This window comes from Candidatus Methylacidiphilales bacterium (genome assembly GCA_028713655.1).
Lineage (GTDB): Bacteria > Verrucomicrobiota > Verrucomicrobiia > Methylacidiphilales > JAAUTS01 > JAQTNW01.
This window is the reverse complement of sequence record JAQTNW010000007.1, coordinates 1-56223: the sequence shown is the minus strand read 5'-3', so window position 1 is coordinate 56223 and position 56223 is coordinate 1. Positions and strand designations below refer to the sequence as shown.

Genomic DNA, 56223 nt, shown 5'->3' with positions numbered 1-56223 from the left:
GCCCAATGGCACAGTGGCTGCCAACAAAGTCATTACCTATAATATCGACGGGAGTTTCACGTACACGCAGATGTTTTACCGAAATGATGGCACACCAATATGGGGCATCGAAATCAAGGTTGATAAGGAACATAAGGTCACAAAGGTGTCCCACGCCAAGCGGGACGCAAAATCGGGGGAATTCGGGCCTTGGATAGCCGATCCCTTCAGTGGGTTGATTGGGAATGAGTATGACATCGAAGGGCTTTTGCCGAAGCTGCCTGATAAAACATCTTCATCAAAGACATCCTCATCGGAGACCTACGCCATGGCTGTCCGAAAAGGCGAGATCACCACGAAGCTCGTTTCCACGGGCGAAACCATCGGGGTAGTGGCAAATGTGGATATTCACAATAACACGCCCAACGAGATTTCAGTCACCATCCCGGCAACGGTACTCGTGGCGCAGGATGGGAAATCGCAATCCTATGCCATACCCCAGGACGAAACCGCTTCCGTTCCGCCGAAAGGAGACAAGATCGTTCCGCTCAACGGTGTCTGCACCGAGGCGCATCGTCCGCCTGTCGAAAAGGGGAACAGCACGGGGCTGGCCATTGCGGATCCGACGACGCCTGAATTCAAGAAATACGAACCCCAACTGCAATGCACGGAGGATGTGATCCGGGTGGCGAAGGAAGAGCAGAAGGACGGCAAATTCCACACGCCCTTCTCGGGTAATCCCCAAAAGGAACTCGATACGATCGTGCAACAAACAGTTTGGGCGGCCAACCCGGCCAAGGACGGCGCCGCGACGACAAAAGAGGATCTGGCCAAAACCGTTTACAAACAGACCCACGCAACGACGGAAGAACAAAAGAAGGCGCTGCAACCCGGCATCGATCAAATCTGGCAGGCGGTGGAGTTGACCGGCGTCAAAGCCAAGGTGCTGACACCGCAGCCGCAGACTTGAATCGTCTCCAGCCCCTGAAAACTCGAAGCAGCAATATACAGTGTTGCATTCGCTTGTGCTAACTATTTAAGTTTTCCACCTGAGACAAACATCCTCGAATTCGTCACCGTCCACTGAATGTGTCATGCGGTCATTGCTCATTTCCTTTTTTCGATTTTCTCAATAGAATGCCCAGAATCACCATCGGCATATTACAGATTGGAAACTCCAAATAACATGAATGGCAGCTCTGAAAATATTCTTAGCAAGGTTCCCGAGGTTACTTTTCTCTTTTGGATAATCAAAATCGCCGCGACGACACTGGGTGAAACAGCGGGTGACGCGGTATCCATGTCGATGAATTTGGGTTATCTCATTGGAACCGGGATCTTTGCCATGGCCTTTATCCTGGCGGTCATCGTACAAGTCCTGGCCAAAAAATTTCACCCGGTCATCTATTGGACCACCATTGTGGCAACAACAACAGTGGGAACAACACTGGCCGACTTCGCTGACCGTTCTTTGGGCATTGGTTATGCGGGTGGAACGAGCATCCTACTTGCCCTTCTGTTGGCCTCTTTGTTCGTTTGGTATCGTTGTCAAGGTTCGGTGGCGGTTGATACCGTGAGTTCCCCAAGGACTGAAATGTTTTATTGGACCACGATCATGTTTTCGCAAACTCTTGGCACCGCTCTTGGCGATTGGACCGCAGACACTGCCGGTCTTGGATATGTCGGAGCCGCCGTGGTCTTCAGCGCACTGCTTTCATTCGTCGCACTCGCCTATTATAAAACACAAATATCCCGCCCCGCACTATTCTGGATGGCATTTATACTGACGCGACCCCTTGGCGCCGTTGTTGGTGATTTCCTGGACAAACCGCTCAAGGCCGGCGGCCTTGAGCTCAGCCGCTACTCGGCATCGGCGGCTATTTTTTTATTCATCCTGATTTGTATTTTTGGCTTCTCGCATAGACCCGCTCAGCGAAGTCACTGATGGATCTGTGTGGAAAGTTACTTCGCTGTAAATGTCCGAGCATAGGCTTTTTTGTCCTTCGCAAAGACAATCCACACCGCATGCGTTTGAGGATCGACGGCAATGCTATGGATTAAGGGTTATTTTTCGGTTTCTTTGAGCATTTGTTTGATGCGATTGCGCGAGAGCAATACTGTAACCAGCATGATCTTGTCGTTAATCCTCGCGCACAAGCTGGAATCTGCGATGAAAGAGAAGAAAGTGACGGTTTCCGCATTGGCGCGGAAAATGGGCACCAGCCGAGCCGCCATAAACCGGATTCTGGACTCCCAAAATCCCTCCGCCATCTTGACTACTTTGGGAAAGGCTGCTTTTGCCCTTGGGAAGCGGTGGCGGTTTGAATTAGTGGACGCCTAACTTCAATGCCTTCAACTAATTGGGGAATAAGTTCCTTTGTGCCAATTGGTTGCAACCCTCAATCCGAGCACGGCGATATCGCCGCAAAAGAGCGCAAAGAACTCAAAACTGCCGAAACTTCCCTGTACTTTGCGTTTTTTGTGTTCTTTTGTGGCCAAACGGTTGCTTGAATTGGTTGAAGGTATTGAGGTTAAAGACTCCCGCTATCGCGGGGGCCGGGACAAAGTCCCGGGCAAGGGGGGGATTGTCCATCCCGCTGCTGCGTGACGTAGCGGGAGAATGCGTTGATTTGATTGAATTCGCTGACGCGAAGACGCCGAACTTTGTTCGAATCGATTAAAGACTCCCGCTGTCGCGGGGGCCGGGACAAAGTCCCGGGCAGGGGGGGATTCGAACCCCCGGTACCGTGAGGTACACACGCTTTCCAAGCGTGCGCAATCGACCGCTCTGCCACCTGCCCTGAAAGGGGAAATCGTAGGAATCCGGACGGTTCAAGGCGAGATTATTTTATTTGAAGTTCTTCGCGGACTGCCTTTGCCGCATCGAAACCAATTAGAAATTGGCCTTGAGCTGCACGGCCGCATAGGGCGCGGGTTCCGTTTCCAGTGTCAAATCCCGTCCGCTGTAGCGGAATTCGCGTTCAAGGACAATGCCGCCATTCGCTTCCACCGTAAATGCAGGATTAAATTTATAACGTAGCCCCAAACCGGCGCGTATTTCGCGGTAGCTCAAATCCTCGTTGTTCAAATCGGAGCGGCCCACATGGTCGCCAAAATGGCTGCCCATGCGGTAGTTGCCTCCCAGGATTTCACCACCGGCAAATGCTTCCAACTGTTCGTTGACTTTGTACTCAAGCTCGGGTTTTGGCAGCACCGCCATGAGGGTCCAATCATCGGCAAACTGCCAGCGCACGCCGATTCCCGGAAAAACCGGACTGCTCCAAATATCCTTGATGGCCACTCCAAAGCGGGGGTCGATTCCCAAGCCGAAAAACCATTGCAATTTGCTGTCCACCAAATAGGTGAAACCAATGATTGCCGGAATGTTGACATTATCCATCGTGATTTGCTGGAAATCGCCATAGATTCCCGGATGAATTTCCGCCCGCATGAGCCACTTTTCCGAAAGATTGGCGTCAACGCCAAGTACAACATCCGCAGACTCCAGCCGGTTTGGCAGCCAGGAAGATGAGGGGAGTCCAAAATCATAACGCTCGTATTCCGCCCCGACGCGGAAATGCCAGTCCTCCACAATTGGAATGCTGGCGATGTAGGAAGCTGCGGCCCGGCTGCTGTTGCTTATGTTGCCCATGTTCTGGCTTGCATATTTCAATTTTGAGTCGCCGACATAAGAATAGGTGGCGTTGAATTCATGGGAGATACCCGAATCCACTTTCCGGGGTTCAACATCAACCTTCAGCCAGTCGGGCGTTACGGTTGTGTTTGTAACCGGGTCGGACGCCATCAGGTGCGACGCCCCAAATACAAAAACCGCCAGCAGTGCGGCCATTCCTGGATTCCCTTTACTCATTGGCCAATGAAATTGCCAGTATTCCGGGCATTTTCCATCTTAAAATTTAAAAAAATCTATTGCCAAGGCCGTACCGTCCTGAGTACAAACACTCTGCATCCTATGGAATACCCGCGCTGCCTGCTTGCTTTAAGTGGACTGGCCTGCTGGACCTTGGTTCAAGGAACGGCTTTGGCGGCGCAGCCGGTATCCCATTCACTCAACGACGTGATCCAGGCCAAAGCAGCCTTGCTGGTGGATGCTCAAAGCGGCCAGATATTGTATCAGCGCAATATCAATGCGCCGTACCCCCCGGCCAGCACGGTCAAATTGATGACGGCGCTCCTGGTCTGGGAGCGTACGGGCCTGAACGGCGCGGTGCATGTGCAGGTGGAGGACACGCTCGTTGAGCCCAGCCATATTCCCTTGCGTCCGGGCGAGGTGGTGGCTGTCAAGGATTTGACCTACGCCCTCCTGATTGGCTCTGACAACGACAGCGCCATGGCGTTGTCGCGTCATGTCGGAGGCTCTCCTGAAAAATTTGCGGCGCTGATGAACGCGCGGGCTCGCTCCCTGGGATGCACCCATACGCTTTTCAAAAATCCGCACGGACTCCCGATTGCGGGCCAATACACGAGCGCTTCCGACCTCCTGAAAATTTTCGAGGCGGTCCTGGCGGTTCCCCAACTGCGGCAGATTTGTACGTTGCGACAGTTGGTTCTTACGACCCAGGTCGGCACCCAGCGGATTCGGAATCACAACAGGCTCCTGGGCGCTTATGCCGGGATGGGGCCCGCCAAAACAGGCTGGACTGTGGCGTCGCGCCATACCTATGCGGCGTCGGCCACCCGGAATGGAAGGGAGCTGCATTTGGTGATTCTGAACAGCGTGGACAAGTGGACGGATGCGCGCGCGTTGTTTGACTACGGGTTTTCCACACCCTCGCCGCATCCGGCTGAGCCGAAGACCCGGACGATTCTGGCCAATGCCGACAGCCATGCCGGGCCGTAGGCTGCCGTGCACGCGTTTCACAATTGATTCCGCGCAAAGCGGAGTTTGTCGGGAGCGGCGGCGACTGCTGGATTATGTTAGGGAAAGCGGGCGCGTCTCTCTATCAAAATACTCTTGGACAATCCGGGTTAGTTCATGTGCAGAAGCGTCTTGTAAGCCAGGCCGATTAGTCCACCACCGATGACCACGGGGATGATGTCCCATTTCCATTTCACCATTCCGGCCAGCGCGACCGATCCCAGCGCCACGGCAAACCCATTAATCATGCCCGGTTGGGGATGAATCACATGCAGGGCAAACCAGACGGCGAGGTTCAGGATCACGCCGACCACCGCCGCGGTGATCGCGGAAAGCGCGGCGCTGATGGTTTTATTTCCGCGCAGTTGCTCGATGTGCGGTCCTCCGAGGAAAATCCACAGGAAGCACGGCGTGAAGGTCGCCCATGTGGTGAGCAGCGCGCACAGCGTGGCCGCAAGCAGCGGAGGCAGATTGCCCGGATGACTCCATCCTCCCATGAAACCGACAAACTGCAGCACCATGATCAACGGTCCCGGCGTGGTTTCCGCAAGACCGAGGCCGTCCAGCATCTGGCCGGGCTGGAGCCAGCCGGAGTATTCCACCGCGTGTTGCGCGACATAGGGCAGCACCGCATACGCGCCGCCGAAGGTCACCACCGCCGCCTTGCTGAAAAATATTCCCTCGTGAAAGAGTGTGCTGTTAGTTCCCTGCCACCAGCCTGCAAGTAGAATGGGCGTCCACCAAAGCAGGAGGCACACACTGCAGATTTTAATGGCGCGGCGCAACGAAGGCCGGGTGTGCTCCGGGCTTTCACTCTCATCGTCCAACACCGGGTTTCCCCCGCAGTCTGCAGGCGGCGCGTGCCCGGAAATCACATCGAATTTTTGACTCCACAATTTTCCGCCGGCAAAACCGATCGCGCCCGCGCAAAGGATGATTGCGGGAAATGGAACTTTGAAAAAGAAGATGGCGGCAAAGGCCAGCGCGGCGATGCCCCACATCACTTCGTTTTTGAGGGCTTTACTCCCGATGCGGATGACGGCGGCGGCAACGATGGCCATCACGACAGGCTTCAGGCCGTAGAAAACGGCTGCGACCTCAGGCACGTTTCCAAACGCCGCGTACATATAACTCAAGATCCAGAGGACGAACATGGACGGAATTACGAACAAGCTCCCCGCAACGATGCCGCCCGGCGTTTTGTGTAACAGCCAGCCGACGTAAATGGCGAGTTGTTGCGCCTCCGGGCCGGGCAGCAGCATGCAGAAGTTGAGCGCATGCAGAAAGCGGGACTGGCCGATCCATTTTTTCTTCTCAACCAATTCGGTCTGCATGATGGCGATCTGTCCCGCCGGTCCGCCAAAACTGATAAAACCGAGCTTGAGCCAGAAACGGAAGGCCTCCCAAAACCCGGGCTGGGCAATATCGGCGTGGTTTTGTATTGGGGGTGCTGATTCTGTTTTCATGCGCATTTCAGATAAGTAGCGAGGGCTATCAAAGCGTCCGGCTACAAGATGTAGATTACTTTGTGGGCAGGGTCAAAACCTGAAGCCCGTGATTTCGAAGCAGTTCTGAGGTGCTCAATTAGTTTTAAAGGATCCAATCAATTAGAATTAATACTTTATTAATATAACATACATTAGATTGACTAATCTTACAGGCACCATAAGTTTGGCCGCTTGAAAACATCAGTTCTATCGATTTCACTCTGGATTTCTTTGGGGTTAACCGCTCTTTGCCGCGCTGGCACAACTCTCCCGGATGCCGGTGGCGTTGACAAGGTCGGAGCTCCAACACGTTCGTCGAGCGCGCCCCCCGCTGTCGCCCTCCAGGAAAGCCTGAAAAAACCGGCCTGGCTGAGCGAGGCCTCGATTACCGTCAAGGGCTTTTACGACAGCAATGTTTTCCTGAGCAGCGCCCAGGGTACAACATCCAAACCCATCGCAAACCGCGGTTCCTTCGGCACTTCGATCACCCCCAAAGTGGATTTCAACTTCGTTCCTTTGCTTGGCCTGTCCAAGGACGACAAATGCATTCAAACCTTCTCGCTGTCCTATGCGCCGGAGATTGTGAATTACGAGGCCGAGCCCGGCGAAGATTACACGGCGCACCGCTTTTCCGGTCAGATCGCCGGATCGTTGGCGCCATTTTCATACAATCTGGCCAACAACCTGAATTACATCGACGGAAACCGCGACACGGTACAATACACAACGCTCAGCGCCCTGGCCACCGTGGCGACACGCGAGCGCCGCGAGCAAATCAATGACAAGGGCAGGTTTTCGCTGCGTTATGACCTGGGAGACTGGTTTTTGCGCCCGGTCGCATCGTGGTGTTATTACGACATGCTCACACGTCAGCAATATGGTGCTGGCTGCCAGGGTTGGCAGAATTATGAAGACCGTTATGATGTGAACGGCGGCTTGGACGTTGGCTATCAACTCACTCCCGCCTTTGCTGTGACGACAAGTTATCGTTATGGCCATAATTACCAGGCCATTTTTCCGTGGAGCGGCGTCAACAGCAGCAACGATTACCAGCGCGTACTGGGCGGAATCGAGGGGCAGCCGTGGAAATGGTTGAAGCTCGACGTGCAATGCGGGCCGGATTTCAGGCAATTTGGCCCATCGGTGCAACCGGGCCACGACCGGAGTGATACAAAGCTGTTTGTCGATGGCAGCGCCACGATCAGCCTCACTTCGGTCGATACGCTGTCGCTCAAGGTCAAGCAATGGGAGTTTGTTTCCAGCACGGGAACAGCATCCTACTACGATGTTCTCTACGACCTGTCCTACCGGCGTAAGCTACTCTCGAACCTGACAGGTACTGTGGGCTTCCAGGCATTGGACTGGCACTATGACATTCCGACGTCGCGTGATGATTGGGAATTCGTGTATTCAGCCGGACTGCAATATGACTTGAATGATCACTTCAGCCTCCTGGCGGACTATTCGTTTAGCCGTGGGGCCAATGGCATTGAATCTTCGAATTGTATCGGGCGCGAGTTTGACCGGCATGTGGTTTCGTTCGGCGTCAAAAGCAAGTTTTGATTATTCTAAAGGAAACCGTTTTACAGGAAGATCGCGAAGAACGTTCAAGGAATGTGGAATTCGGAAGTCAGAATTCAGAAGCAGGGCACTGTCTGAACATAGGTAACACTCTTGGTTCAATACATAGGTAACACTTGTCGTATCTGTGTAAATCCGTGTTCATCCGCGGTTAAATTGTTTTTCTTCCCGGCCAGGAGCCCTATCCCCCATATTGTGCGTTGAAAATCAGCCGGGTTCATGGAAACTGGACTCCGCATGTTCGACGACCCTTATTTCATGGATGAAGCCTTGCGCCAGGCGAAGAAAGCGCAGGCCAAAGGCGAGGTGCCGATAGGCGCCATTATAGTACGCGGCCATGAAATTCTCGGGCGCGCGTACAATCAGGTCGAGCTGTTGCACGATGCGACGGCCCATGCCGAAATGCTGGCCTTGACCCAGGCCCAAGCTGCCTTGGGGGATTGGCGCCTCAACGAATGCACGCTCTATGTCACGAAAGAACCCTGCCCGATGTGCGCCGGCGCCATGGTGCTGTGCCGCGTGGGCCGGGTGGTCATCGGTGTGACGGACCCAAAATATGGCGCGGCCGGCGGGGCGGTCAATTTACTGCAGTTCGAAGGTTGGAATCATCGCTGCGAGATCCAGACGGGTGTCGGCGCGGAGGAAAGCAAACGCTTGTTGCAGGATTTTTTCAAAGTACAACGGGCCACCGCCAGGGAAAAGCCCGAACCGGGCCTTGGCAACGGTAACGGTCATCGCGAAACGAACGGATAAATTATGGCCTACGACTCCATGCGTGAATTTGTTGCGGCGCTTGAATCCGCCGGGGAACTGCTCCGGATTTCGGAACCGCTGGATACAAATCTGGAGATTGCCGCCCTGGCCGATTTGGAAATGAAAAAGCCTGGCGGTGGAAAGGCGCTTCTGATTGAGAAACCCACTGTCAACGGCGTGGTCTCGTCATTCCCGCTGCTTATCAATGCCTTCGGCTCCTGGAAGCGCATGGCTCTTTCGCTGGGAACGGTGTCTGTCGATGCCGTTGCCGCGGAACTCGGTTCGTTGATGCAGGCCAGGCCGCCCACGTCCTTCGGCGAAACGATCAAGCTTCTCGGCCAGGCCCTTGAGCTCCGACACGCCAGGCCCAAAACCGTCAAAAGCGGCCCGTGCAAGGAAGTGATCCGCAAGTTTGATGTTTCAAGTGTTCCGTTTTCAGGAAACTGGCCGCCCGCTCCTTCACTTGATACTTCAGCCCTAAAACCTGATGCTTTGCCGTTTGCGACATTGTTAGACCTGCCCATCCTGAAATGCTGGCCGCTCGACGCCGGGCGTTTTGTTACACTGCCCTGTGTCGTGACTCAGGATCCCGACACCGGCGCGCGCAACGTCGGCATGTATCGCATCCAGATTTACGACGACCACACGACCGGCATGCACTGGCAGCTCCAGAAAGTCGCCGCCCGGCATGGCCGCCGCTATTATGAAACGGGGACGCGCATGCCGGTTGCGATTTTTATCGGCGGCGATCCGGCTTTTACCTTTGCCGCCACCGCGCCGCTGCCCGACGGTCTGGATGAATTTCTATTGGCGGGTTATTTGCGAAAAAAATCAGTCGAACTCGTGAAGTGCGAGACAAATGATCTGGAAGTACCCGCCAATGCGGATTTTGTGATTGAAGGCTACGTGGATACCAAGGAGCCGTTGCGCGAGGAAGGGCCGTTTGGCGATCACACGGGATATTACACCTTGCCCGAGCCCTATCCGGTTTTTCATATCACTGCCATCACGCATCGGAAGGACGCCGTGTATCCGGCCACCATCGTTGGAATTCCGCCAATGGAGGATTTTTACATCGGCGGCGCGTCGGCGAAGATTTTTCTCCCGATTTTCAAAATGAATTTTCCGGAGATTGTGGATATTGCGCTGCCTGCGGAGGGTGTCTTTCACAACCTTGTGATTGTGAGCATCAAAAAGACCTATCCGATGCAGGCCTACAAAGTCATGCATGGCCTCTGGGGCATGGGACAGATGATGTTCAGCAAATACATCGTGGTGGTGGACCACGACGTGGACGTGCACAACACCAGCGAAGTGCTGTTCCGTCTCTGCGCGAACACCGATCCGCAACGGGACAGCATGATCACCAAAGGCCCGGCCGATGTGCTGGACCATGCCACCACCGAAATGGCGATTGGCTCCAAGCTCGGGATCGACGCGACTCATAAGCTGCCTGGCGAAGGCCACAAGCGCGGGTGGCCGCCTATTATAAAAATGGATGAAGCGGTGAAGGCAAAGATGGAAAAATTACTGGATCTGCGATAATCTTGCCTTGTTGTGAAGGCTAATGAAAATAGCACTAATTCGACACTGACCCGCGAAAACATCCTTCGCGGATTGCAAGCTTTGTCCGATGAACTTGGCAAGCAAGGTGTCAAGGGCGAGATTTGTCTGTTCGGTGGTATAGTGATGGTGCTGGCATTTACAGCTCGGCTAGCCACGAAAGACGTGGACGCACTTTTCCAACCAACTCAGACCATACGCGAAATTGCCCGTCGCATTGCCAGCGACCTGAGATTGCCTGTTGATTGGCTCAACGACCGTGTCAAAGGTTTTATCTCCGTCCGACATGAGACGACCATGGGTAATCTTCCTCAGTTCTCAAATCTGCGTCTGACCATGCCTGTGCCTGAATACTTGCTTGCCATGAAATGCATGGCCGCACGCATCGGGGGAACAACGGATGAACCATCCGATGTGGCCGATATTGTTTTCCTCGCCCGTCATCTGAAACTGAAGTCCGCGAAGGAGGTTTTGGAATTGGTTGGGCAATACTATCCCTCCAATCAGATTCCGATAAAGACACAGTATCTGGTTGAAGGATTGTTTGAGGAGGGAAACCTGTGAGGCCTAAAACCCTTGCGGAGGTTGCCCGGCTCGCGGCCAATGGCGATTCGTTTGACCGTTGCCTGGCAAATTTCCTGGACGGATTTTATGCCGCACCGGGTGTGGCGGCTTTTTCCCCTGAGCCGGAACTATTGGAGCCGAAGTTGGGCGAGCTTGGCCGCGTGCAAGATGCCTATCTCGCCGCTGTTGCTGAGCAACTGGCATGCGCCAATAATTTTACCATCCCCACATGGGTTGCTGCTGATAACCGCAAGCTGCATCACCCTTGGTTTGCCTCGCCGTTGGCGGCGTTACGCGCAGTACTGTTGCTCGAAAGCCCGGCGGCTTTTCGTGCCCGCAATCTTTTTGTCAGTGAAAACGCATTGGCCCGCGCATGATATTGGAAGCAATATCCTTTGTGGCATTAAATTGAATCATCTGTGCGAATGCGTTCAACAGCGTTTCTTCCGCCAACAATCGCTGAGATGGTCGTCCACCAGCCCGACGGCCTGCATGAAGGCATAACAAATCGTGCTGCCGCGGAATTTGAATCCGCGCGCGCCCATGTCCTTGCTCATGGCGTCGGAGATTGGAGAGGTGGGGCGCAGGTCCTTGAGGGTTTTGGGTTTGTTCACCACGGTATTGCCGCCCACGAAACTCCAGACATAGCGGTCGAAGGAACCAAATTCCTTTTGGATTTCCAGGAAGCGCTTTGCGTTGTTGATGGCCGCCTCGATTTTTAAGCGGTTCCGAATGATGCCCGCATCCTGCATCAAGGCCTCCGCTTTTTTTGAGTCGAACTTTGCGACCTTGTTTGCGTCGAAACCCGCGAAGGCTTTGCGGAAGTTTTCCCGCTTTTTGAGCACGATGAACCAGCTCAGGCCCGCCTGGAAACTTTCCAGCACGAGAAATTCAAAAAGCAGTTTGTCGTCATGTACCGGCCGGCCCCATTCCTCGTCGTGATACCGGATGTAAAGGGGATCGCTCAAACACCACGAACAGCGTTTCTTTTCGTTTTTGTCCTTTTGGGTTTTGACTGGCATGAACGAATTTAGCCTGCTGCGGGCTTCGGGCAATGTATTATCGATTCTGCCGCAAGGGCATGGAACGAACTCACGCTCCGGGTTATCCACACAATAAAAATGTTAATAAAATTGTCCTGAACGCATTTGTTCATTCGTCGTACCCTTGAATTCAACAAATAGTTGATTACGTTAAACCTCAACTGAAAGGATCATTATGACGACACAGACAAACACATCCGAATACATGCTGCTATTCCGTGGCACAACTTGCAACAAGGGCCTCTCTCCCGAGGAAACCCAGAAGGTCTTGAACCGGTTCATGGGCTGGTTTGAAACCCTGAAGACTCAGGGAAAATTAAAGGCCGGACAGCCGCTGATGCCCGAAGGCAAAATCGTATCCGGCGCGAACGGCCGCACGGTTGTTGACGGTCCCTTCGCGGAATCCAAGGAAGCCATTGGCGGTTATTTTCTGCTGAGCGTTGCGGATTTTGACGAGGCGGTGGCCATCGCCAGGCAATGCCCAACCCTTGAATTTGGATTGAGCGTGGAGGTCCGGGCCATTGCGGAGGAGTGTCCCACCATGCGGGCCAATCGCGAGGCTCTGGCCGAACTCGCCCAGGCCTGAGCCTGAAATGGATCCTGATATGCCGCCACCCGGAGACAGGTTCCGGGTGGTGGCAATATCCAGACAAAAAGAAAATAATATGACAACGCACACCATCCGCCTCCACCGCGTCCTTCGAACGACACCTGAGAGGGTCTATCGGGCATTCCTTGATGCGGACGCAAAGGCCAAATGGCTTCCTCCGAACGGCTTTACCGGCAAGGTGCACCATCTGGATGCGAGGATCGGCGGCACCTACAAGATGTCGTTCACGAATTTCACCACCGGGAAGTGCCATTCCTTTGGTGGAGAATATCTCGAACTGACCCCGCACGAACGCATTCGCTACACCGACAAATTTGACGACCCTAACTTGCCAGGGGAGATTCAGGTGACGATTACCTTGAAGAAGGTATCTGTCGGTACGGAGTTGAACATTGTCCAGGAGGGGGTGCCCAGTGTCATCCCGGCAGAGGCATGCTATCTTGGCTGGCAGGAATCACTTGCCCTTCTGGCGAAGCTGGTCGAGGCGGAAATCCCGGATTAACAGCAAAGCCAGGGTTGCGTGTTGTTCCTCAGACGATAAATCAAAATCAACCGTTAAATGGAAAAATACAAATATGAACGCAAAAAATAAACATCATCCTGAAAAAATTGAGACCTACCTGTTCTTCAACGGCAAATGTGAGGAGGCCCTCGAGTTCTATGGCAAGGCGCTCGGCGCGAAAGTGAACTTCGTCATGCATTACAAGGAAAGCCCGGAACCGTGCCCGTCCGGCAGGCTGCCGTCGGGCTGGGAGAACAAAGTGATGCACGCCTCGTTCGAGATAGGAGCGACCACACTCATGGCCTCCGACGGCTGCGGGGATGGTCCCAAGTTCGCCGGCTTTTCACTCTCCGTCAGCGCAGCCACGGAAGCCGAGGCCGACCGGTATTTCGCCGCACTGAGCGACGGGGGAGAGGTGCAGATGCCGCTGGGCAAGACCTTTTATTCGCCGCGCTTCGGCATGGTCACCGACCGTTTCGGCGTGTTGTGGATGGTCATCGTGCCTGCGGCTTCAACGTGCGCATAAAACCTGGCCGACAAAAACTTAAAAAAGATATTTGACAGGAAGATCGCAAAGGAACGCGAAGAAGAAGATGTCTTTTAACAACGAGATGACGGAGATTCAGGAGATGGTTTTTTGAAAAATCCAATGCCGCCGCCGCTTTGTAATAGAGCATATTGTATTTATTCTGCCGCACGTTCATGCGTCATTGCGAGGAGGTGGGCAAAGTCCCGCCGACGCGGCAATCCAGAGTAAATAACCATGTGCACGGAGAATGTTGGTAAGAATTTATCTAACATTTGCGTTCTTCCTCTAAAACCACAAATAAACCTATGAAACTCGCATCCAACACCCCCGCCACCAAAACCGCCCGCTGCCGCGAAGTCCTCAGCGAGGACCTGCATCACGGCCAGGACTACGATGGTGTGACAGTTATCAACCCCTTCATTGGACTATGAACAGTATTCATGTCCTTGCTGGCATCATTTTGTTAGCAACCCAAATGTAGGGGGAACCCATTGATGCCGACTGCAGATTCCAGCGCAGCGTTGCCGCCGTCCCGGGAAACTCCCCGGGTGATCGAGCATTTGTTCCGGCATGAATGGGGAAAGATGGTTGCGACTCTGACGCACATTTTTGGCGTGGAGCATCTGGGGTTGGCGGAGGACGTGGTCCAGGAAGCGCTCGCCCGTGCATTGCAGACCTGGCCCTATTACGGTGTCCCGGAAAATCCTTCCGCGTGGATCATGCGGGCTTCCCGAAACCTGGCGCTGGATGTGCTGCGGCGCAAAAAAGTTTTTCGCGACAAGGAGGCCGAAATCACCCTTTTGATGGAACAAACCGGTTCAGACGAAATGGTTTTCAGCGAGGATGAAATCAGGGACGACCGTTTGCGGATGATGTTCGTGTGCTGCCATCCGCTCATTCCGGGAGAGGCGCAGGCCGCGCTGGCATTGAAAACCCTTTGCGGTTTCAGCCCGGGCGAAATCGCGCAAGCTTTCCTGACAACCGAGGCGGCGATTGCAAAGCGCTTGACGCGGGCGAAACAAAATATTCACGAAGCCCGGATACCCTTCGAGATTCCTGCGGGCGCAGAGTTGGCGCAGCGGTTGGACGGAGTTTTGCAATCGCTCTACCTGCTCTTCAACGAAGGTTATAAGGCTTCCAGCGGTGAAAAATTGGTTCGTGAGGAAATATGCCACGAAGCCATCCGGCTGACGGGCTTGCTGGCGGAACATCCGGCTGGGAACCAGCCCAGGACGCACGCATTGCTGGCGCTGATGTTATTTAGCGCCGCGCGCATTCCAACGCGGGTGGATGGGGAGGGGAACCTGCTCCGGCTCCAGGAGCAGGACCGCACGCAATGGGATTGGCCGATGATCGCGCGCGGCATGGTTCATTTTTCACAATCGGCTGTGGGTGGCGAGATCGCCGAGTATCATCTCCAGGCAGGCATAGCCGCCTGCCACTGCTCGGCGAAGGATTACGAATCCACGGATTGGCCGAAAATTTTGTCACTGTATGATCATCTGCTTGAATTCGATAATTCGCCGGTCGTTGCCCTCAATCGTGCCATTGTGGTGGCAAATATCGAGGGGCCGGAAGCAGGTCTTGCTGCGATTGACGCCATCCAAGATAGGAAGAAGTTGAATTCATATTATTTGCTTCATGCAGTATTGGGCGAATTTGAGGCGCGGCTGAATCATTCGGAAACCGCTGCGGGTCATTTCCAAAAATCGCTGCAACTGGCCGGAATCAAGTCGGAGCGAATATTTCTGTACAAAAAACTCCAGGCGTGTGAAGAGCAAACCGACGCAATGAAGCTCAGGGCCATGTAAGCAATATTATCAGTTGCCAGACGCTCGTTCTGTTTCCATGCTTTGCTAAGTTTCAACCCATGAGCCCCAAAATTTCCGCCAATACCGCTTCGATCCAGCAGACGATCCAATCCCTTTTGCAACAACTGATCGCCGATGGCACGGAACGCGGCATGCAGGTTGCCGCGTATTGCGAGGGTCGGCTTGTCGTGGATGCATGGGCCGGTATCGCCAATCATCAAACCGGCATGACCGTGGACGGCGACACGCTATTCCCGGTTTTTTCCGTCAGCAAAGGGCTGGCGGCAACGGTTGTTCACCGCCTTGTGGAGCGCGGCGAGCTGTCCTACGACAGTCCAATTGCCGAGATATGGCCCGAATTCACGGCACATGGGAAAGAACGCATTACGCTGCGCCAGGGGCTGAGCCATACCGCCGGGCTGCCCTATATGCCCAAGGGAATCGGGTATGCCGAACTGGCGGATTGGAAGCGCATGTGTGCGGCCATCGCGGGCCTAACACCAGCGTGGACTCCGGGAAGCCGTGCCCAATATCATGCAATCACCTATGGCTGGATCGTGGGCGAACCCGCGTGTCGTGCCACCGGGCATTCGTTTCCGGATTTGTTGCAGGAGGAAATTGTCAAGCCTCTCGGCATGGAGGCGATGTATCTGGGCATTCCGGATCAAGTCGAATCACGCGTGGCGCTGCTGGAGGACTATAATAAGGAGTTTGTCCCGCCTGATGACACACAGCCGCAATCGATCCCCGGTTGGACGCAGCCATTGCACACGATGATGAATCGGCCTGACATGTGGCATGCCTGCCTTCCCGCAACCACCGGCATCATGAGCGCCCGTGCGCTGGCGCGCCACTATGCCGCCTTATTGCCGGGTGGAGTGGATGGCGTGGAATTGCTCCCGCCTGAGAGGGTATTTGAGGCAACGGCCTGGCAGAAACTGGATGCGCCGGCCAAAGGGTATTCCGACAAGTTGCTAGGCTATCAACCGGTTGGGGAATTTGAGCCGGGCCGTAAGGTCGCGAGGTTTGGGCATGGAGGCCACGGCGGCGCGATTGGGTTTGCGGACCTCGAACGCAGGCTGGCCGTGGCGGTGACAAAAAATCTTTTCAACAAGCATGACAGCACCGGCAGAATATTGCTTGAATTGGACAAGGCCTTTCCAGGGAAGGAATGAAGTTCCGGATCGGCCTGGCAGGAATTCCAACGGCCGGATTCAAGCGTGTTTCGGCAGAAGTTTTCGCAGCCATCTGGTGGTTTCGTCGCGATCAATCGCGCTGGATGCCACTGCGAGCACGAGTTCTTCCCAATCCGGGCCATCAGTTTTCGGTTCGATTTCGTTGAGCCGCAAAAACACGATGCATGCGCCCAGTGCCGTCCGTTTGTTTCCGTCAATGAAGGGGTGGTTCCGGCACAGATAGAACAGATAGGCTGCCGCTACTTCGCCCAAGTCCTTGTAGGGTGACTTTCCGCCAAAGCTTGCTTGTGGCGCGGCCACTGCCGATTCCAGCAAGGCTACATCCCGCACACCTTCCGATCCTCCAAATCTAGTGATGGCCTCGGCATGAATTTCATGTACGATTTCGACGCTGAGGTGGAAACAATTCTCCGGCGTGGCGCTCATGCCAGCTTCTTCATGGTCCGCGCATAATCCTTCATCGTTGCCTTGATGACGCCAGATACCTTTGCTGCTGACGTCCTGGGGCGCAGGGGTGTCAGGGTAATGGTGCCGCCCTCGTGGATTTCCACGTTGATTTCATCGCCGGGCTTGAGATGCGCGAGCTCCATCAGGGCCGCGTCGAAGATGAGGCCCTGCGAATTGCCGATCCTGGTGATCGTCTTGGTCATGATGTAAAACTATGTTTAACGCATCCCGATGTCAAGACGATGGAGCGTGGCCTGTCGGAACAGGGAATTTAAATTCTTTTATTTTGCATGCAAAACTGCTTATAGTTCCGGCTTCATGCATCGGAACCTGTCACAGATCGTTTTGTTTGGCTGCGTGGTCCTTTGTTTGGACCTGGCGCAGGCCGAAGATCAGCGCTTTGAGCAGATTGTGCAAAGCAAGTCCGATGATACGGCGCTAGTCGGCAACCATTCCATACTCAAGTCCGACACCGTGAATTTGGAATTCCGGGTGAACCCGTTGAATGCCAATTGGAACAAGACCACGGCAACGAACACAGTCAATAACAACCTTGGGGTGGTTTACAATTATCAACTTACCCGCCAGGCCGGGATTTCGCAGGAGTACAGCGTTGGCATCAAAGCTCAACAGCAGGATCTCTCCGACCCGTCTTATCTGGCCGATTACGGCAGCATGCTGGATCAGCGGTACATTACGCGCCTGAAAATGACCCCCTCCCAAAAGCTGAACTGGAGCATTTTCAATGAACTGGGCACCCAGATGCGAAATGATCGCACTTCTGCCAACGATGTCTGGCGTTATGGAACAAATCTGGACTGGCAGTTTATGCCCCAAACCACATTGCATCCGGAAATTTCGATGGAAAATCATTCCGAAGGCATGGGACAGTTTTGGTCGCGCCGTGAATACGGCGTCACCCTGCGCCGCGATCTGTTTCAGAACAAGCTCAGCCTGAACTTCCGTCCGTCCGATCAAATGGACGAGCAATACTGGCTGGGCGGACGCAACAGCGATGATTTTAAAATGGAAAGCTCCCTGGTATGGAAGGTGGCGGATAAAAATTCTCTGAGCTTCGGCAACCGCAAGGAGGATATCGAAGCATTGAACCAAAACTACGGCGAATCGGTTTCCACATACTTTGCCGAATGGGCGCAGAATCCGTATCCGGAGATCAACATGCGGTTGCGCGCCGAATACGAGTCGCGGGAAATCAACGACGGAGCAACAAACCCCTTGCGCGATACGGTGCGTTTTGTCGCGAGCCCGCGCTGGAATTTCAACGACGGCTTGAGCGCGGGCGCCGAATTTCGTTACAGCCATGGCACGGGCAGCGATTACACCCAGTCGAAGGAAGACGAGGCGCTGCTGCTTTCGCTGAGCCGTTCGTTTTGAGGGTTACAAGGGCAACATCACAGAGAATCCACGCTCTGTTCTTGAAAGATATTGTTGTGCAGCAACAACAAATTGTTGTAGTGTTAATACAACAATAAACCCTATGAACACCCCACATCAGAATTTCGCTTCGTTTTTCAGGGCACTGCGAAAGGAAAGACGAATTACTTTACGAGCCTTCTGCGAGAAAGCAGGGGCCGATCCAGGTAACATCAGCCGTATGGAGCGGAGAGCTATACCTCCGCCTCAGGATAGAGAAATCCTTACGCGATATGCCAAGGCTTTGAATTTAGCGAAAGGCAGCGACGAATGGTATCTATTCTTCGATCTCGCAGCCGCCGATCGAGGCATCATTCCACAAGACCTCATGGAGGATGAAGAGTTGGTGAAGGAGCTGCCTGCATTTTTTAGAACACTCCGAGGGCAGAAACCTACAGAAGCCGAGATGCGGAAGGTCATTGAGAAGATTCGAAAAAGTTAAGACATGTCAACAGACCCTCGGACCTTCAAAGCCCCCTTCATTGACCAGCAGCAGTGTTGGAATGAAGCCGATAGATTCAGACAGCAATACTGGTCTTCCGGCGAGATTCCAGTGGATGTTTTGGCCATAGCCGAATTCGATCTCAATCTTGAAATCAGAACCATTACAGGCCTGAAAGAAAATGCCGACGTGGATGCCCTTTTATTGGGGGACTGGACGACCCTCATCGTGGATCAGCAGCAGTATCTGGACGATCGGTTTATCAATCGGCTACGGTTCAGCATTGCTCACGAGCTAGGTCATTATGTCCTGCACGAAGAGGTTTTTAAGGCAATACCACGAGGGAACTCGGATGAGTGGATTGTATTTATGCAAGATATGCCCGACAAGGAATATGGCTTACTGGAGTATCATGCGAATGAGTTCGCAGGCCGCTTTCTGGTTCCAATCGATAGTCTGAAGACGGAATTTGAGAATGTTCTCTCTGAAGTGGAGCAAAACGGCATGGCTCGTCACAATCTCAGTGATGCACATCTGTCCTATCTCTGCATCCCACTAGCTAGGCGCTTTGCCGTTTCGGAGGAGGTGATTGAACGCAGGCTAACTCGTGAAAAGCTCTGGCCGTTATAGCAATGGACTACTTTGCGTCGCAGGCCATGCTCCTTTGAAATTACTGGAAAATTCTTTAATCTTTCCCGGCAAAATGCCATGCTCCGGCCATGAACATTAAACGTCTCATCCTCGCCATCGCCGCGGTGTTTGCAGTGGTATTCATCACGGATTATTTCATTCATCGGGTCTGGCTGATGCCCACGTACCAGGCGACTGCCAGCCTTTGGCGCCCCCAGGGACAGATGTGTTCGCACATCGGCTGGCTGACTTTGGCTCAACTTTTATGGTCGGCGACCTTCGTTGTCCTCTGGGCAAAAGGTTTTGCGGAAAAGGCATGCCCGGTTTGCGCGGTTCTATTCGGGTTATTCATGGGCGTCTTTTTCGAAACCAATTCGCTGATCTCTTATGCCGTGCAACCGTTGCCGTGTTGTCTGGCGTTGAAATGGATCATCTCCGGAGTTGGACAAAGCGTGCTGGCCGCCTTGGTTGCCTATCTGGTTTATAAACCGAATCCCTCCACAGGGGAGAAGTGATGTGGATCAAATCTGGCGTCTCGTGTTCCATGCCCAACCTTTCTGAATCGTGAAATGCGTTGTCGCCATCACCGGGGCGAGCGGCTCGATCTACGCCCAACGGCTTTTGCAAAACCTGGATCAGCCGGGTCATGAGGTGCATGTGGTCCTCAGCAGTCATGCACACGAAGTGGCAAAATGCGAACTGGACGGGCTGAAAATTCCGGAAAAATTTCCCGTCTATGACGACCAGAGCATGCAGGTGCCGTTTGTCAGCGGTTCCTCAAAAATCGCCAGCATGGTGATAGTTCCGTGCTCGATGGGCACGGTCGGACGGATCGCGTACGGCTATTCCGACAGCACAATCACCCGCGCTGCGGATGTTTTTTTGAAAGAGAAAAGGAAATTGATTCTGGTGCCGCGTGAGACGCCTTGGAATCTGATTCACGCGCGCAACATCGTCACTGTGATCGAAGCGGGGGCGATTGTTCTGCCCGCCATTCCATCCTACTACGGCCGGCCCCGGACTGTGGAAGAGGTGGCGGATACGGTTGTCGCTCGCATCCTGGATCATCTCGGAGTTGAAAATGACCTCGTCAAGCGCTGGAAAGTTCAGCGCGAGGGGCGGGAGGATTAGTTTTAGTATGTCTTCTCGTCCATTGTCCCTGGCCTCCCGCGTGGCAGGCTTGTTTGAATTCGTCAAATTTTCACACACGATTTTCGCGCTGCCTTTTGCGTTGATGTCCATGCTGGTGGCGGGGCAGGGAAGACCCGGCTGGCGCGCCTTGTTTTGGATTTTGCTTTGCATGGTGGGCGCCCGCACAGCAGCCATGTGTTTCAACCGCCTGGCGGATTGGGAAATCGACAAACAAAATCCGCGCACGGCATTACGCCACACCTTGATTCCAAAATCGCTGGGCTGGGCATTGATGTCCGTTTCGCTGGCCCTGCTGGTTTTCGGCGCGTGGCGGTTGAATCCGCTTTGTTTGTATCTGAGCCCGCTGGCGATCGTGCTGGTCTTGTCCTATTCGCTGACCAAACGGTTCACGGCCTATTCGCATTTCTTTCTGGGTCTGGCCTTGAGCGCCGCGCCCATGGGCGCATGGGCCGCGCTGCGCGGCGAATTGACTTCGCTTGCGCCCTGGGTACTGGCCGCATCGGTGCTGGCCTGGGTTTTTGGGTTCGACTTGATTTACGCGACGCTCGACATGGAATTTGATCGGAGCAAGGGGCTTTACAGTTTTCCCGCCCGTTACGGTTTGAGGCCGAGCCTGCGTCTGGCCCAGGTGCTGCATGTTGCGGCGGCTATCGGGTTTGCCTGTTTTGGATGGATCGCGGGGCTGGGGCCGATTTATGCCGTGGCTTGGGCGCTGGCCTCGGCCGGCCTTCTCTATGAACACCGCTTGTGCAGGACTTCCGACCCGGTATCCATCAATAAAGCTTTCTTTCAGGTCAACGCCTTCGTTAGCATAACGCTCTTGCTCGGAGCATGTTTGGATTTATGGATACGACGTTGAAAGGCCGGCTGGCTGCCATCGAAGAAAAAGTTTTTTCGCGGGATCGGATCTCCGATGAGGAAGCGCTGTGCCTGCTCCGCCATGCGGAACTGCATGATCTCGGACGGATGGCCAACTTCGTGCGCGAAGCCAAAAACGGCAACGAAGCCACCTACGTCATCAATCGTTACCTGAATTATTCCAACATCTGCATCCTCGACTGCCAGTTCTGCTCCTTTGCCCGGAAGAAACGGGACGCCGATGCCTTTGAATATTCCACTGCGGAGATGGTCGAGGCTGCGCGGCAGTCGGTGAAGGATGGCGTTACTGAAATTCATATCGTCGGCGGCCTGCATCCCGGGCTGCCGTTTGATTATTACACCGGAATGTTAGCCGAGTTGAAAAAGGTGGATCCCAAGCTGTCGCTCAAAGCCTTTACCGCCATCGAAATCCGGCATCTGGCCGAGCGGGTGGCGAAGAAATCGATCCGTGAAACGCTGGAGCTTTTACAGGAATCCGGCCTCGACGCGTTGACCGGCGGCGGGGCCGAGATTTTCGATCCGGCGGTGCGCGACAAAATCTGCCGCGGAAAAGAAACCGCCGACGAATGGCTGGAGGTGCATCGCGAATGGCATCGCATGGGCCGGCGCAGCACCTGCACGATGTTGTACGGGCATGTGGAGACGATTGAGCAACGCATCGATCATCTGCGCCGCCTGCGCGAATTGCAGGATGAAACCGGCGGTTTCACGGCTTTCATTCCGTATGCCTTCGAGCCTGAGAACAACGAACTCAGTCATTTGAAACGCATCTCCGGTTTGGATGAGCTTCGGACCCTTGCCCTGGCGCGGATTTATCTGGATAACTTCGACCATCTCACGGCGTATTGGATCAGTACGGGCTTGTCCCTGGCGACAGTGAGCCTGAGCTATGGGGTGGATGACCTGCACGGCACAATCGTGGAGGAAAAAATATTTCACATGGCGGGGGCCAAAACCCCGGCAGCCATGACGGTGGGGCGGCTGGAAAAGGCGATCCGCGAGGCGGGCCGGAATCCCCGCCAGCGCGACACGGTCTATCGCAAGATTCCGGGTGAAAACCGCGGAAGAAGCCCCGTGCTTCAACAATCCTGACAATGAGTTGTTCCGATTGCACCTTGGAACGGCTGGCCCGGCATTCCATCGGTTCTGTGCCTTACCTGAATGTCAGGCCGCTGGTGCATGCGTTGCCTGACAACATAAAATATCTGGAACCGGTTCCGTTGGCGCGGGATTTTGCCGCGGGCAAGTTCGACATCGCGTTGCTGCCGGTTGCGGCGTCATTTGAGAGTCCGGGTTGCCGGATTGTGGACGGACCGGCCATTGCCTCCGACGGGCCGGTTCGCAGCGTTATTCTGGTACTGGAGAAACCGTTGCAGCAGGCGCGTACAATAGCGCTGGATTCCGCCTCCAAAACTTCCGCCAATCTGGTCAAGGTTCTGTGCGAGAGGCATTGGGGTATTTTTCCGGCCTACGTGCCCGAGGGAGTTCCGGCGGATGCGGAGCTGTGGATTGGAGACCGGGCCTTGAAAATTCAGGGCGGCAATTCCCGGCGCGAAATCCTGGATTTGGGCGCTGCATGGAAGGAATTCACGGGCCTGCCCTTTATCTATGCGGCGTGGGTGATTGCGCCGCATTCGGAAATCGCTCCGGACGAGATCGAACTGTTCCGGCGCAAAAGCCTGGAAGGATTGGAGGCGCGCGGGCGGATTGCAGGGAATCCTGTCGAACTGGATTATCTGACAAATTGCATTCGCTATAAGATGGACTCCTCGTACAAGCTTGGCATGGCCCGCTTTGCGGAGGAATTGAGGAATCTCGGCCTGCTGCCCGCCGGAGCGCCCGGGCTGCCAAGCTTCATTTAACGAAATCCCAGTGTTAAGTCCCTGGCGCTGTCAGCTTTCAGCAGTCGGCTGTCAGATGTCCGCGCAGCGGACTTTGGAGTGCGTCCGCCGCGACGGACGCTTTGCATGTGTATTAACGACCTGTCGCCCGCAGAAAAAGCGGCGTCGTGCCGCCGCAGTCCAAAAAACCGCGTACATCAGCGGTTAATCAATATGCTGGTTTCGAAGAGATGGAGTTTGAGTAAGTTCCTCATCCGTATTATCCGCGATATCAGTGGTTAAGATTCATGTTTAAGTCTTTTTGGTTCCTTTGCGTTCCTTCGTGTCCTTCCTGTAAAAAGTGTTTTGTTTTGGGTTCAAAGATGGATTTGCGTTTGAACAAAACCTTGCTATCTTGATTCCCATAACCCCAAACCCCTCGGAGGACTATTCCATGATCCGCAAATCCCTGCTCTTGTCTTCAACCCTGTTGTTCCTCGCTGTCGTTCTTGGCTCGCCGCAGGCCTGGGCCCAGGAAAAAAAGCATGATGTCACCCTCAAAGGCGAGATTGTCGATCTCATGTGCTACCTGGACCATGGCGGCAAAGGTGAAAAACATGCCGGCTGTGCCAAAACCTGCATCGAATCGGGCGGACCTGTCGGCCTGCTCACCGCGTCAGGCGATCTTTACCTTGTTATTGGCGAGCACAAACCCATAAACGACAAACTGGCGGCCTATGCGGCCAAGGAAGTCACGCTCAAGGGCGATGTGGCCGAACGCAACGGCGTCAAGCTTTTGGAAAACACAACCATTGTTCAATAAGATTTGACCGGATTCTCAGGGGGAACCGGACGGGCTGTCGTCGTGGGGATATTCTCCACGCGCCTCCGCTGCAAATAAATAAAATAAGGCCGATATGAATCACATCCATCATCTCATCACGATGCTCTTGCTGCCCGAATACCAGCATATCCTCGTCAACCATGTGCCGCTGACCGGGCTGGGTGTGGCGGTGATCGTCCTCGCTGTGGGCGTTGTTTTCCGGGCCCGCTCGGTTGTTCTGACTGGATTGTTGGTCGTGGCCCTCACGACCGGTTCGATTGCCCTGGTGACGTACACCGGGGATCGCGCGGCAGATCGCGTGCAGTCGATGACTGACAAGGACGGGGAGGCGTGGCTGCACCGGCACGAGGCATTGGCGGATCGCTGGAGCAAGCTTTATTACGCCACCGCTGCGCTGGCATTGATCGCGTTGATTGTGACATTGGCGGCCCCCAAGATTCAGACATTTGCGGGGTTTCTGGTGCTTGTGCTGGCGGTTGCCAGCTTGGGCGCGGGTTTTTACATTGCCGAAGCCGGCGGCCAGATCCGGCACCGCGAGTTTCGCGTTGCCCCGCCGCCGCCCACGCCTGCGGAATCGGATCACGCGGTTTAATGTCTTTGGATTGGGGAGCGCGGGCGTCCCGCCCGTACAGCCGGGCATCATGCCCGGCGATGCTTGTTCATCTGTATCCATCTGCGTGAATCCGCGGTTAAACTTTCGCTTGCTTTCCTGGTACCGCTGGCCGATTCTAATTTTGTTAGTAAATTCTCGCGCCACACATGAAGCCCATTTCTTTGCTTCTTCTTCTCGCGTTAATGCTTTGTCTTCCCAGCACCGGGCTTTGCCGCGCGGAAGCGACGTTTGGCACGTTGAGTGAAATGATTGAGAATTCGGATTATATCGTCATCGCCACCGTTGAACACAAATCGCCGGTGCTCTATATAGACGGCTGGGTCAAATACGAATGCAGGTTTTTGTATTGGCTGAAAGCTCCTGCCCCAGATTCGAAAGAAAAGCTTGCACTCGCAGAAATACCGAAGCCCGGAAAAAAAGTGCAGCCGGTTCCCTTGTATTCATTGGAATTGAACGGTAGGGAGTTGGACTATCCCTCCGGCGCTCCACGGAGCAAGTCTGTCCTTTTGGTGGATGACCACGAAAAGCCTTACCACCGATTGATTGAGGGAGATAAATTGATGCCGGGATCAACATCACATCTGCCCATGTACAATCACTATCATCTCTTGTTTTTGCAGAAGAATGACGACGGAAAAGGTTATGTTACAGTTGGCGATTATCAGTCGATCCTCCCGGTAAGTCCGCTTCTGGACATCACAATGCTGCCGCCTCAGCCGCAGATGCCCGCGTCTGAAAATTTGGCCGATGCGCAATCGAAGGTCAAAATGACCCTCGAAGAGGAGATTCGTTTCATTCTCAAGGACTACATCGCATTCAAGGAGAAGGAACTTGTTCTGATAAACAAAGACCTGGAGGAAGTGTTAAAGGATAAGACTCGATAGGTTTTGTTGTTCTATTCCCGGCCCACCCGATCCATAATCTCCCAGGCCTTTTGAATATAGAACCGGTAGCTTGAAAGCGGCGTGCCGTTGGGCACCCGGTGGTCCAGCCCCAGGATACAGCCGCCGCTACGCACCATCGGCGGGATCTTGTATTCCAATTCGGCTGTGATCTTCTCCTTGCTCTGGCGGAGAATGTGCTTGTCAATCCCGCCCATGAAGGCCAGTCGATTGCCGTATTGTGCTCGTAATTGAACGATATCCATCCCCGCCATGGGTTCGCAGGGATACATGAAATTGACGCCCGCCTCCAGAAAAGAGGGAATCACAGGCCTCATGTCGCCGTCGCTGTCCTGCATGAACAGGCGCGTTCCGCGGCTGCTCAATAAATCCCAGATGGACCGGTAATATGGAACGATGAATTCCATGACCTGCCTGGGCCCAAACAACGGCCCGCTGCAGCCCGCCATGTCTTCATGTACATGCAACAGATCCACCTTTACCTCCTTAGTCATGCGTTCCAGCACGCGGAAGGCGGTTTGGCCGATGGTCTGAAGAATGTCATGGATGAGTTCCGGCTCCTCATAACACGCTATTGCCAGCGCTTCCTCCCCCATCAACTGCCGAGGCTCGTCAAATCCTCCCGGGATCGCAGCGACTGTTGTCATTCCAGGAGAAGGTGGCCGCCAATTTCCTGACAACCGCTCCTCGCAAAACTCATAGTGATGTTTGATGCGCAACCAATCCTGCATGGTCTTGACCGGATGCGTCGCAGGCAAGGCGAGCGTGGAGTTTTTTTTGCTCATCTCCATCTTGCGCCCCATTGCATCGCGATACACCAGAAGGTCTTCTGTTTCTTCGAGAATTTCATCGGGATCGCCTCCGAGCCATCCACACTGGGTTGGAAGCCAAAAACTCTCGGCCCAACGATAGTGGAATGCGGAAAAGTCCAATTCCTCCGCAGTTGCGCCCTGGGTCGCCCATTCCTCTTTGAGCCCAATGATAGGGCCGAAAATCTCCGTGAACATCGGACGGGCGTTCGTCCGAAAAGTCATGTAATCAAGATATTCCTCGCGCGGCACGATTTCGCCCTTGCGGCGAATGCCCAGGCGCGCATGGGCCGAACTGATCTTTTGTGCGTCTGTAGTCATAATCTATAGCATTGTGCTAGAAACCATGCTTTGAAGCCGCCCGGCAGGATGCGGCAACCCCCAGCCGGTCCATGAAAAGGGCGTCGTAGGCCGCATCGTCTAAAATTTGCGTTTCCGCACCGCGGTAGTGGAACTGTAACGCGCGCCGGCGTTGAGACGAACGATTGCGCGCTGTCTCGTGAGGAATCATGCCGTAGAAAAACAGTGCTCCGCCCGCCGGGAGCGGAACGGGCCGCGCCCGCTCGACCTTGAGCAGTGCGGGATCGATCTCGCAATCCATTCCGTGATGGTGCTTGAATCCACCCTCTTTGTGGCCGCCCGGGATCACGTTCATGCAACCGTTTTCCACCGTGGCATCATCCAGTGCGATCCAGACTCCGATGATTTGATCGAGCGGTGTCACGGAGAAGTACGCGTTGTCCTGGTGCCAGGGTTTTTCGCTCCCGATGAGCGCGGGCTTTACCAAAGCCATCTCCTGAAAAAGAATCGGATCGGGGCCGATCAAAGACGAAACCACGTCATGCAGGCGGCTGCCGGGAGACACGATTTTCTGAAACACTTCATCCTCATCACAAAATGACATAAATTTCCGGATATAACCGTTGATTTCCTCGAAGCTTCGTCCAGTTGGATCGAACTCCGGCTCGACTTGGATCATCGAGCGACTTTTCGGACGCTGGTAGGAGGCTCCGAGACGGTTGTCGCGTTTGCCGAGGCGTGGCGGGGTGTAACGCGAGTCATTTGATTCGACAAGCTCGCGGGCCGTGCGCTCAAGCGCCTGGCAACATTGCCCGACTTCCTGAGGTGTCAGGACATTGCAAAAGGCGAGGTAGCCTTGCGTTTGATATTGCATGATTTGATCGTTCGAGAGCCTTTTCGGACATACCGGCAAGGAGGAATCTTGAAGGTTCATGGGTAATTAACATGGGTATCTGCCCTGGAAAAAACAATGGACAGAGCAATCAAAGTATTGCATAAATCGATCATAAGCGAACTCACCTCCATCCTTCCGATTCAAATTGACCGGCCGCGCCTGGAACACTGCGAACCTGCCTGGCGCTGGGTGCCCGCGCCTTTTGGTGATTTCGATATTTGGATTGTTCTCGCGGGGCGGGGAAGGCTGGTTTTTGGCGATACTCCGTACGCCTTGCGGGCCGGAATCGGTTTTGTCTTTCAACCCGGGGATCGTATCGAAGCCACGCACGATTCCGAAAATCCGTTGGTGGTGTTTGCCTGTCACTTTCTCCGCACAGAGCCACAGTTGGAAACGAGCCGTTTCTTTCCACACCTGTTTCATTATACCATCAGCGACATCGACTTCACCGGACGCTGTGCGGAACAGGCAACCCATGCCTACGAGCAAGGCCCGGCGGGCCGATTGCTCGCGGCGGCCTTCGTTGGGCAGCTTGTTTCGCAAGGCCTTTTGCTCAGTGAGCGAAGGCATGCGGCCCATCCGGCTGACGAAAAGCTTGCCGCGCTTGCCTTGGAAATCCGTTCCCGGCCCGGCGCGGAGTGGGACGCGCCGTCAATGGCAAGCCGCTGTGCTCTTTCTATCCCTCAATTCAACCGCCGCTTTTTGCAGGCGTTCGGATTGTCGGCGCGGCAATATGTTCTTCGCGAGCGCATCAACCGGGCTGCGACCCTGCTGCGGGAAACGGAGTTGTCGATCCAGGAAATCGCCGCTGCTCTCGGTTATCGCGATGTTTTTTATTTTCATCGTCAGTTCCGGCAATTGCTGGGCCAGACCCCGCTCGAGATGCGGCGGTTATCGGGAAGGCGCAAAACAGGGGTTCACCGCTGAGGAGGCAGAGGCTGAAGACAATGTGGAGTGCGGTGACAACCTCCTTCGTTAAAATTATGGAGGTCAAGAGTCCGCAGGGTGCGACACCGCTTTTTGGCTGTTCCAACAAATCGAAACCCCCTGTCTTCCCCCTTTTCAGGGGGATAGCGAAAGTTCTGCCAGCGCACTCCATGGTGCCGGACGCGTGGGGGAATTTGCGCTCGAGAGGATTATTTCAGCAAAGCTGAAATGTTGCAGGATGACTTCGTTTTGAGAATAAGCCGCTTTGCGGCTGTGTTCTGGATTGCCACGTCGTTCAGACTGCGCCTGAACTCCTCGCAATGACGCGATGGTTTGTTATCGCACGGGGAATTGCGCTCGAGAGGATTATTTCAGCAAAGCTGAAATGTTGCGGGATGACTTCGTTTTGAGAATAAGCCGCTTTGCGGCTGTGTTCTGGATTGCCACGTCGTTCAGACTGCGCCTGAACTCCTCGCAATGACGCGATGGTTTGTTATCGCACGGGGAATTGCGCTCGAGAGGACTCGAACCTCCATGGGTTACCCCACAAGCACCTCAAGCTTGCGCGTCTGCCATTTCGCCACGAGCGCGTTTTGTGGACAAAACGAAAGATTGCCGCGGCTGGGGCCGCGGTTCAAGACGAAATCGTGGCGAAATCATTGAACCCCCTGTTGCCCCAGGTTGTTGCCAAATGGCCTCCGGCTGGTTGGGAAGGCCGCTATAGCGGCACGCAAACGCCACGAGCGCGTTTTGTGGACAAAACGAAAGATTGCCGCGGCATGGGCCGCGGTTCAAGAGGAAATCGCGGCAAAATTATTAATCCCACTTTCCCCAAAAAAGGTTTTCATGTCCGCTAAAGCCCGCCGTGGCGGGCAAACAAAGCAGCGAAGGAAAGGCAGGACGTATTTTTAACAGGATTAACGGGATTGACAGGATGAAAAGCAGAATGATTTCACAAGAACAACACCGGATTTGGCTGTGGTTTGAAAACTTTCCGCCCAATTTTTGCGCTTTTTAGCGGCCAAAACTTCGTGACTTGGTGTCTTCGTGGTTCAATTATGATAATCCTGCAACGCCTTGACGGTCAGGCCGCTGCGTTTCATGGAACGGATGCCTTTGACGGTCGCCTGCGCGGCGGCGAGGGTGGTCATGACCGGCACCTTGCAATAAAGGGCCGTGGTGCGAATGAGCACTTCATCCGCCCGTGCCACAGGACCGGACGGACTGTTGATGACCAGGGCCAGATCGTTGTTCTTGATCAAATCGATCACATTTGGCCTGCCTTCCGCCAGTTTGTGCAGAATGGTGACGGGCACGCCGGCTTTTTCGAGCGCCGTGGCGGTGCCGCTGGTGCTGCAAATCGTGAAGCCCAATTCCACCAATTCGCGCGCGACTCCCATTGCGCCCGGTTTGTCCGTGTCGCCCACGCTGATGAAAATTTTTCCCTCCAACGGCAGGGGGGCGCCGGCCGCCATTTGAGTTTTCGCATAGGCGATGCCGAAGTCGGCATCCATTCCCATGACTTCGCCGGTCGATTTCATCTCGGGTCCGAGCAGGATGTCCACCCCGCGGAATTTTGCGAATGGGAAGACGGCTTCCTTCACGTTGAAATGTTTCGGCACCACTTCCTTGGTAAAACCGATGTCTTTTAATTTTTGGCCCGCCATGACCAGCGAGGCGTACTTGGCCAGCGGCACCCCGATGGCTTTGCTGACAAACGGAACCGTCCGAGAGGCGCGCGGGTTGACTTCGAGGATGTACACCACTTCGCCTTTGACGGCAAACTGCACGTTCATGAGCCCCTTGACGCCCAGTTCGCGGGCCATGGCGACGGTGGCGCGGCGGATTTCGTCCACCACGGATGCTTTAAGCGAATACGCGGGAATGACGCAGGCACTGTCGCCCGAATGCACGCCGGCGCGCTCGATGTGTTCCATGACGGCGCCGATGACAAAGGTCTCGCCGTCGGCAATGCAATCGACATCGACTTCGGTGGCGTCGTCGAGAAAGTGATCGATGAGCACCGGACGGTCGGGGGAAACTTCCACGCACGTTTGCATGTATTTCCGGAGTTCGTCGTCGTTATAGATGATCTGCATGTTGCGCCCGCCGAGCACGAAGGAGGGCCGCATCAGAACGGGGTAGCCGGTCGTGTGTGCGCCTTTGATGGCCTCCGCTTCGTTGGTGGCGGTGGCGTTCTCGGGCTGGCGCAGCTTGAGTTTTTGGAGCATCTCCTGGAAAAGTTTGCGGTCTTCCGCGCGCGTGATGGCTTCGACTGAGGTGCCGATGATGCGAACGCCCGCGGCCGCGAGATCGCCGGAAAGATTCAACGGGGTCTGGCCTCCGAACTGGGCAATGACGCCCAGCACCTGGTCTTCCGTGTTTTCGGCCTCGTAGATGTTCAACACATCCTCGACCGTCAGGGGCTCGAAGTAGAGCTTGTCGGAAATGTCGTAGTCGGTGGAAACGGTTTCAGGATTCGAATTGACCATGATGGACTCGAAGCCGGCTTCGCGCAGGGCGAGGCTGGCGTGGACGCAGCAATAATCAAACTCGATGCCCTGGCCGATTCGATTCGGTCCGCCGCCGAGGATGATGATTTTTTTGCGGTCGGTCTTTTTTGTCTCGTTGTCGCCCCGGTCGTAGGTCGAATAAAAATACGGCGTGTAGGCCTCGAATTCCGCGGCGCAGGTATCCACCAAACGAAAAGCCGGAACAATGCCATGCGCTTTGCGGTAGTCGCGAAAGCTTTTGATTTGGAGTTTAAAGTTTAAAGTCTTAAGTTTTAAGTTTTTGGATTGCAGCGCCGCGAGCTGGGCATCCGAGAAGCCGTAGGACTTGGCTTGTTCCAGAAGTGGCAGGGATGAGGGATCCAGAAGGTCGGCTTTCTCGATTTCCAAAGAAAGGTCGAAAAGCTGTTTCATGTTTTCCAGGAACCAGACGTCGATGGCGCTGAGGTCGTGGATTTGCTGGACGGTGTAGCCGCACTGGAAGGCGTGGGTGATCCACCAGAGCCGTTGGTTGCCCGGCACGCGCAATTTGGTGCGGATCAATTCGTCCGGTTCGCGGGCTTGCGCGGTTCCGAAGGCGAGGGAGCCGTCGCGGCCCTTGAGATCGAGGGAGCGGACCGCTTTTTGGAGCGATTCCTTGAAGGTGCGGCCGATGGCCATCGCTTCGCCCACGCTTTTCATCTGCGACGTGAGGGTCGGGTCGGCGCCCGGGAATTTTTCAAACGTGAAACGCGGGATCTTGGTGACGACGTAGTCGATGGTCGGTTCGAAAGACGCGGGAGTTTCGCGCGTGATGTCGTTTTTCAACTCGTCCAGCTTGTAACCCACGGCCAGTTTGGCGGCGATCTTGGCGATGGGGAAGCCGGTGGCCTTCGAGGCGAGCGCGGAGGAACGCGAGACGCGCGGGTTCATTTCAATGACGATCATCCGCCCGGTTTTGGGATCGACGGAGAACTGGATGTTGGACCCGCCGGTCTCGACGCCGATTTCGCGGATGACGGCGAAGGAGGCGTCCCGCATGCGCTGGTATTCCTTGTCTGTGAGCGTTTGGATAGGCGCCACGGTGATGCTGTCGCCGGTGTGGACGCCCATGGGATCGAAATTTTCTATGGAGCAGATGACGACGCAGTTGTCCGCCTTGTCGCGCATGACTTCCATTTCGTATTCCTTCCAGCCGAGCAGGCATTCCTCGATGAGGACTTCGCCGACGGGGGAGAGGTCGATGCCGCGTTGTGTGGTGTCCTCGAATTCGTCCTTGTTGTAGGCGATGCCGCCGCCCGTGCCGCCGAGGGTGAAGGCGGGGCGGATGATGAGCGGGTAGGAGCCGATCTTTTTGGCGATGGCGCGGGCTTCGTCCATGTTGTGGGCGGTGCCGGATTTCGGGACATCGAGCCCGATCTTGATCATGCAGTCCTTGAAAATCTGGCGGTCCTCGCCTTTGTTGATGGCTTCGGCATTGGCCCCGATCATCTTCACGCCGTACTTGTCGAGCACGCCGGATTTGTGCAGCGACATGGCGGTGTTGAGGGCCGTCTGGCCGCCGAGTGTGGGAAGCAGCGCGTCGGGTTTTTCCTGGGCGATGATCCGTTCAACCACTTCGGGGGTGATGGGCTCGATGAAGGTCCGGTGTGAAAACTCCGGGTCCGTCATGATGGTGGCGGGGTTGCTGTTGATGAGAATGACCCGGTAACCTTCCTCGCGCAGGGCCTTGCAAGCCTGGACGCCGGAGTAGTCGAACTCGCAGGCTTGGCCGATGACAATGGGACCGGAACCGATGACTAGAATGGACTGAATATCTGTTCGCTTGGGCACGGCGCAAGGTTGCCAAGCCGGTGTAAGTTGCCAAGCAAAAGCTGCAAAACCGCCTCAAAATAAGGCAGTTCCAATTCAAGAAAAATCTCATTCAGGCGGTTTTGTTTTTAACCCGGATGTGAATGCTCCTTGATTGTGCCCGGTCCTTGGGTTGGACCCTTTGCAGGGGTTTTCAGAAGCGTGTGAAACATCCGGATTGCCGCGTGTACTTCCAGTGCCGCGCCACAAGCGCCAACAGGTTGATTATTAAAATGAGCATGAAATATGCAGGTTAAAAAGGCTTCCTCTACTGCGGACAAGCAGGTATATAAGGCCAAGGGTCAAGGAGGGGTAAACTGTGCAAAAGGAAAGTTTTAAAAGGATGGCGACTGAATCATCCCAAACCGGCGGGGCGGCGAATCTTCGGGCAGCGTTGCCCAAGCCAGTGGAGCCCGATCCGGCGGACGCCAGAGTCCGGCAGATCGAAACGGAAAAGCGCGAATTACAGGCGCAGATCGATGAATTGGCCGCATGGCAGACGAAGGCGGTGGCCGCCGCCGATGCGATCTATGCCAAGCATCAACAGCTTTTGAAGGAGTTGTCGGAGAGCAAAGCCGCTTTAAACGAAGCCGAGTCCAAGCTGTCGATGCACAAGCGTGAAATCGATATTCTGAAACTTGATTTTAAAAACCTGCAACAGGCCCTGGCCCGGGCCGAGCAGGAAGCCAATCACGGGCGGCACACGGAATCCGAGTTGGAACGCTGCAAAAAGCGCCTCGCGGAACTGGAATCGAAGGCCATAGTCTAAAACATCCGCAGATTGCGCAGATGAACGCAGATAGAAAATTTTCACGCTAAGACGCCAAGCCGCAAAGAAAAACATTTTGAACCACGGATAACTCAGATGGGCACGGATTCAAATTCAGCACCAGCAAAGTATTTTTTTGACAGGATTTACAGGATTTCAAGCTTCTCTTAATCCTTTGCGTTTTTTTTGCGCTTTCCTGCTCGCGACGTATGTCGGAGTTCGCGCCCGGAGAATCTGTCCTGTGGCGGATTTGTAAGTTTTTAAGCTTTTCCTTAGCGCCCTTCGCGATCTTTCTGTAAAATGGGTTTGCCGATTTTATGCCGTTACGATCCTTATTTGTTGATTTCAACTCCTACTTCGCCTCGGTGGAGCAGCACCTCCAGCCCCGGCTGAGGGGCAAACCCGTGGCTGTGGTGCCGGTGCTGGCCGATACGACCTGCTGCATCGCCGCCAGCTACGAGGCCAAGCGATTCGGCGTCAAGACGGGCACGAGGGTCGGCGACGCCAAAAAACTGTGCCCCGGCTTGAAGATCATCGAGGCGCGCCCGTCGCTTTATGTGGAATACCACAGGAAACTTGTGGACATGGTCGAATCCTGCATGCACGTCAGCCGGGTATTGTCGATTGACGAAATGGACTGCGAACTGACAGGCCGCTGGCAGAAGCGCGAGGAGGCTCTGGCGCTGGCCCGGCAGATCAAGGAAAGCATTTCCAAACAAATCGGCCCGGCGCTCCGTTGTTCGATCGGCATTGCCCCGAACACCTTTCTGGCCAAGACAGCCTCCGACATGCAAAAGCCCGACGGCCTGGTGGTGATTGAGGAAAAGGACCTGCCGGATTGCCTCTACCGGCTCGAATTGCGGGACTTTTGCGGCATTGGCGAAAACATGGAGCGCCGGCTCCGCGAGCACGGGATTTGCACGGTCAAGGATATGTGTACCGCCAGCCGGAATGCGCTTCATGCCGCATGGGGAAGCATCGAGGGCGAAAGGATGTATGAATTGCTGCGGGGCAGGGTCGTGCCGGATCGGGAAACGGAGCACCGCTCGGTCGGCCATTCGCATGTGCTGCCTCCGGAGGAGCGCAACAACGCCGACGCCTTTGCCGTCCTGAACCGGCTCCTGCAAAAAGCCGCGATGCGATTGCGGAAAATGGAATACCTGGCTGGCGGGTTGTCGCTGACGGTCAAATATTCCGGGGACAAGCGCTGGAACGACGAGATTCATATCACGGAAACGGACGACTCGCTGGAATTACTGCGCCTGATGAAGCAGCTTTGGGAAAAGCGCGGACGGCCGTCTGCGGCGCCCATCGCGGTGGGGGTTGTCCTGTCCCGATTGGTGCATCGCGGCAATTTTACGCCGTCGCTGTTTGTGAAAGCCGCCGGGCGGAAGAATTCGCTTAACAAAGCGGTGGATTCCTTGAACGAAAAATTCGGGAAAAACGCCGTTTATTTCGGCGGGGCGCACGAGGCGCTGGAATCGGCGCCGCTGCGGATTGCGTTCAACCGGATACCCGATCTGGAAACGGAAGGGGATTAGGCTGAATGCCTCACACGAAGGCAACGGAATTTTAACGCAACTCCGATATGCATCGCGAGCAGGAGGGCGTAAGACGCCAAGGCGCAGGAACACATTTTCTCTCACAGGGACACAAAGACACAGAGGAGAGTCAAAATCCGGGACTTGAAACTGGAATACGATTAGCCGCTAAAAAGCGCAAAATACGCAAAAATTGAGGTTAAAACAAACTGAGTTGAACGCACTTGACTGGAACTATGTCCTGCGTGGTCGAATGCAGGAAGGAATTTGGGTTTTACAGGAGCGCGGGCGTCCCGCCCGCTCTGCCGGGCATCCTGCCCGGCAGCTTTATCAGCGGAATCCATTTTTAACCGCTGATAGCGCAGATAAAAACGGATTTTTGGACTGCGGCGGCACGACGCCGCTTTTTCTGTGGACGGCTGAGAGCTGAATGCCGAAAGCTGACCGCTCTCACGCTTAAAACTTGAAAATCCTCCAGTGAAATGCTTCACTGAGCGTCAACCAACAACACGATTATGCCTACATGTCGGTTTTACCCCCTGTTATGCGACCGGTCGGATAACAGGGGGTAAAACCGACCGGCAGGAGAATAAAACTGTTCGGTGGAATATGGATGCGCGATATAAGAACTCAGTGACATCGCCAAGAATTCCAGGCTTTGTCTGGCAAGAGCCTCAGGATTCACGCGATTTATCGATATTTCGTGACATCACGACACACGGCTGTTCGGTCCTGCAGATCACCCCTGATGACACAAATCCTGATCTTCCATACGACTACTGTTATTCCATAGGGTTCTATCTCAATCTTGGCCACGCAGAGTTTCTTGTCATGGGGATCACGAACATTGGTAACATGATGAATGATTTATTTAGCTATGTGGAGACTGGTCATTCCGTTGCTGACCAACATTCCATTCGCTACGATCTAGGGAGAGGCGAAGTCCAATTCAAGGCAAGACCAGTGCCCCAAGAGCGATACTTCGATTATCTGGGATACGGGTGTTGGTTTTACCGCTCCTTACTCTTCAAGGCACCTGCCGTTGCCGCTCATAAATTTCCGGTCTTGCAACTTTGCTGGCCAGACAAAAACGGTTATTATCCGTGGGAGCCAGCCTGTGATCCACGCGCCAGACAAATCCAAACACTGGAGCCCATGGAAAGCGAAACAAACACCGAACCAGACGCGCCAGCCGACAGCCCACGCGGCCTTTAGTTCCATGGCTACCATAGCTAAACATCTTACGTGCTGCCACCTGCCGCTCCCCGGCTGCGGCTGCGCTTTGCGTTTTAGAAGATTCCAGCAACCATGACCACCAAAACTTTTACTGTTGTTAGTGCAATTATACTCGCGAACATTTGCGCATTTGCTGGTGAGACCGCAAAACACAACTACAAACCAAATGATGGATATGTTCCGGACGCAAAGACTGCTATCAAAATCGCAGTTGCTGTCTGGGAACCAATTTATGGTGAGAAGCAGATTGCAGGCGAGAAGCCGTACAAAGCGAAACTTGGAAGCAACAACATTTGGATAGTGGAAGGATCATTGCCAGAGAATACCATTGGCGGAGTTGCCATTGCTGAAATTGCAAAGGATGACGGAAAAATTATTAGAGTGAGTCATGGAAAATGAATCTTCTAACAAGACGGAGCAGCTATCATCCTCCCGCGCTGGTCGTTGTGCGAAGTTCCGATTTAGCTTGGCGCTCAGTCACGGCGACTGCTTCCGCAGTCGCCGTGCCTTCGCTGCCGCGGCTTGCATTCATGCGCAGTTTCCGGGAGACCGTAGCTGACCTTGGACGTAAGCCCAAAAAAAATTGCAAAAGAAAAGTTTTTCAATTATCCTTTGCCTATGAGCGTGCAAGAAGTTGAACATGCTGTGACCCACTTTACGAATGACGAATTAAAAACTTTTCGTAAGTGGTTCACTGACTTTGATATGGAGCAATGGGATAAGGAGATCGAAGCAGACTCTAATTCTGGCCGCTTGGACAGTTTTATTTCAAAGGCGTTAGAGGAACATCGTGCAGGGCAATCCTCAGACATTTAAGCATAAGGCGAGCAGTAGTTACTGGTTTCACTATCGACAGCTTCCTCCAGAAATCCAGCGAAACGCTGATCGTTGCTTTCAGTTTTTGAAGGCAAATCCAAGGCACCCATCACTGCAATTCAAAAAGGTGGGGCAAGTTTGGTCAGTCAGAATCGGATTGGGTCATCGCGCATTGGCTGCTGAAGTGCCAGAAGGATGTCTATGGATTTGGATAGGTCAGCACGACGAATACGATAAGATCAAGAAGTAGGAAGGGCTAACTAGGCCATCCAGGTAACAGCCTACACGCCGTCTCTTCGCTCCGTCATGTTTCCTGCAGAGCAGGAACCGGCTGTTCCTGAAGGCTGACTAAGCAAGTAGCTTTTTGTCTCCGAATATATGTTTTGTGCGGCGGCACGACGCCGCTTTTTTTGCGGACAGCTGAGAACTGAAAGCCGAAAGCTGACCGCTCTCACGCTTAAAACTTGAAAACCCTCCAGTGAAATGCTTCACTGAGCGTCAACCAACAACACGATTATGCCTACATGTCGGTTTTACCCCCTGTTATGCGACCGGTCGGATAACAGGGGGTAAAACCGACCGGCAGGTGAATAAAACTGTTAGCCAAAGATGAAAACAATCCACTGCCTCATTCTCGCCTGCGTATTTGTCTATTCAGCCTCTGCGGAGGTCGTCGGGCAGTTGTCTTTCGCTGTTCCCAAGGAACCAGGATGGGGCATTCGCATGCAAGATCGCATGCCTGGAAATGTTGAGATCAAGGCTTGGAGTAACGGACCAAACACCACTGGTATCACGTTGATATCGCTTCCTCTCCCACCCGACTCGAAGAGTCTAGAAGAGTATGTTCCCAAATGGAGAACCGGGTTCGAGAAGAAAGCCGAAAAGGTGGATGGCGGTGGCATCAAAGAAATAAACGGGAAGAGATTTGGATTTTCTAAGATTGTCGCGACGATTGCCGGGAAGAGATGCGCGTTGAAGCAGTACTGCGTGATTGCGGAAGGAAAGGTCTACATGCTCGGTGTGTCTTCCGCCGAGAAAGATCCAGAGCAGGACGTGGTTTTTCGCGACTTTGAGAAGTTCATCGAGTTCAAAGAAAGTGCTAACCATACGCCAGAGCCAACGGCCCCGAGCGGCCGTGGCTCATCTTGAACGTTGACGAAGAAATAACAATACCATGTTCGACTCCATCAAAGGAATTATCGGTGACATTGCCGCTGGAGCAATCAAGGATCAGCGGATTGCCCTCACTAAAGAACAACTCACGACACTTGATCTCAAGTTGCGAGATGCGATCAGTGAGAATGCGCGTTTGTCGCATCGCGTGATTGAGCTTGAGAATCTTGTAGCAGACCGCGATGCGAAGATAGCACAACTGCAACCAGTCGTGAACGCACTCGATCCCAAAGCACTTGAGATACTCAAGTTCTTCTTCGATCAATCGTGCAATCTTTCCACACAAGACATTATGCGGCGATTTCAGCTTCCGATGGGCGTTGCCGATTATCATACAGACACGCTGCTCCAGCGTGGACTCATACAACAAACCTGTTTCGGTGTGTCGTCTCCATTTGGAGAGCAACCTCCGATGTCTGCGATTTCTGGCGAGGGTCGAAAGTATATTATGCAAAACGTCTAACCATACGCTACACACCAACGGCTCTCCCGGCGGGTTACCGTCTCCGCGCGGGTCGTTGTAAAAAGCTCACCATGACTAAACAATCAACCTGCATTCACCTTCCGGTTCCAGAGAGCAGTAGGTGAGCTTGGCGTTAGCTGAAACAAATGAACCTGATTTTACGTATTGCCCTCACACTTATGATCTTCTCCCTATTCACCTCAAAGAGCAAAGCTGCGCCGGAACAGGATTTTTGGAGTTGGTTTAGCAAAAATGATGGGATGCTGTTCAATTTTGAAAAGGATCAGGAAAAGACATTTAACCGCCTTGCGGCGGAGATGAAAAAAGTTAATCCTTCCCTTACTTTTGAATTCGGCCCCGTCACGGAAGGAAAGCGAGAATTCGTAATCAGTGCCGACGGGATAAAGGATGCTTTTCCTGCTGTAGAGCGGCTTTATGCCGCAGCACCGAAGTTGGATCATTGGATATGGATCAAGTTCCGTCCGCGCAGATCACCGATGGACATTGAGTATGGTGGCGTAAAGTTGAAGGCCGATGATGTGTTTTGCACAGTAGAACCCGACGGAAGCAAAGCTGGTCTTACCCTCTTTATTCGTGGATATAGGGCTGAACACGAGAAGACGTATCACGGCATTGCCTTTCTCATGCTTGATCAGGCACTGGGGGAGTATGACGTAGAGACCAAAGTTGGATTTATCCAAACCAAGGATTACTCAGAGAAAAGCGACCTGGAAAAGAAACCATTAAAAGATGTCACCAAAATCTTTGATGATTTTATCTCTTACCAAAAGAAAAACAGCTAACCATGCCATCCACTCAACGCCGCTATGCGGCGCGAGTGATGGCGGACGGTGAAAAACAAATGATCACGCGTATTATTACTGGATGGATCACGATTGCTGGTAGTGGTGTGGTGTCATTCTTTCTTTTCGCACTGTCGCGTTGGCTTGATTACCCGTTAGCTAAATTAACTGGCGGAAAACCGTTGCCGGTGATTTCAACCTTATTTTATCCTCCGACAGTCTGGCCATATCTGTTCCCCGTTATTTTTGTTCTGTTCGCGATCTATGCCACGGCAAGATGCAGGAGCGTAGAGTCCACATGGACAGCCTTGTGCGTTCTGACTCTTATCACTACCTTAATGTTTGTTGCCATTTTTCTTTTTTCCATGGCGTTACCGTGGTTGCCGATGAGGATTTACCCAATACAAGTACAATGAAAACACCGAACCATACGCTACATACAAGCAGCTCTCCGGGCGGGTCGTTTAAAAGCGCGGCCGTAATTCCACCGGCTCAGTCACGGATGCTGATTCCGCAGCCTCCGCGCCTTCGCCTTGCCCCGTTTTGCTGCCAGCCGCCGCTTCCAGAGAGCCGTGGGTGAGCTTAGCGTTGAATACAAATGAAGCACCCAATCGCCAGACCTAGTTTTTGGTATTTAACGGCATCATTGCTTCTGTGTATCACGGCCTATCCCAGTGTTACTTGGCTACCGGGGTATGTTGAGCATTTTCGTCCAGTATATTCAGGCTCCCCGGGTTTGCTCCCGGCTCATCTGCTTTTTGCCCGTAACATGGGCTCATTCATTCCTTATCTAGCCATCATTCTCTTCGGCCTTTTCATTGCGTCTGCTTTTGTTCCGACCCTACAAAAACAAATTTATTTTCAGTCCTGGGGATTAGCTCTGACCGCGTTCTACACTTTATATGCGCTTTTGCTTATGGCATGCTTCGCAACCATACAATGAGAATCAAAACGATGTCCAAACCAAGTTTGTCCAGCAACCTCGCTACGCTCGTCGGCTAACGAAGCATCTTGACTCAACATATGCCCGCCTTTTCAATACGTCGCCGTCTGCAAGGCTTTGTGTTCGCGTTCCGCGGCGCGTGGACATTGCTTCTCACGCAACACAACGCATGGATACATCGAAAAGCTTCCGCCAGCGGATTATCGCGAGTTGCTGGCCTGGATCGAGGAGCATCTGGCGATGGTTGGCGCTTCGGAAGCCCTTTTCGCCATGTATGACGAGGAAGAACAGAGCCATGCCCAAGGCCCGACGCGGCGACCTCGGGTGCCATGTGCTCCAGGCTTCTGACCACGGACGGTACAGGACAAACGCGGCCCTTGCGATTTCCATTTGGGCATTGTAGAATCAGCACATGATCGAGATAGCTCAAATCAACAAAATGTCTGTGACCGAGCGCTTGCAGGCGATGGAGCAGCTTTGGGATGCTCTGTGTCACGATACGGAGGACATGACTTCTCCAGACTGGCATCAAGACGTACTGGCGGACAGAAAGGCTCGGGCGGACAGCGGTGAAGCGAAGTTTTTGACACTGGAGCAGCTCAAAAGCCGTTTACGTACAGCGGTTTTATGACCGTCATCGTCCTCGAAGATGCGGCGATTGATCTTGAAGCGGGACGCCGATTTTACGAAGCGCGGGAACCTGGGATCGGAGAATATTTTATCGAGTCGCTACTTTCGGATTTAGATTCTCTGGTTCTCTATGCCGGAATTCATCATGTGCATTTTGGATTTTATCGGATGCTGTCGAAGCGGTTTCCATTCGGAATTTACTACGAGGTCGAAGGCGAGATAGCTCAGGTGTATGCAGTTCTTGACATGCGACGTTCTCCTTTGTGGATACGATCAGAATTGAAGAAGAGAAATTAAAAGCGAACAAGTGCGTACCTGCTAGATGTTCCGGGTTGGTGTCGGTTATCTGTGAAATCTGCGGACCAGCCGCTGGATTATAGGATTGTGTGGTCTATATTGGAATATTGAGCGGGTTGGCCGCTCGTATTTTTGTGAAACATTTGAACGTCAAACCGCTCGTCTGTCTGCCGCTTTTTTTTACGGCGTTTGTTGCCCTTGCGGCGGCGGACAACCCGTCTAAAACTCCGGACCCAACCATGAAACCAGACACCTCAAAAAAATGTACGACCGTATGCAGCCTTCCCAGTTCCGATGAGGAATTGCGGAAGCTGTTGACTCCGGAACAATACCGGATTGTCAAACAGAACGGCACGGAACGCCCGTTTGAAAATGCCTATTGGAACAACCACAAGGCGGGGATTTATGTCGATATCGTTTCCGGTGAGCCACTGTTCAGTTCGACGGACAAATTCGATTCGGGCACGGGCTGGCCGAGTTTTACCAAGCCGATTGAGAAGGAATCTATTGTTGAGAAGAAGGACAGCACCCTCGGCATGATCCGGGTCGAAGTGCGGTCCCAAAAAGCGGACAGCCATCTGGGGCATTTGTTTGACGACGGCCCCGCGCCGACCGGCCTGCGGTATTGCATCAATTCCGGGTCGTTGAAGTTTGTCCCGGTTGAAGAGATGGAAAAGCAGGGGTACGGGAAATATTTGAAGCTGTTTGAGAAAAAATAAAAGCAGCACAATTTGAACCGCAGATGAACGCGGATAAACGCAGATAAAAAGCACTGTTTCTCACGTCCGCCTAAATCCGCCGCGGCGGACGAAGTGCGAACGAAGACGCAAAGCCGCGAAGAAATGAACAATCACATTGAGAATTAGCCGCGAAAAAACGCAAGAGACGCAAAAGTAAAAGTCCCTCCGTGTCCTTCGGCGCGGATTCGCGCCGAAGCAGGTGAAGATCCCCTATGCGCGAGGAAGGGGATCTTCACTCATTGGCACGCGGGACAACCGGCTGGCGGGGTGGTGGCGGCTGTTTTTTTGGTTTGGCCTGCGGCATCAATGAGCTTCAAATATTTTGCCGGGTCGCTGTTGAATTTCTTGATGCAGCCCGGGCAGCAGAAACGAACCAACCGGGTTGTCTCCTTGCCGTCCGCGCCTTTTTGTTTGTACAGGTAATCGACAGGCGCGCCCATCTCGCCGGGCTCCAGTTTTTCACCGGATACGACGCAGGTGTCGAGCGGATAGGATTTTTTGAGTTCCTCAATCTGCTTTTTTTGGTCGGGAGTGTTTTCGGCTTTGACCGGTACCTGCGAAAATGTAAATGCGCCCGCAGCCATCAGGCCCACCACTGCATATTTCAATAACTGATTTTTCATGAATTTGTTCCTTTTAACCGTAACGGAGGGTTTGAGCCGCGACAGTCCTATTAACTATAACGCCGCCGGGCGGGAAAACCCTCGGTTTTTTTTAATTTTTTCCGGATTTTATAAAAACTGAATGTTTTTCGAGGGTTTGAAGCGGTTCCTGCGTTTAACCCTGTGAAGATAATAATAAACAGGCGGACCCGGTTGGGAATGCCAAAAAACAAAAATAAAGGACAACAAAATGAAACTGAACATCAAACTCGCAATATTGGGCCTGGCCCTGGGGCTGGGCATTTCTGCCGCAAATTCAGTGCAGGCTCTGACTGTCGAAACGACAAAAGGCGCGCGTCTGGTCGCGGCACAGCCCTTGAAAACAGTCGCCGACTTCAAAGCCCTCCAAAAAGGGGATAAGATCGCGGCCTACTGCCCGCTGATGAAAACAACCTACGTCACCACCGTCCGCGATGTGGACAGCAAGGGACATGCCACCATTACGGAAACCGGCAAGGGCCTGAAAGTCGGCGGTTGCAGCATCGTCCTGGAGAAGGCCGCTACAGGCAAGGAAGTGAATGCCAAGATGGTTTGCCCGGATGGCACGCTTCGGCCTGTTCAATGTGGCAAGATGTAAGCTAAGATCAGGTGAAAACCGGGGGGTCATTCAGCCTCCCGGTTCGACGGGAGTATCCATGAAAACAGATTCGGAATTAAAAGAGGCTTTAAGGAACTGGGATGTGCAGGTGGAACTGCCTTCCGGTTTTCAACGGGAGGTTTGGCGCCACATCGCCGCCCGCGCCGAGCAGGACAGGTTTGCGTGGTTGAAAGATTTTTTCGGACGGCTTGCGGAATTGATGGCAGTGCCGCGTTATGCAATGGCGCTGGCTGTCGTGGCGTTGCTGGCCGGCATTTCCCTGGGCTATTTGCAGGGGGGGCACAGCGCATCGTCGCTATCTCTGCAGCTTGAATCCCGGTACGCCGACTCCATCAATCCGCTTTCGCAAACACGCCTGGAGCCTGGCCGGTGAACAGAAAAACCGGGCTTGTTCTTCTGGTTGTGCTGCTGGCTGTTGCGGGCTACGTGGCGGCTTATTTTTTGCGGGTGCAAGGCGCCTGTCCGTACGGACACGACGATCCGTCCGGACTTGCGTGGATGCGGAAGGAATTTCATGTTACGGATGCCCAGTTTGGAAAGATCGCGGCTTTGCACAAGGCCTACAAACCGCTTTGCGACGAGCGATGCCGCCGGGCCCGGGATGCGGAACTCGAACTCCAACAATTTATTGATGCCAATACCGGTCTGACCCCGGAATTGACCGCGGCATTCGACAGATCCTGCCAGGTGCGGGAAGAATGCCGCCGGGGGATGATGGAGCATATTTACGCCGTGAGCCGTGAGATGGAACCTTCCCAAGGCAGGCGTTTTGTGGAGATCATGAGCCGGCACATGTTGTTTTCAACGCCGGGTGCCCAGATGCCGATGATGCGTTGATAAGAGTGCATGAACACCGGTGAACAAACGGAAGACGCGGATGTCGAATGCATGCGGCGCTTAAAAGGCGGCGATGACCTTGCCTTGAACGAGATCATGGAACGTTGGCGTCAAAAAATTGCGAATTATATGATGCGCTGCGTTGGCAATGAAGCGGATGCCGTGGATTTGGCCCAGGAGACGTTTATCCGCGTTTATGAGAGCCGGATGCGCTATGAACCCAGGGCCGCGTTTTCCACATGGTTGTTTCATATCGCCACCAATCTGGCCCGCAGCCATATTCGCTGGCATGCGCGGCATCCGGTTGTGCCGCTTGGGGGTGTGAACGGGCAGGATGGCGAGGGCGAGGATGCCCCTGATTTATCCTCATCCGGTTTGCCTGCCTCCGACGCGTCCATCAAACGTGAACAGGCCGCAGCCGTCCGGGACGGCATCCAACGGCTTGGCCCGGATTTCCGGAGCATTCTTTTGCTTTTCGAGTTTGAAGAACTATCCTATCAACAAATCGCAGAAATCCTGGGATGCTCCGCCAAAGCCGTGGAAAGCCGGCTGTATCGGGCGCGGCAGGCGCTCCGGGAGGAATTGCAAAAATTGAAATCCCATTTTTTATGAAAACGTCACTTCAAGTCTTATTGAGCTTGTGCCTCTTCTTATTGATCGGAGCGGGTTGCTCGAAACAATCCTCCGGGACGCCCGGCGCCGGCTCGGACATCGATTACTATACCTGCCCAATGCATCCTTCCGTGCATGAAAGCAAACCCGGCCCGTGCCCGATTTGCGGGATGGACCTGGTCCCTGTCAAAAAGAAGCCTGCCAGTCTGGCGGCAACCGCAACCACATCCGCAGCGGCTGAGAATCCCCCGGGCGCGACTACGGGAGGAACCAGCCCCGCGCCGCAGCAGGAGATCCCGATGCCCACGGAGGGCAAAAATCCTTCCCCTGAAACTTCCGTGTTCCAGGTTTCGCCCGACCGGCTCCAGGCCATCGGGGTTCGTGTGGGCGTGGTAAAAACAGAACGCCTGCAACGGTTTTTGCGGGCGCCGGGGGTTGTCACCGTGGATGAATCCACCCTCCGCGACATCAACGTCAAGGCGTCCGACGGGTTTATTGACAAACTCTACGCCGACGCAACGGGCAAGCGTGTGCGGAAAGGCGAGCCATTAGCGTCAATACTGAGTGAGGGCTGGATCGAAGCCCAGCAGGATTATATCAAGGCCTATCGGGACTGGCGCCGCACCAAAATTTTCATGGCCAATGCAAATCCGGCCGCGTTGGAGCAGGAAATCAACCGCATGCGCGCCCGGCTCCACGTCTGGGACCTGACGGACGGGCAAATCAAAAAAATGGAAGATTTTGCGATGAACCTGAAGGACTATGATCTGGTGCTCCGCAAAGGCCAGGGACAGGGGCTGAGCGGCACGTTTGAGCTGTTGTCGCCGATAGATGGCATTGTGTTGCAAAAAGACGCGGTGGAGGGAATGAAATTCCAGCAGGGCCAGACCTTGTTCCGGCTGGCGCAGTTGTCCCCCATCTGGATCGAAGCCGAGTTCCATGAGGACCAGGCTCCGTACGTCGCTGTCGGCCAGGAGTTCAACATTGAATTTCCATCCATTCCGAGCCTGGCAACCCAGGCAAAGGTTTCGTTTGTCTATCCCCAGCTCAACGCGGACACCCGCCGCTTGAAAGCACGCTTTGTACTGCCCAATCCGGATTTGAAACTTTTGCCGGGCATGTATGCCAATGTGAGCGGCGCGCTTGAATATGGTGAAAAGCTTGCCGTTCCATTTGATGCCGTTATTCCGACCGGTGACCGTTTTGTGGTTTTCCTGGAGCACGGCGGCGGGAAGTTGGAACCCCGCTATGTTAAGATTGGTGAAAAGATGGGCGCCAGCTACGAAGTGCTGGATGGTTTGAAGGAAGGGGACCGGGTTATAACCAGCGCGAACTTCCTCATCGACTCGGAAAGCCGGATTCAAGGCGCGTTGAAAGCCTGGGGCGGCAATGCGCCTGAAACCAACCCTGCCGAAGGGCACGCACATTGAACGCGTCAAAATCTCGCACACCTTCGGATCAGCCATCCAGTTGGATTGAACGTCTCACTGTCTGGAGCGGGCGGAATCCTTTCCTGGTTTGCATCCTGGTTATCCTCGGGGTTGCCTGGGGCTTCAACTCAATCCGGCACACTCCGTTGGATGCCATTCCGGATCTTTCGGATGTCCAGGTGATTGTTTATACCGAGTGGGAAGGGCGCAGTCCGACGCTGATCGAAGATCAGATCACATATCCCATCTCGAGCAAATTCATCTCGGCGCCCAAGGTCAAGTTTGTGCGTGGGGAATCGATTTTTGGAAAATCCTTCGTCTATGTGATTTTTGAGGACGGGACGGACATTTATTGGGCGCGGTCGCGGGTCATCGAATACTTGAATTCGGTGCGCGGCACGCTGCCTGAGGGGGTGAATCCGACCATCGGCCCGGACGCCACCGGTGTCGGGTGGGTGTACGAATACGCGTTGGTGGATGAATCGGGCAAAAACGATCTCGCTCAGCTCCGCACATTCCAGGACTGGACGTTGCGTTACGCGCTGGGCTCGGTCAAGGGCGTTTCCGAAGTTGCGACAGTAGGAGGTTATGTCAAGCAGTACCAGATCAACCTCGATCCCAATGCGCTTCTGAGCCACAAGGTGACGATTCAGGAAGTGGTCGAAGCGGTGCAAAAAAGCAACCGCGACGTGGGAGGCAAGACGTTTGAGGTGGCGACGACGGAGTTTTACATCCGGGGCCGCGGTTATTTCAAATCCCTTGAGGATATTGAGCATGTCGCGGTCAAAACCGACAGTACCGGAGATCCAATCCTGATCAAACATCTGGGCACGGTGTCGTTTGGGGCCGAGATGCGCCAGGGTGTGGCGGACTACAATGGGCGGGGGGAAACAGTCGGCGGAGTCATCGTGATGCGGTATGGGGAAAACGCCCTCAATGTCATCAACGGCGTCAAAAAGAAGCTCAAGGATCTGGAACCTGCGCTGCCTCCGGGTGTGAAGGTTGTTCCGGTCTATGACCGCTCCGAACTGATCGAGAAGTCGATCGATACGCTCCGTGAAAAGCTGATCGAGGAATGCGTGATTGTCGCCCTGGTTTGCATTCTGTTCCTCTGGCACTTCAGAAGTTCCATGGTGGCGATTGTCATGCTGCCGGTGGCGATTGTGTTGTCTTTCATACCCTTTCAGCACTTGAATCTTACGGCGAATATCATGTCGCTCGGCGGCATTGCCATCGCCATCGGGGCCATGATTGACGCGGCGATCATCATGATTGAAAACGCGCACAAACACCTGGAAAAGGCGCGCGAAGCTGCCGGAGGGGTCGATCCCAGCGGCGAGCATCGCACACAGGTCATTTTGGAAGCGGCCATGAAAGTGGGGCGGCCCCTGTTTTTCTCGCTGCTGGTGATCACAGTTTCGTTTATCCCGGTCTTCACGCTGGAGGCTCAGGAGGGCCGTCTGTTCCAGCCGCTGGCGTTTACCAAGACGTTTTCGATGTTCTTCGCGGCGCTGCTGTCGGTGACTCTGGTCCCGGTGCTGATGCTCTGGTTCATCCGGGGTAAAATCGCGCCCGAGGCGAAAAATCCGGTCAACCGTTTTCTGATTTGGATTTACAAGCCCCTGGTGGAATTGGTTTTGAAATTCCGTTGGCCGGTGCTTTTGCTGGCGCTTGTCATATTGGGCACGACCGCGTATCCGGTTTTGAAATTGGGTTCCGAGTTCATGCCGCCCCTGAACGAAGGCACCATTCTTTTCATGCCGACCGCGACCCCGGGCATGGCCATCAGCGAAGTCTCGCGTGTCCTGAACGTGCAAGACCGGATGATCATGGAATTCCCAGAGGTAAAATCAGCCTTTGGCAAGGCAGGCCAGGCGGAGACGGCCACCGATCCAGCGCCGCTGTCGATGTTCGAGACCACGATCCAGCTCAAACCGAAGGAGGAATGGCCTGCGGGCATGACCTGGGAAAAGCTGATTGCGGAGATGAATGAAAAGTTGAAATTACCGGGCCTAGCCAATGTGTTTTGGATGCCGATCCAGACCCGGACCCAGATGCTGACCACGGGGTTTCGTTCCAATCTGGGGATCAAGATTTATGGGAAGGATCTTGGACAAATCAACGCTGTCGGTGAAGAGATCGAACAGGCTTTGACCGGTTTTCCGGATGTGCGAAGCGTTTTTGCGGAACGGGCGTTGGGTGGGCGCTATCTGGATGTCACTGTCAAGCGTGAGGCCCTGGCCCGTTATGGGCTCAGGGTGGAGGACATCAATGATGTGCTGGAGATGGCGGTGGGCGGCAGCACGATCACCCGGACGGTCGAGGGGCGGGAACGCTACCCGGTGGCCGTGCGTTATGCGCGCGATTATCGGGATGATATTTCGGCGCTGGGCCGTATTTTGGTCGGCACGCCGCAAGGCGCGCAAATTCCGTTGTCTGAAGTTGCCGACATTCGCTACACCTTCGGTCCTCCGGAAGTGCGCAGTGAAAACGGCCAGTTGGTCGGCTTTGTGTTTGTGGATACGACGGCGTCTGACATGGTGGGTTTTGTACAAAAAGCAGCGGAGCAAATCCGTGAAAAAGTCAAATTCCCGACGGGCTATTTCATGGAATGGGCGGGCTCGTTTGAATATTTCCTGCGCGCCAAGGAACGCCTGATGCTGATCGTGCCGTTCACACTGCTGATTATTTTCATTCTGATCTATATGAACACCCGTTCCCTGATACGGACCGGGATTGTCTTTTTGGCAGTGCCTTTTTCGTTGATTGGCGCTTTTTGGTTGTTGTATCTCCTTGGCTACAACATGAGCGTGGCGGTGGCTGTCGGGCTGATTGCGCTGGCGGGCATTGATGCGGAGACCGGGGTGGTCATGCTGCTTTATCTGGACCAGGCGTACGACGAGCACAAGGCGCAGGGCCGGATGAATTCGCAATCGGATCTTATAGCTGCGATCCGGGAAGGGGCGGTGCAGCGCATCCGGCCCAAGATGATGACGGTCTGCGCGATTTTGTTCGGTTTGCTGCCGATTTTGTGGAGCACGGGCACCGGAGCGGACGTGATGAAGCGCATTGCCACGCCGATGGTCGGCGGGGTTGTGACCTCGGCCATTCTGGAGCTTTTATTGTATCCGGTGATTTATCTGCTCTGGCGGAGTCCCGGACTGGCGAAGACAAAAGGCAGTTGACGCAACTCCGACATGCGTCGCGAGTGCATAGAGAGCCCTGATGTGGAAAGCAATGGTTGCGGGGAAGTGTGGGATTAAGGTTAGGAGTAAGAGTAAGAGATAGAGTTGGAGTGGTTGCCTTGGATTATATCAGTGGCAAAAAATGGTTCCTACGAGCCCTATGCTTGGACGGGACGTCCAAGCCACTCAACTCGTATTTTGCTGGAGCTGGGTGATGATGCTGATGAGGGGCAGGAAGAGCGCGATGACGATCGTGCCCACGATCAAAGCCAGAAAGACGATCATGATCGGTTCGAGCAATGAGGTGAGGCCGGTGACTGTGATATCAACTTCTTCTTCGTACACATCGGCGACCTTGGTCAACATGTCGGGCAACTGGCCCGTTTCCTCGCCGACCTGGATCATACTGACCACCATGGGTGGGAAGAGGCCGCTGGCCTCGAGGGGGTCAACCATGGATTCGCCTTCCTTGACGCTTTCATGGATTTTTGCAATGGCGTCCGCAATGACGATGTTGCCGGATGTTTCCTTGGTGATATTCAAGGCCTGAAGAATGGGCACGCCGCTGGAAACCAAAGTTCCGAGCGTGCGGGAGAAGCGGGCGATGGCGGTTTTATTGATAAGGTCGCCAAAGAGGGGGAGTTTGAGCTTCCAGCGGTCCAACATCATGGCCCCTGCGGGGAGGTTGCTGAATATTTTCCAGCCTATAACGGCGGCTGCGATGACGATCGGGAGGTAGGGAATCGGGAATTGAATCCATTGAAGGGCGTCTATGGGAAGCTTGTTGGCTTCTATGGAGGGGGGCCAGACCAAAAACTGGACCAGCTTGCTGGCGTCGATGACCATGACCGTCAGGCCGGGCAGGGGTTTGCCGTTGAGCATGTCATTAAAAATGGCTTCAAATTTCGGGACGATAAAAAGGAGCAAAAAGGCCAGAATGCCGACGGCAATGACGAGAACGACAACCGGATAAACCATGGCCGAGACGACTTTGCTGCGGATTTTTTGTGATTTTTCCTGGAATTCCGCCAGGCGGCCCAGGACGACTTCGAGCACGCCGCCGAGCTCGCCGGCCTTGACCATGTTGACGTACAATTTGTTGAAGATGTGCGGGTGTTGGGCCAGGGCTTCGGAAAAGGTGCTGCCGCTTTCGACAGAGTCCGAAAGGTTGTGCATGGAGTTTTTGAGCGCCAGATTTTTTTCCTGTTTGAGGAGGGTTTTCAGGCTGCGCAGGAGAGGTAGGCCGGCGTCGATCAGGGTGGCCAACTGCCGTGTAAACACCATGAGGGTTTTGCCTTTGACCTTGGGCTGGCCGAAGGAAAGCGAAAATCCTTTTTTGACGGCTACGCGCGTAGGCATGGCTGCGGCGGATTTGGTGGCTTCTATCACCGTTGTGGGGAACAGCCCCAACTGCTTGATCCGGGCCGTGGCTTCGGCGGAATTGGGAGCGTCGAGGTTGCCGGTTTTTTGTTGTCCGGTGGAATCGACGGCTGTGTAACTAAAAGTGGGCATGGTTAGGTATATTTTAGGATTTCTTCGATCGACGTCTGTCCGTCAAAAATGCTTCTGAGGCCGTCCTGTCTGAGGGTGACCATGCCGAGCTCGATGGCTTTTTGGCGGATGACAACCGTCGGAGCTTTGCCGGTGATGAGTTGGCGGATGGGTTCGCGAATGTCCAGCAGTTCATAAATTCCCTTCCGGCCCTTGTATCCGGTTTGATTGCAATTCTCGCAGCCAGCTCCATAATAGAACGCTTTGTCGCCCACATCATGGGCGGTGAGGCCGATTTGTGCAAGAACGCTTTCCGTTGGTTCGTAGGGCGTCTTGCATTTCGGGCAGATTTTGCGGATCAGGCGCTGTCCGAGCACGCCTTCAAGCGTGGCGGCAATCAGGAAGGGTTCCACACCCATATCAATGAGCCGGGTGATCGCGCCGGGCGCATCGTTGGTGTGCAAGCTGGTGAGTACCAAATGCCCCGTGAGGGAGGATTGGATGGCGATTTGGGCCGTTTCCAGGTCGCGTGTTTCGCCGACGAGGATGCGGTCCGGGTCCTGACGGAGAAAGGCGCGCAGGGAGCGGGCGAAGGTCAAGCCGATGCTTTCCTGCACCTGGACTTGCTGGATGCCTTCCAGTTCATATTCCACAGGATCTTCCACGGTGAGGATCTTCGTATCGATCGTGTTGATTTCCTTGATGCAGGAATACAGCGTTGTCGTTTTTCCGGAGCCCGTGGGTCCCGTGACGATGAAAATTCCGTGGGGTTTGTTGACGGTTTCGACGATGTATTTGTAGAGGTGGTCCGGCATCCCGAGGCTTGCGAGATCGAGATTGACTACGCTTCTGTCCAGCACGCGGAGCACGACGCTTTCACCGTGCTGGGTTGGGAGTGTGGAGACGCGGAGGTCCACCTGCCTGCCGGCCATGCTGGTCTGAATGCGTCCATCCTGGGGGATTCGCCGCTCCGCGATGTTGAGCGAGGCCATGACCTTGATGCGGGAGATGACAGGAAGCGCCAGCCGCTTGGGAGGCGGGGCCATTTCGTAAAGGGAGCCGTCAACGCGGTAGCGGATTTTGAATTCCTTTTCAAACGGCTCAAAATGGACATCGCTCGCCTGCGCCTGAATCGCCTTGGCGATGATGGTGTTGACATATTTGACGATGGGCGCGCTGCTGGCCGCCGAGCTTAATCCCAGTTCGTCCAGGCTTGTGTCCGAGGCGGACTGGGCTTCGCCCGCCAACTGTGAAAGCAGCTCATCGACCGATCCCTGTTCGGTCCCGTAATACTGGGCGATCAGGTTGTCGATTTGCGTCAGTGGGGCCAACACGATCTGGATGTCCTTATTGGCGGCCCAGCGCAGGTCATCCAGCGTTTGCGAGTTCAGCGGGTCCTTGAGGGCGACAGTGATGGATTGGGGGGTGACGGCCACCGGCAGCGCCCCGTGCAAGCGCGCGGTTTGCGGGGAAATGCAACTGAGCAGTTCCGGGGTGAAGTTGGCCTGCGAAAGATCGACGTACTGCAATCCCATGCTGGCGGCGATCCGCTGCATCAATTCTTCTTCTGTCAGGATGCCGAAGTTGGCGATGACTTGTTCGATGGGTTTGCCGGTACGTTCCGCCTCTTCGAGCAGGTCGGTGGCCTGTTCGTCGCGGATGATTCCCTGCTCGCGCAGGAATGAAAGCAGCAGCCGGGTATCCATGTCAGTCTTTGTCTCCCATGGTGGCGGCGATGATTTCCTCCGCTGTGGTGGCGCCGGCCACGACTTTGCGGACCCCGTCTTCGCGCAGGGTTCTCATGCCCAGGTCGCGCGCGCGCTGGCGAACCTGGGAGACTCCAGCCTGTTCGTTGATCAAGGTGCGGATTTCGTCATCCACGATGAAGATTTCAAAGATGCCTCCACGGCCCTTGTAGCCGGTGCCGCGGCAAGTGTCGCAACCGTGGCCATGCCTGAAATTAGCTTCTGCAATTTGTGAAACATTCAAATTCAGCGCGCGCAACTCCTCGTCGGTCGGCATGCTGGGCTGCGAGCAGTTTTTGCACAGCTTCCGCACCAGGCGCTGGGCCATGACCGCCCGTACGGATGAGGAAACCAGGAAGGGCTTGACGCCGATGTCAATCAGCCGGGTGACCGCGCTTGGCGCGTCATTGGTGTGCAGGGTGCTGAAGACGAGGTGCCCGGTGAGGGAGGCATTAATGGCGATGGTGGCTGTTTCCGCGTCTCGAATTTCCCCGACCATGATGATGTTGGGGGCCTGACGCAGCATGGCCCGCAGCGCAGCCGCGAAAGTCATGCCCGTGTCCTCATGAACCTGCACCTGGTTGATGCCGGGCAGCTCGTATTCCACCGGGTCTTCCACCGTGATGATTTTTCGGTCCGGTTTGTTCAGGGTGTTGAGGCAGGCGTACAAGGTGGTTGATTTGCCCGAGCCGGTGGGCCCGGTCACCAGGAATATCCCGTCCGCAAATCCGAGGATTTTTTCCATCGTGGCCTGGTCATCGGCAAAAAATCCCAACTGCGGCAGGCCAAGAGTCAGTCCGGTTTTGTCCAAAATACGCATGACGATGGACTCGCCGTGAACCGTGGGGATGCTCGAAACACGAAGGTCCACACTGCTGCCGTCCTGCATGGCAAGTGCGATACGTCCGTCCTGCGGGAGGCGCTTTTCCGCAATGCTCATGTTCGACATGATTTTCACGCGGCTGACGATGGTGGACTGCAGCCGTTTTGGAGGATCGCGCATTTCCTGCAGCACGCCATCCATGCGATAGCGCAAGCGGAAACGCTTTTCCAAGGGCTCGAGGTGAATGTCGCTCGCCTTGAGGCGGTAGGCGTCCAGGATCACTCCATAAACCATTTTGATGATCGGAGCATCGCCTTCCGCTGATTCGGTTTCCGCGGCTGTTGCGCTGGTGTCTGTTTTGACATCCAACTCCAGGTCGCCGTAGCTGTTGATGAGCGATTCCACGGATTCGTCTGTCGCCCCGTAATAGCGGGCGATGGCTTTGTCAATTTCAGCGGGCGGCACAACGATGGGCTCGATGTCCAGTTTGACGATGTGGCGCAAGGCGTCCAGCGTTTCAAAATCCAGAGGGTCAGAAATGGCGATCCGGAGTGATTGGCCGACACGTGACAGCGGTACTACCCTGTAACGTTTGGCCTGGGCTTTTTGAAGCAATACAATCGCGTTTTCTTCGACGTGCTCGATCGTGGGGACGAATTCGGTCCCCGCCTCGTTGGCCATTTCTTGAAGGATGTCGGTTTCGCTGACTATGCCCAAGTGAACAAGTGCGTCGCTGACGCTACTATTCCTCTCTGCAGCCTTAACCCGTGCGCCGGCAAGGTCTTCCTGTGAGATGAGCCCGGCGCTGAGAAGTAATTGCAGGATGTAATTGTCGTTGACCGACATGGCTTTAAAAAAGCTAAGCTCCCACTCTTAAGCTGCAAGGTTAGAATTACAGTTTTTTCTGTAAAATTTCATCCACGAGCGCCGGATTGGCCTGTCCCTTTGACTTTTTCATCACATATCCCTTGAGGGCGTTGATGGCGCCTTTCTTCCCGGCTTTGTAATCCGCAACGCTTTTTTCATTGGCTTGGATGGCTTCGTCGCAAAACGCTTCCAGCTCGCCGAGGTTCGTCACCTGGGCCAGGCCCTTGCGTTCGACGATCTTTGCCGGGGCCTCATGGCTGCCCAGCATGTCGGCCAGGACTTCCTTGGCCTGCTTGCTGTTGATCTTCCCGGTGGCCAGTAACTCGGCCAACTCGGAAAAATGTCCGGCGGGGATGACGATTTGGGTTGTATCGGGCTCCGTCGCTAGAAAATCGTTGATCAGATAATTGGCGATGGCCGGACCATGTTTGCTGATTCCGACGGCCTGTTCAAAGTAGTCGCTGAGGGATTTGTCCGCCGCCAGCACTTCCGCCTGGTATTCCGTAAGCTGGTACGCCTGCAGGAAGCGCTCCTTTTTCTGGCGCGGCAGTTCGGGCAACAGTTTTTCGGCCGCATCCTTGAGCCCGTGATCGGTGCGGACCGGCAGCAGATCGGGGTCGGGGAAATAACGGTAATCGTGGGCGTCTTCCTTTGTCCGCATGACGTAGGTTTGCCCGGCGGCATCGTCCCAACGCCGGGTTTCCTGGATGATTTTTCCGCCTTTGGAGACCACTTCGATCTGTCGCTGGATTTCATACGCGAGGGAACGCCGGACGCCGCTGACCGAGTTCAGGTTTTTCAGCTCGCACTTGGTCCCGAACTCTTTTTGTCCCACGGGCCGGACGCTGATGTTCACGTCGCAGCGGAGCTGGCCTTTTTCCATGTCGGCATCGCTGATGTTGCCGTAAATCAGGATTTGCCGGAGCGTGGTCAGGTAAGCGAAGGCCTCTTCCGGCGACGTGATGTCCGCCTCGGAAACAATTTCCATCAACGGCGTGCCGGCGCGGTTGAAATCGATTCCGCTGGAATCCTCAAAGTGAAAGGACTTGGCCACGTCTTCCTCGAGGTGGATGCGGACGAGGCGGATGTTTTTATGCGTTGCGGCGTAGTCCTCTTTTTGTACGTCTTTCGGATAGGCGTATTTCTCAAGTGTGACCACACCGCCGACGCAGAGGGGCATGTCGTATTGCGAAATCTGGTAATTTTTCGGCATGTCCGGATAGAAATAATTTTTGCGGTCGAATTTGCAGAGCTCGGCGATGTTGCACTTCAGCATCAGGCCGGTGAGGATGGTTTTCCGGATCGCGTCGATGTTCGGGGTCGGCAACGCGCCGGGCAGGCCGAGGCAGACCGGGCAGAGGTGGGTGTTGACCTCGCCGCCGAATTCATTGCGGCAACCGCAAAACATCTTGGTGGCGGTCTTGCACTGGACGTGGACTTCAAGTCCGATAACAGCTTCGTATTGCATGATGAGTTTCCAAATCCTTGCGCTTATTCCTGGAATTTTGGCCGGCGCTTGAACCAGTCGTGCGCCTGTTCGTAGGCGTGCGCGGCCTGTAAAAGTTTTCCTTCCTCAAAATGCGGGCCGATCAGTTGCAGTCCGATGGGCAGGTTTTTTCCGGAAAATCCGC

General features: G+C 54.4%; 60 protein-coding genes and 2 tRNA genes (1 of these 62 only partly in view). 44 read left to right on the top strand and 18 right to left on the bottom strand.

Translation table 11 applies throughout. The features are described from left to right. Both PHD76_03855 and PHD76_03850 read left to right on the top strand, forming a co-directional pair. Nucleotides 1-949: the 3' portion of a hypothetical protein gene (locus PHD76_03855; GenBank protein ID MDD5260962.1), read on the top strand. The gene continues 278 nt to the left of window position 1, outside the view; 949 of the gene's 1227 nt are visible here — the last part of the coding sequence; its start codon lies beyond the left edge, outside the window; it ends in the stop codon at nt 947-949. Nucleotides 950-1165: 216 nt separating this feature from the next. Further along, complete coding sequence (locus tag PHD76_03850) at nt 1166-1924, top strand: hypothetical protein (protein ID MDD5260961.1); 759 nt, start codon at nt 1166-1168, stop codon at nt 1922-1924. 119 nt (nt 1925-2043) lie between these two features. Here PHD76_03850 and PHD76_03845 read toward each other — a convergent pair whose 3' ends face one another. The 3 genes from PHD76_03845 to PHD76_03835 form a co-directional block, all read right to left on the bottom strand. Continuing rightward, entirely contained in the window at nt 2044-2214 is a 171-nt protein-coding gene (locus PHD76_03845) for a hypothetical protein (protein MDD5260960.1), read from the bottom strand. Nucleotides 2215-2695: 481 nt separating this feature from the next. Beyond that, nucleotides 2696-2780 (bottom strand) — tRNA-Ser (locus tag PHD76_03840). A gap of 92 nt (nt 2781-2872) precedes the next feature. Beyond that, entirely contained in the window at nt 2873-3829 is a 957-nt protein-coding gene (locus PHD76_03835; GenBank protein ID MDD5260959.1) for a DUF6268 family outer membrane beta-barrel protein, read from the bottom strand. Nucleotides 3830-3952: 123 nt separating this feature from the next. Here PHD76_03835 and PHD76_03830 point away from each other — a divergent pair, with 123 nt between their 5' ends. Then, nucleotides 3953-4840 (top strand): D-alanyl-D-alanine carboxypeptidase, encoded by an 888-nt coding sequence (locus PHD76_03830; GenBank protein ID MDD5260958.1) that lies wholly within the window; start codon nt 3953-3955, stop codon nt 4838-4840. 128 nt (nt 4841-4968) lie between these two features. On the opposite strand, the gene chrA is transcribed toward PHD76_03830, so the two are convergent. Continuing rightward, the gene (gene chrA, locus PHD76_03825; GenBank protein MDD5260957.1) at nt 4969-6324 is read right to left on the bottom strand and encodes a chromate efflux transporter; all 1356 of its coding nucleotides are present in this window, start codon (nt 6322-6324) and stop codon (nt 4969-4971) included. A gap of 213 nt (nt 6325-6537) precedes the next feature. Here chrA and PHD76_03820 point away from each other — a divergent pair, with 213 nt between their 5' ends. From PHD76_03820 to PHD76_03800, 5 genes are all read left to right on the top strand, one after another. After that, the gene (locus tag PHD76_03820) at nt 6538-7908 is read left to right on the top strand and encodes an outer membrane beta-barrel protein (protein MDD5260956.1); all 1371 of its coding nucleotides are present in this window, start codon (nt 6538-6540) and stop codon (nt 7906-7908) included. Nucleotides 7909-8145: 237 nt separating this feature from the next. After that, on the top strand, nt 8146-8679 hold the full coding sequence (gene tadA / locus PHD76_03815) for a tRNA adenosine(34) deaminase TadA (protein MDD5260955.1): 534 nt from the start codon (nt 8146-8148) through the stop codon (nt 8677-8679). Between the two features lie 3 nt (nt 8680-8682). Next, complete coding sequence (locus PHD76_03810) at nt 8683-10224, top strand: UbiD family decarboxylase (GenBank protein ID MDD5260954.1); 1542 nt, start codon at nt 8683-8685, stop codon at nt 10222-10224. 12 nt (nt 10225-10236) lie between these two features. Then, nucleotides 10237-10806, top strand: coding sequence for a hypothetical protein (locus PHD76_03805; protein MDD5260953.1), 570 nt, complete (start codon nt 10237-10239; stop codon nt 10804-10806). After that, nucleotides 10803-11183, top strand: coding sequence for a hypothetical protein (locus tag PHD76_03800; GenBank protein ID MDD5260952.1), 381 nt, complete (start codon nt 10803-10805; stop codon nt 11181-11183). The genes PHD76_03805 and PHD76_03800 overlap by 4 nt, the downstream gene beginning before the upstream one ends. A 54-nt stretch (nt 11184-11237) precedes the next feature. On the opposite strand, the gene PHD76_03795 is transcribed toward PHD76_03800, so the two are convergent. Then, nucleotides 11238-11828 carry a DNA-3-methyladenine glycosylase I gene (locus tag PHD76_03795; protein MDD5260951.1) on the bottom strand — a complete coding sequence of 197 codons (591 nt, stop codon included), beginning with the start codon at nt 11826-11828 and terminating at the stop codon, nt 11238-11240. A gap of 196 nt (nt 11829-12024) precedes the next feature. Between PHD76_03795 and PHD76_03790 the strand changes: the two genes are divergently transcribed. The 6 genes from PHD76_03790 (at nt 12025) to PHD76_03765 (ending at nt 16476) form a co-directional block, all read left to right on the top strand. Next, the gene (locus PHD76_03790; GenBank protein MDD5260950.1) at nt 12025-12435 is read left to right on the top strand and encodes a YciI family protein; all 411 of its coding nucleotides are present in this window, start codon (nt 12025-12027) and stop codon (nt 12433-12435) included. A 79-nt stretch (nt 12436-12514) separates the two neighbouring features. Next, nucleotides 12515-12961 (top strand): SRPBCC family protein, encoded by a 447-nt coding sequence (locus tag PHD76_03785; GenBank protein ID MDD5260949.1) that lies wholly within the window; start codon nt 12515-12517, stop codon nt 12959-12961. Between the two features lie 73 nt (nt 12962-13034). Beyond that, on the top strand, nt 13035-13487 hold the full coding sequence (locus PHD76_03780; GenBank protein ID MDD5260948.1) for a VOC family protein: 453 nt from the start codon (nt 13035-13037) through the stop codon (nt 13485-13487). A 308-nt stretch (nt 13488-13795) separates the two neighbouring features. Beyond that, nucleotides 13796-13921, top strand: a complete 126-nt coding sequence (locus PHD76_03775) for a hypothetical protein (GenBank protein MDD5260947.1) — start codon at nt 13796-13798, stop codon at nt 13919-13921. A gap of 63 nt (nt 13922-13984) precedes the next feature. Continuing rightward, a complete protein-coding gene (locus PHD76_03770; GenBank protein MDD5260946.1) occupies nt 13985-15301 on the top strand; it encodes a sigma factor in 1317 nt (438 codons plus the stop codon). Between the two features lie 59 nt (nt 15302-15360). After that, nucleotides 15361-16476 carry a serine hydrolase gene (locus tag PHD76_03765; protein ID MDD5260945.1) on the top strand — a complete coding sequence of 372 codons (1116 nt, stop codon included), beginning with the start codon at nt 15361-15363 and terminating at the stop codon, nt 16474-16476. A 39-nt stretch (nt 16477-16515) separates the two neighbouring features. On the opposite strand, the gene PHD76_03760 is transcribed toward PHD76_03765, so the two are convergent. Together PHD76_03760 and PHD76_03755 are read right to left on the bottom strand one after the other, a co-directional pair. Continuing rightward, on the bottom strand, nt 16516-16923 hold the full coding sequence (locus PHD76_03760) for a type II toxin-antitoxin system death-on-curing family toxin (GenBank protein MDD5260944.1): 408 nt from the start codon (nt 16921-16923) through the stop codon (nt 16516-16518). Further along, nucleotides 16920-17147 carry a hypothetical protein gene (locus PHD76_03755; GenBank protein MDD5260943.1) on the bottom strand — a complete coding sequence of 76 codons (228 nt, stop codon included), beginning with the start codon at nt 17145-17147 and terminating at the stop codon, nt 16920-16922. Before PHD76_03755 ends, PHD76_03760 begins: the two co-directional genes overlap by 4 nt. Nucleotides 17148-17262: 115 nt before the next feature. Here PHD76_03755 and PHD76_03750 point away from each other — a divergent pair, with 115 nt between their 5' ends. The 11 genes from PHD76_03750 to PHD76_03700 all read left to right on the top strand — a co-directional run bounded on the left by PHD76_03750 (nt 17263) and on the right by PHD76_03700 (nt 25642). Next, entirely contained in the window at nt 17263-18339 is a 1077-nt protein-coding gene (locus tag PHD76_03750) for a hypothetical protein (protein ID MDD5260942.1), read from the top strand. A gap of 103 nt (nt 18340-18442) precedes the next feature. Continuing rightward, complete coding sequence (locus PHD76_03745) at nt 18443-18820, top strand: helix-turn-helix transcriptional regulator (protein ID MDD5260941.1); 378 nt, start codon at nt 18443-18445, stop codon at nt 18818-18820. 3 nt (nt 18821-18823) lie between these two features. Next, nucleotides 18824-19450, top strand: a complete 627-nt coding sequence (locus tag PHD76_03740) for an ImmA/IrrE family metallo-endopeptidase (GenBank protein MDD5260940.1) — start codon at nt 18824-18826, stop codon at nt 19448-19450. A gap of 89 nt (nt 19451-19539) precedes the next feature. Next, nucleotides 19540-19965: a hypothetical protein gene (locus PHD76_03735; GenBank protein MDD5260939.1), complete on the top strand. Its 426-nt coding sequence runs from the start codon at nt 19540-19542 to the stop codon at nt 19963-19965. Nucleotides 19966-20014: 49 nt separating this feature from the next. After that, entirely contained in the window at nt 20015-20581 is a 567-nt protein-coding gene (locus tag PHD76_03730) for a UbiX family flavin prenyltransferase (GenBank protein MDD5260938.1), read from the top strand. A 7-nt stretch (nt 20582-20588) separates the two neighbouring features. Further along, on the top strand, nt 20589-21461 hold the full coding sequence (gene ubiA, locus PHD76_03725; protein MDD5260937.1) for a putative 4-hydroxybenzoate polyprenyltransferase: 873 nt from the start codon (nt 20589-20591) through the stop codon (nt 21459-21461). Next, entirely contained in the window at nt 21446-22573 is a 1128-nt protein-coding gene (gene mqnE / locus PHD76_03720; GenBank protein MDD5260936.1) for an aminofutalosine synthase MqnE, read from the top strand. Before ubiA ends, mqnE begins: the two co-directional genes overlap by 16 nt. Nucleotides 22574-22575: 2 nt before the next feature. Then, nucleotides 22576-23343 (top strand): menaquinone biosynthesis protein, encoded by a 768-nt coding sequence (locus PHD76_03715; protein MDD5260935.1) that lies wholly within the window; start codon nt 22576-22578, stop codon nt 23341-23343. Between the two features lie 373 nt (nt 23344-23716). Next, complete coding sequence (locus PHD76_03710; GenBank protein MDD5260934.1) at nt 23717-24124, top strand: hypothetical protein; 408 nt, start codon at nt 23717-23719, stop codon at nt 24122-24124. A 94-nt stretch (nt 24125-24218) separates the two neighbouring features. Continuing rightward, a complete protein-coding gene (locus tag PHD76_03705; protein ID MDD5260933.1) occupies nt 24219-24737 on the top strand; it encodes a hypothetical protein in 519 nt (172 codons plus the stop codon). Nucleotides 24738-25003: 266 nt separating this feature from the next. Beyond that, nucleotides 25004-25642: a hypothetical protein gene (locus PHD76_03700; protein MDD5260932.1), complete on the top strand. Its 639-nt coding sequence runs from the start codon at nt 25004-25006 to the stop codon at nt 25640-25642. Nucleotides 25643-25653: 11 nt separating this feature from the next. Here the strand turns inward: PHD76_03700 and PHD76_03695 are convergent, their stop codons facing one another. Together PHD76_03695 and PHD76_03690 are read right to left on the bottom strand one after the other, a co-directional pair. Further along, the gene (locus PHD76_03695; GenBank protein MDD5260931.1) at nt 25654-26790 is read right to left on the bottom strand and encodes a uroporphyrinogen decarboxylase family protein; all 1137 of its coding nucleotides are present in this window, start codon (nt 26788-26790) and stop codon (nt 25654-25656) included. Nucleotides 26791-26806: 16 nt separating this feature from the next. Continuing rightward, a complete protein-coding gene (locus PHD76_03690; GenBank protein ID MDD5260930.1) occupies nt 26807-27703 on the bottom strand; it encodes a phytanoyl-CoA dioxygenase family protein in 897 nt (298 codons plus the stop codon). A 36-nt stretch (nt 27704-27739) separates the two neighbouring features. Here PHD76_03690 and PHD76_03685 point away from each other — a divergent pair, with 36 nt between their 5' ends. Further along, nucleotides 27740-28591, top strand: a complete 852-nt coding sequence (locus tag PHD76_03685; GenBank protein MDD5260929.1) for an AraC family transcriptional regulator — start codon at nt 27740-27742, stop codon at nt 28589-28591. Between the two features lie 509 nt (nt 28592-29100). Here the strand turns inward: PHD76_03685 and PHD76_03680 are convergent. Beyond that, nucleotides 29101-29181, bottom strand: a tRNA-Leu gene (locus PHD76_03680). A 462-nt stretch (nt 29182-29643) separates the two neighbouring features. Further along, nucleotides 29644-32913, bottom strand: a complete 3270-nt coding sequence (gene carB, locus PHD76_03675) for a carbamoyl-phosphate synthase large subunit (protein MDD5260928.1) — start codon at nt 32911-32913, stop codon at nt 29644-29646. Nucleotides 32914-33274: 361 nt separating this feature from the next. On the opposite strand from carB, the gene PHD76_03670 reads away from it, so the two are divergent. Both PHD76_03670 and PHD76_03665 read left to right on the top strand, forming a co-directional pair. Further along, nucleotides 33275-33700: a hypothetical protein gene (locus PHD76_03670; GenBank protein MDD5260927.1), complete on the top strand. Its 426-nt coding sequence runs from the start codon at nt 33275-33277 to the stop codon at nt 33698-33700. A gap of 317 nt (nt 33701-34017) precedes the next feature. Next, nucleotides 34018-35241 carry a hypothetical protein gene (locus tag PHD76_03665; protein ID MDD5260926.1) on the top strand — a complete coding sequence of 408 codons (1224 nt, stop codon included), beginning with the start codon at nt 34018-34020 and terminating at the stop codon, nt 35239-35241. A 161-nt stretch (nt 35242-35402) separates the two neighbouring features. Here PHD76_03665 and PHD76_03660 read toward each other — a convergent pair whose 3' ends face one another. Beyond that, nucleotides 35403-35732, bottom strand: coding sequence for a hypothetical protein (locus tag PHD76_03660; GenBank protein ID MDD5260925.1), 330 nt, complete (start codon nt 35730-35732; stop codon nt 35403-35405). Between the two features lie 118 nt (nt 35733-35850). Here PHD76_03660 and PHD76_03655 point away from each other — a divergent pair, with 118 nt between their 5' ends. The 7 genes from PHD76_03655 (at nt 35851) to PHD76_03625 (ending at nt 40148) form a co-directional block, all read left to right on the top strand. Then, the gene (locus tag PHD76_03655; protein MDD5260924.1) at nt 35851-36456 is read left to right on the top strand and encodes a DUF4262 domain-containing protein; all 606 of its coding nucleotides are present in this window, start codon (nt 35851-35853) and stop codon (nt 36454-36456) included. A 93-nt stretch (nt 36457-36549) separates the two neighbouring features. Next, on the top strand, nt 36550-36876 hold the full coding sequence (locus PHD76_03650) for a YbbC/YhhH family protein (GenBank protein MDD5260923.1): 327 nt from the start codon (nt 36550-36552) through the stop codon (nt 36874-36876). 219 nt (nt 36877-37095) lie between these two features. Further along, nucleotides 37096-37293 carry a hypothetical protein gene (locus tag PHD76_03645; protein ID MDD5260922.1) on the top strand — a complete coding sequence of 66 codons (198 nt, stop codon included), beginning with the start codon at nt 37096-37098 and terminating at the stop codon, nt 37291-37293. Between the two features lie 609 nt (nt 37294-37902). After that, nucleotides 37903-38442, top strand: a complete 540-nt coding sequence (locus tag PHD76_03640) for a hypothetical protein (GenBank protein ID MDD5260921.1) — start codon at nt 37903-37905, stop codon at nt 38440-38442. A gap of 25 nt (nt 38443-38467) precedes the next feature. Next, nucleotides 38468-38929: a hypothetical protein gene (locus PHD76_03635; protein ID MDD5260920.1), complete on the top strand. Its 462-nt coding sequence runs from the start codon at nt 38468-38470 to the stop codon at nt 38927-38929. A gap of 146 nt (nt 38930-39075) precedes the next feature. Next, entirely contained in the window at nt 39076-39732 is a 657-nt protein-coding gene (locus PHD76_03630) for a hypothetical protein (GenBank protein ID MDD5260919.1), read from the top strand. 2 nt (nt 39733-39734) lie between these two features. Then, nucleotides 39735-40148 (top strand): hypothetical protein, encoded by a 414-nt coding sequence (locus tag PHD76_03625; GenBank protein MDD5260918.1) that lies wholly within the window; start codon nt 39735-39737, stop codon nt 40146-40148. A gap of 680 nt (nt 40149-40828) precedes the next feature. Here the strand turns inward: PHD76_03625 and PHD76_03620 are convergent. Continuing rightward, the gene (locus PHD76_03620; protein ID MDD5260917.1) at nt 40829-41065 is read right to left on the bottom strand and encodes a hypothetical protein; all 237 of its coding nucleotides are present in this window, start codon (nt 41063-41065) and stop codon (nt 40829-40831) included. A 22-nt stretch (nt 41066-41087) separates the two neighbouring features. Between PHD76_03620 and PHD76_03615 the strand changes: the two genes are divergently transcribed. The 3 genes from PHD76_03615 to msrB all read left to right on the top strand — a co-directional run bounded on the left by PHD76_03615 (nt 41088) and on the right by msrB (nt 42321). Continuing rightward, nucleotides 41088-41306, top strand: coding sequence for an addiction module protein (locus tag PHD76_03615; GenBank protein ID MDD5260916.1), 219 nt, complete (start codon nt 41088-41090; stop codon nt 41304-41306). Next, nucleotides 41303-41602 carry a hypothetical protein gene (locus tag PHD76_03610; GenBank protein MDD5260915.1) on the top strand — a complete coding sequence of 100 codons (300 nt, stop codon included), beginning with the start codon at nt 41303-41305 and terminating at the stop codon, nt 41600-41602. The genes PHD76_03615 and PHD76_03610 overlap by 4 nt, the downstream gene beginning before the upstream one ends. 134 nt (nt 41603-41736) lie before the next feature. Beyond that, a complete protein-coding gene (gene msrB / locus PHD76_03605) occupies nt 41737-42321 on the top strand; it encodes a peptide-methionine (R)-S-oxide reductase MsrB (protein ID MDD5260914.1) in 585 nt (194 codons plus the stop codon). 257 nt (nt 42322-42578) lie between these two features. On the opposite strand, the gene PHD76_03600 is transcribed toward msrB, so the two are convergent. Beyond that, complete coding sequence (locus tag PHD76_03600; GenBank protein ID MDD5260913.1) at nt 42579-42965, bottom strand: hypothetical protein; 387 nt, start codon at nt 42963-42965, stop codon at nt 42579-42581. A gap of 229 nt (nt 42966-43194) precedes the next feature. On the opposite strand from PHD76_03600, the gene PHD76_03595 reads away from it, so the two are divergent. From PHD76_03595 to PHD76_03570, 6 genes are read left to right on the top strand one after another with little or no spacing between them, the layout of a single operon-like run. After that, on the top strand, nt 43195-43581 hold the full coding sequence (locus tag PHD76_03595; GenBank protein MDD5260912.1) for a hypothetical protein: 387 nt from the start codon (nt 43195-43197) through the stop codon (nt 43579-43581). Nucleotides 43582-43639: 58 nt separating this feature from the next. Beyond that, nucleotides 43640-43975 carry a hypothetical protein gene (locus PHD76_03590; protein MDD5260911.1) on the top strand — a complete coding sequence of 112 codons (336 nt, stop codon included), beginning with the start codon at nt 43640-43642 and terminating at the stop codon, nt 43973-43975. Continuing rightward, nucleotides 43972-44439, top strand: a complete 468-nt coding sequence (locus PHD76_03585; GenBank protein MDD5260910.1) for a periplasmic heavy metal sensor — start codon at nt 43972-43974, stop codon at nt 44437-44439. Before PHD76_03590 ends, PHD76_03585 begins: the two co-directional genes overlap by 4 nt. A 9-nt stretch (nt 44440-44448) precedes the next feature. After that, nucleotides 44449-45051 (top strand): sigma-70 family RNA polymerase sigma factor, encoded by a 603-nt coding sequence (locus PHD76_03580; protein ID MDD5260909.1) that lies wholly within the window; start codon nt 44449-44451, stop codon nt 45049-45051. Beyond that, the gene (locus tag PHD76_03575) at nt 45048-46481 is read left to right on the top strand and encodes an efflux RND transporter periplasmic adaptor subunit (protein MDD5260908.1); all 1434 of its coding nucleotides are present in this window, start codon (nt 45048-45050) and stop codon (nt 46479-46481) included. The genes PHD76_03580 and PHD76_03575 overlap by 4 nt, the downstream gene beginning before the upstream one ends. Next, nucleotides 46478-49666 carry a CusA/CzcA family heavy metal efflux RND transporter gene (locus PHD76_03570; GenBank protein ID MDD5260907.1) on the top strand — a complete coding sequence of 1063 codons (3189 nt, stop codon included), beginning with the start codon at nt 46478-46480 and terminating at the stop codon, nt 49664-49666. Before PHD76_03575 ends, PHD76_03570 begins: the two co-directional genes overlap by 4 nt. Nucleotides 49667-49852: 186 nt before the next feature. Here PHD76_03570 and PHD76_03565 read toward each other — a convergent pair whose 3' ends face one another. From PHD76_03565 to gatB, 4 genes are read right to left on the bottom strand one after another with little or no spacing between them, the layout of a single operon-like run. Continuing rightward, nucleotides 49853-51178 (bottom strand): type II secretion system F family protein, encoded by a 1326-nt coding sequence (locus tag PHD76_03565; GenBank protein MDD5260906.1) that lies wholly within the window; start codon nt 51176-51178, stop codon nt 49853-49855. A 2-nt stretch (nt 51179-51180) separates the two neighbouring features. Continuing rightward, the gene (locus tag PHD76_03560) at nt 51181-52863 is read right to left on the bottom strand and encodes a GspE/PulE family protein (protein ID MDD5260905.1); all 1683 of its coding nucleotides are present in this window, start codon (nt 52861-52863) and stop codon (nt 51181-51183) included. A gap of 1 nt (nt 52864) precedes the next feature. After that, entirely contained in the window at nt 52865-54571 is a 1707-nt protein-coding gene (locus PHD76_03555; GenBank protein ID MDD5260904.1) for an ATPase, T2SS/T4P/T4SS family, read from the bottom strand. A gap of 46 nt (nt 54572-54617) precedes the next feature. Beyond that, complete coding sequence (gene gatB, locus PHD76_03550; protein ID MDD5260903.1) at nt 54618-56060, bottom strand: Asp-tRNA(Asn)/Glu-tRNA(Gln) amidotransferase subunit GatB; 1443 nt, start codon at nt 56058-56060, stop codon at nt 54618-54620. Between the last annotated feature and the right edge of the window lie 163 nt (nt 56061-56223).

Excerpts from the sequence above, each read along its gene's own strand:
- PHD76_03850 (MDD5260961.1), top strand. The coding sequence starts at position 1,166 with ATGAATGGCAGCTCTGAAAATATTCTTAGCAAGGTTCCCGAGGTTACT.
- PHD76_03845 (MDD5260960.1), bottom strand. The coding sequence starts at position 2,214 with ATGGCGGCTCGGCTGGTGCCCATTTTCCGCGCCAATGCGGAAACCGTC.
- PHD76_03835 (MDD5260959.1), bottom strand. The coding sequence starts at position 3,829 with ATGGCCGCACTGCTGGCGGTTTTTGTATTTGGGGCGTCGCACCTGATG.
- PHD76_03830 (MDD5260958.1), top strand. The coding sequence starts at position 3,953 with ATGGAATACCCGCGCTGCCTGCTTGCTTTAAGTGGACTGGCCTGCTGG.
- chrA (MDD5260957.1), bottom strand. The coding sequence starts at position 6,324 with ATGAAAACAGAATCAGCACCCCCAATACAAAACCACGCCGATATTGCC.
- tadA (MDD5260955.1), top strand. The coding sequence starts at position 8,146 with ATGGAAACTGGACTCCGCATGTTCGACGACCCTTATTTCATGGATGAA.
- PHD76_03810 (MDD5260954.1), top strand. The coding sequence starts at position 8,683 with ATGGCCTACGACTCCATGCGTGAATTTGTTGCGGCGCTTGAATCCGCC.
- PHD76_03795 (MDD5260951.1), bottom strand. The coding sequence starts at position 11,828 with ATGCCAGTCAAAACCCAAAAGGACAAAAACGAAAAGAAACGCTGTTCG.
- PHD76_03790 (MDD5260950.1), top strand. The coding sequence starts at position 12,025 with ATGACGACACAGACAAACACATCCGAATACATGCTGCTATTCCGTGGC.
- PHD76_03785 (MDD5260949.1), top strand. The coding sequence starts at position 12,515 with ATGACAACGCACACCATCCGCCTCCACCGCGTCCTTCGAACGACACCT.
- PHD76_03780 (MDD5260948.1), top strand. The coding sequence starts at position 13,035 with ATGAACGCAAAAAATAAACATCATCCTGAAAAAATTGAGACCTACCTG.
- PHD76_03775 (MDD5260947.1), top strand. The coding sequence starts at position 13,796 with ATGAAACTCGCATCCAACACCCCCGCCACCAAAACCGCCCGCTGCCGC.
- PHD76_03770 (MDD5260946.1), top strand. The coding sequence starts at position 13,985 with ATGCCGACTGCAGATTCCAGCGCAGCGTTGCCGCCGTCCCGGGAAACT.
- PHD76_03765 (MDD5260945.1), top strand. The coding sequence starts at position 15,361 with ATGAGCCCCAAAATTTCCGCCAATACCGCTTCGATCCAGCAGACGATC.
- PHD76_03760 (MDD5260944.1), bottom strand. The coding sequence starts at position 16,923 with ATGAGCGCCACGCCGGAGAATTGTTTCCACCTCAGCGTCGAAATCGTA.
- PHD76_03755 (MDD5260943.1), bottom strand. The coding sequence starts at position 17,147 with ATGACCAAGACGATCACCAGGATCGGCAATTCGCAGGGCCTCATCTTC.
- PHD76_03750 (MDD5260942.1), top strand. The coding sequence starts at position 17,263 with ATGCATCGGAACCTGTCACAGATCGTTTTGTTTGGCTGCGTGGTCCTT.
- PHD76_03745 (MDD5260941.1), top strand. The coding sequence starts at position 18,443 with ATGAACACCCCACATCAGAATTTCGCTTCGTTTTTCAGGGCACTGCGA.
- PHD76_03740 (MDD5260940.1), top strand. The coding sequence starts at position 18,824 with ATGTCAACAGACCCTCGGACCTTCAAAGCCCCCTTCATTGACCAGCAG.
- PHD76_03735 (MDD5260939.1), top strand. The coding sequence starts at position 19,540 with ATGAACATTAAACGTCTCATCCTCGCCATCGCCGCGGTGTTTGCAGTG.
- ubiA (MDD5260937.1), top strand. The coding sequence starts at position 20,589 with ATGTCTTCTCGTCCATTGTCCCTGGCCTCCCGCGTGGCAGGCTTGTTT.
- mqnE (MDD5260936.1), top strand. The coding sequence starts at position 21,446 with ATGGATACGACGTTGAAAGGCCGGCTGGCTGCCATCGAAGAAAAAGTT.
- PHD76_03715 (MDD5260935.1), top strand. The coding sequence starts at position 22,576 with ATGAGTTGTTCCGATTGCACCTTGGAACGGCTGGCCCGGCATTCCATC.
- PHD76_03705 (MDD5260933.1), top strand. The coding sequence starts at position 24,219 with ATGAATCACATCCATCATCTCATCACGATGCTCTTGCTGCCCGAATAC.
- PHD76_03700 (MDD5260932.1), top strand. The coding sequence starts at position 25,004 with ATGATTGAGAATTCGGATTATATCGTCATCGCCACCGTTGAACACAAA.
- PHD76_03695 (MDD5260931.1), bottom strand. The coding sequence starts at position 26,790 with ATGACTACAGACGCACAAAAGATCAGTTCGGCCCATGCGCGCCTGGGC.
- PHD76_03690 (MDD5260930.1), bottom strand. The coding sequence starts at position 27,703 with ATGAACCTTCAAGATTCCTCCTTGCCGGTATGTCCGAAAAGGCTCTCG.
- PHD76_03685 (MDD5260929.1), top strand. The coding sequence starts at position 27,740 with ATGGACAGAGCAATCAAAGTATTGCATAAATCGATCATAAGCGAACTC.
- PHD76_03670 (MDD5260927.1), top strand. The coding sequence starts at position 33,275 with ATGGCGACTGAATCATCCCAAACCGGCGGGGCGGCGAATCTTCGGGCA.
- PHD76_03665 (MDD5260926.1), top strand. The coding sequence starts at position 34,018 with ATGCCGTTACGATCCTTATTTGTTGATTTCAACTCCTACTTCGCCTCG.
- PHD76_03655 (MDD5260924.1), top strand. The coding sequence starts at position 35,851 with ATGGATGCGCGATATAAGAACTCAGTGACATCGCCAAGAATTCCAGGC.
- PHD76_03650 (MDD5260923.1), top strand. The coding sequence starts at position 36,550 with ATGACCACCAAAACTTTTACTGTTGTTAGTGCAATTATACTCGCGAAC.
- PHD76_03645 (MDD5260922.1), top strand. The coding sequence starts at position 37,096 with ATGAGCGTGCAAGAAGTTGAACATGCTGTGACCCACTTTACGAATGAC.
- PHD76_03640 (MDD5260921.1), top strand. The coding sequence starts at position 37,903 with ATGAAAACAATCCACTGCCTCATTCTCGCCTGCGTATTTGTCTATTCA.
- PHD76_03635 (MDD5260920.1), top strand. The coding sequence starts at position 38,468 with ATGTTCGACTCCATCAAAGGAATTATCGGTGACATTGCCGCTGGAGCA.
- PHD76_03630 (MDD5260919.1), top strand. The coding sequence starts at position 39,076 with ATGAACCTGATTTTACGTATTGCCCTCACACTTATGATCTTCTCCCTA.
- PHD76_03625 (MDD5260918.1), top strand. The coding sequence starts at position 39,735 with ATGCCATCCACTCAACGCCGCTATGCGGCGCGAGTGATGGCGGACGGT.
- PHD76_03620 (MDD5260917.1), bottom strand. The coding sequence starts at position 41,065 with ATGGAAATCGCAAGGGCCGCGTTTGTCCTGTACCGTCCGTGGTCAGAA.
- PHD76_03615 (MDD5260916.1), top strand. The coding sequence starts at position 41,088 with ATGATCGAGATAGCTCAAATCAACAAAATGTCTGTGACCGAGCGCTTG.
- PHD76_03610 (MDD5260915.1), top strand. The coding sequence starts at position 41,303 with ATGACCGTCATCGTCCTCGAAGATGCGGCGATTGATCTTGAAGCGGGA.
- PHD76_03600 (MDD5260913.1), bottom strand. The coding sequence starts at position 42,965 with ATGAAAAATCAGTTATTGAAATATGCAGTGGTGGGCCTGATGGCTGCG.
- PHD76_03595 (MDD5260912.1), top strand. The coding sequence starts at position 43,195 with ATGAAACTGAACATCAAACTCGCAATATTGGGCCTGGCCCTGGGGCTG.
- PHD76_03590 (MDD5260911.1), top strand. The coding sequence starts at position 43,640 with ATGAAAACAGATTCGGAATTAAAAGAGGCTTTAAGGAACTGGGATGTG.
- PHD76_03580 (MDD5260909.1), top strand. The coding sequence starts at position 44,449 with ATGAACACCGGTGAACAAACGGAAGACGCGGATGTCGAATGCATGCGG.
- PHD76_03575 (MDD5260908.1), top strand. The coding sequence starts at position 45,048 with ATGAAAACGTCACTTCAAGTCTTATTGAGCTTGTGCCTCTTCTTATTG.
- PHD76_03565 (MDD5260906.1), bottom strand. The coding sequence starts at position 51,178 with ATGCCCACTTTTAGTTACACAGCCGTCGATTCCACCGGACAACAAAAA.
- PHD76_03560 (MDD5260905.1), bottom strand. The coding sequence starts at position 52,863 with ATGGATACCCGGCTGCTGCTTTCATTCCTGCGCGAGCAGGGAATCATC.
- PHD76_03555 (MDD5260904.1), bottom strand. The coding sequence starts at position 54,571 with ATGTCGGTCAACGACAATTACATCCTGCAATTACTTCTCAGCGCCGGG.
- gatB (MDD5260903.1), bottom strand. The coding sequence starts at position 56,060 with ATGCAATACGAAGCTGTTATCGGACTTGAAGTCCACGTCCAGTGCAAG.